Source organism: Streptomyces sp. NPDC058240 (assembly GCF_042882135.1).
GTDB lineage: Bacteria > Actinomycetota > Actinomycetes > Streptomycetales > Streptomycetaceae > Streptomyces.
This window is the reverse complement of record NZ_JBHVWT010000025.1, coordinates 1-57671: the sequence shown is the minus strand read 5'-3', so window position 1 is coordinate 57671 and position 57671 is coordinate 1. Positions and strand designations below refer to the sequence as shown.

Sequence of the window (57671 nt, the reverse complement as noted above, 5' to 3'; positions counted from 1 at the left end):
CGGCGTTCGCCGGGCGCTACACGGCGACCGCCGCGCACCACGTACTCGAACCGAACGGCGGCTACCGCACCACCGTGCTGGTCAGCGCGGCGCCCGACCGCTCGTTGGCGGGACTGACCAGCGGCTCGAACGCACCCTCGCGCGGCCCGCGCATGCCGGGTCTCGCGATCGGCGTGGTCACCGACATCCGCGAGGGCAAGGCCGAACGCGGCTGGGTCCGGCTCAAGTTCCCCTGGCTCGACGACACCTATGTGACCGACTGGGTCCGCACGGTGCAGTGGGGCGGCCAGGGCGGCGGCGGGGTATTCAGTCCCGAGGTCAACGACGAGGTGCTGGTCGGGTTCGAGCAGGGGCTGCTGGACAGCCCCTATGTGCTGGGAGGCCTCTACAACGGGGTCGACAAGCCCTCGCGCCACGACGTCCCGCTGGTCGACCCGACCAGCGGCAAGGTCAACCGCCGTTCCCTGGTGTCCCGTTCGGGCAACCGGCTGGAGCTTCTGGACGCCCCGCGCGGACCGTCCGGTGTCCGGCTGGCCACCGGCGACAAACGGCTCGAAGTCACCCTGGACGAGCGGCGGAACGAGATCGCGCTGACGGTGTACGCCCCCGGCGGCAACCGGGCATTGAGTTCCGTGAAGCTCTCCGCGTCCGGGATCACCCTCGACGCCGGAACGGGCGACGTGAACATCAAGGGCAGCTCGGTGACCGTCAACGGCAAGACGGGGGTCACCATCGACGGCGGGCTGCTCGGGGTGCTCAAGGCCAGACTCATCAAGATCAACTGACGGTCCGCCATCCATCCGATGCCTTCAGAAGTCCCATTCCCAGCAAGGAGAACCCCGGCCATGCCCCCCGCAGCCCGCACGGGCGACAGCACCGCCCACGGCGGCCTCATCGGTACCCCGCCCCCGGGCGCGGTGGCCGTCGCCACCGTGCTGATCGGCGGCCGGCCCGCGGCCGTCACCGGGAGCCTGCACGTGTGCGTCGTCCCCCCGCACGCCGCACTCGGGCCGGGGAACGTGATCATGCCCAACCCGGCCGCCGCGGTCACCGGACAGGTCCTGATCGGCGGGCTGCCCGCCGCCCGGATGCGGGACAACACCTCCTGCGGCGCACCCATCATCAGCGGAGCACTGAACGTACTGATCGGGGGCCCGATGTGAGCGGCGGCGGATTCATCGGACGGGGCTGGGGCTTCCCGCTGCGGGTCGGCGCCACGGGCGGCATCGTCATGGTCGAGCGGGACCGGGAGATCGAAGAGGCGATCGGGCTGGTGCTCGGCACGGCGCCGGGTGAACGGCCGATGCGCCCGGAGTTCGGCTGCGGTATTCACGACTACGTCTTCGCCCCCGGTGACGGTGCCACCGCCGGGCGCATCGCGCACGAGGTCCGCACCTCGCTGGAGCGGTGGGAGCCGCGCATCGAGGTGACCGACGTGGTGATCGCGTTCGATGCCATCGAGGAGGGCACCCTGTACATCGACGTGCACTACACCGTGCGGGCCACGAACGACCTGCGCAACCTCGTCTTCCCCTTCTACACCATCCCGTCATCCGAGGGATCCGAAGAACCGGGAGTGCGCTGATGGCCCTGCCCTCACCCAACCTGGACGACCGGCGTTTCCAGCAACTCGTCGACGAGGCCAAGCGGTACGTCCAGCAGCGCTCTCCCGAGTGGACCGACCACAACGTGTCGGACCCCGGGGTCACGCTCATCGAGACGTTCGCGTACATGGTCGACCAGCTGCTGTACCGGCTGAACCGGGTACCGGACAAGAACTACTCGGCCTTCCTCGACCTGCTGGGCGTCACGTTGTTCCCGCCGTCGGTGGCACGGGCGGAGGTCGACTTCTGGCTGTCCGCGCCGCAGCCGGAAACCGTGCGGCTCCCGGCGGGCACGGAGGTCGCCACCTCACGCGGCGAGGCCGAGGAGGCAGTGGTGTTCTCCACCTCCGACGACCTGTCGATCGTGCCGAGTTCGCTGGTCCGGCTGGTCACCGCACCGGTGTCGGGCGACCAGACCGACCGCACCGCACCGCTCGGCGCCGGCAAGGACATCCCGTGCTTCCAGCCCCGGCCGGAGCCCGGAGACGCCCTGCTGTTCGGGCTGCCCACCGCCGTGCCCCGGTGCATCGTCGCCGTGCGCCTGGACAGCCGGGTGGAGGGCGTGGGCGTCGACCCGCGGCAGCCGCCACTGGTGTGGGAGGCGTGGGACGGTGCCCGCTGGGTCACCTGCCAGACCGGCACCGACAGCACCGGCGGGCTGAACAGGCCCGGCGAGGTGATCGTGTTCGTTCCCGCCGGACACACCGCGTCGGTGACCGCGGGGACCCGGGCGGGATGGCTGCGCTGCCGGGTCACCGCGCCGGAACCGGGGCAGCCGTTCTACTCGGAGTCGCCGACGATCCGGGAGGCCGAGGTGTTCACCGTCGGCGGCACGATGGGCGTCGAACACGCGGAGACCGTCCTCGACGTTCCGCTCGGCAGCTCCGAGGGCGTCGCCGGGCAGAGGTTCTCCGTGAGCAGGGCGCCGCTGCTGCTGGACGGGGAGCCGCCGGTCGTCCAGGTGTCCTCCGCGGAGGGCTGGCAGGTCTGGACCGCGGTGGAGCATTTCGGCGCCTCCGCCCCGCACGACCGGCATGTGCGGATCGACGCCGTCTCCGGCGAGTTCGCGTTCCCGCCGGAGGTGCGCGAGCCGGACGGGACGATGCGCGCCTACGGTGCGGTGCCCGAGAAGGGCGCGCAGCTGCGGGTTCCCCGCTACCGCACGGGCGGTGGGGCGGCCGGCAACGTCGCCCGGGGGGCCATCTGCGTGCTGCGCAGCTCGGTGCCGTACGTGGCGGGCGTGGACAACCGCGAGGCGGCCCGGGGCGGGGTCGACGGCGAGACCGTGGAGAACGCGAAGGTCCGGGCGCCCAACATCCTGCGGGTGCAGGAGCGGGCGGTCACGGCCGGGGACTACGAGGCCATCGCCCGCGAGGCCGCACCTTCCCTGCGCAGGGTTCGGTGCCTGCCGGCCGTCGCGGGCGAGGGCGGAGCGGTACGGGTCCTGGTGGTGCCCGACGCGGTCGCCGACGAGGGGGGCCAACTGCGGTTCGAGCAGCTGATCCCGTCGGACTCCGTGCTCTCGACGGTCACGGCGCGACTCGACGAACGTCGCCTGGTCGGCACCAGGCTGTTGGTGGAACCGCCCGCGTACCAGGGCGTCACCGTGGTCGCCAGGCTCGTGACGGCCGGTGGTGACGTGGACCGGGTCCGCGCGGAGGCGGTCGCTGCACTGTTCCGCCACATCGACCCGCTGCGGGGCGGAGCGGAGGGCACCGGGTGGCCGTTCGGCAGGCCGGTGCAGTACGGCGAGATCTTCGCCGTGCTCCAGGGCGTGCGGGGGGTGGGCCTGGTGGAGGAGGTACGGATGTTCCCCGCGGACCCGATCACCGGCAGGCGCGGGGCGGCGGTGCAGCGGATCGATGTCGCCCCGGGCGCCCTGGTCTTCTCGCACCAGCACCAGGTCGAGGTCATCGCGAGCGTGGCCGGTGACGGCTCATGACCAGAGCCGCGGTACCCGGGCTCCCCAGCCGCTACCCGATCGGCGGGCTGCTGCCCGCGCTGTACGCGGACGACGACCTGGCCCAGCGGTTCACGGCGGGCCTCGACACCGTCCTGGCACCCGTCCTGTCCACCCTGGACAACCTTCCCGCCTACTTCGATCCGTCGCTGGCTCCGGCCGACTTCCTGCCCTGGCTGTCGTCCTGGGTGGCGGCCGATGTCGATCCGGCGTGGCCCGATGAGCTGCGGCGGGCCGTGGTCGCCCGCGCCGTCGAACTGCACCGGTGGCGCGGCACCCGCCGCGGCCTGATCGAACACCTCCGGCTCTGCTTCGGCGTGCATGCCGACGTCCAGGACGGCGGCGGCGCCACGTGGTCGTCCGAGCCGGGCGCGGCGCTGCCTCCGCCGCCGACCGGGGAACTGCTGGTGCGCGTCTGGGCGTTGCACGGAGGACCGGTGGACGCGAGCCGCGTCCGGGACGTCGTCGCGGCCTCGTGCCCCGTACACCTCACGTGCCGGGTGGAGATCCTGCCGGGCCCGCCAGACGAGACAGGAGACTGACGCGATGCGCTCGTGTCCGGCGTGCGGTACGGCCAACCGCGAGGACGACGAATTCTGCGGGAACTGCGGCTCCTACCTGGGCTGGTCCTCCCGGGCATCGCGGAACGCTCCCGCCGCCGCGGAACCGCTCGGCCCCGCGGAACCGGCGGCCCCGGCAGCCGAGCCCGCGACCGGAACTCCGGCCGAGCCGGCGACCGGTCCCGCCCCGGAGACCGAAGCTCCCTCGGCCGGGGCCCCGCCCGCCCCGCGCCCCGAACCGCCGGCGGAACCGGCGCGGTCGCGCGCACCGGAACCTACCGCGCCGCCGGTGGCGCCCGCACCGGCACCAGCACCGGAGCAGCCTGCCGCCGTACGGCCGGAACCACCGGCACAGCCCGCCCCCGTACGGCCGGAACCACCGGCACCGGAGGCGCCCGTGGTCGCGGTGCAGCCGGCCAAGCCGATCGCCCGGCGGCCCGTAGTGAGGCCCGTCGCGGCGGACGAGGAGCCGGACGGGCCACCGTGCCCGGCATGCGGCACCCCGAACCTGCCGGGACGCCGGTTCTGCCGCCGCTGCGCAGCGCCGTTGCAGACCAGGGAACAGCCGGCGCCGCTTCCGTGGTGGCGCACGGTGTGGCCGTTCCGCCGCCGGGTGAGGAGCGGATCGGGCCGGGCGCTGCGGCGGATCCTGCTGGTGCTGGCGGTCGTCGGGCTGCTGTGCGCGGGCTTCCTGCTCCTGCCCGCCGGGCGCTATGTCTTCGAGGACGTACGGGACAAGCTCGGCGGCACGGCGGAGATCAGCCCGTCCGAAGTCACCGCGAGCGCCCACGCTCCAGGCCATCCGGCGTCCGCCGCCACCGACGGACTGACCAACAAGTACTGGGCGGCACCCACGCTCGGCTCGTCGCTGAGGTGCACCTTCGACAAGCCGTTCCGGCTGGTCGGCGTCGTGGTGTACCCCGGTGTGTCGACGGAGCCCGAAGAATTCAGGCAGGGGGCCAGGCCCACCCGGGCCGATCTGATCATCACCAAGGCGGACGGCGAGATCCAGGAGAAGACGGTGACGCTCACCGACAAACCCGGCAAGCAGACGGTACGGACCGGCATCAGCGACGTCGTCTCCGTCCGGCTCGTGCTGAAGGCCGCGTCCGGCCAGGGCGAGGGACGGCCGATCGCGGTCGGCGAGGTCGAGTTCTTCAAGCGCACCTGAGGCCGGACACAACCCGGCGACAGGCCGGGCAGCGCCCCTCCGATCCGCGGCAACCCGCTCGCCGCCGTCGGGGCGCAGTCGCAGCCTGCCGTCCGTGGCTACCCCGCGTGCGCATCCAGCAGTTGCTCGGGCACGAACCCGGCCTCCGCCAGCCGCTGCCAGAGCTCGTCCGGGACCGGGAAGCGGGCGGGCCGCCGCGTTCGCCGTCACCTCGGCCGCTGAACGGCAGCCGAGGACGACCGAGGTGACCGCAGCGTGCAGCAGCGGGAACTGGATCGCGGCCGCGGGGAACGGCACGGCGTACGCGTCGCACAGCGCCCGGCACTGCCGCGCCCGCTCCAGGGCCTCCGGGAAGCCGCACAAAGCTCCCCGAGTTTCTTCGGCGAGTACGACTCCGTTGGAGCGCCCCCGGTGCCATACAGCGGTCGGGATCGGACAACGGTGGTGCCGCCTGTTGTCACCGCTCGCACTCGGGCCAGACATCGACACAGTTGACATCGCCCAGCGGCGGGGCTTCTGCGCGGCGGGCTACTGGACGTCGCCGCGGTGCGATGGGCCCCGGGCTCGGTCAAGAGCCGCGCGACTCCCGGCTGTCGGAGTCACCAGCCGACGTGTCCGTCGCCGTGGTGGCCGGTGCCGCCTGCGCCGCCCTCGGACCAACTGCCCGACTCCAGGTCGTGGCCGAGACCGTGGCCGCCGGTGGTGAAGTCGGCGTAGAGGTCACTGAGCTCGCCGAGGAGTTGGCGGGTGAGGACGTCGGCGCCGGTGGTCAGTGCCGCAGCGAGTTCCTCGTCGGCGACCGGGACCGCTCCGGCGGTTGCGGGGGCGAGACGGTGCGTTGCGGCGAGGGCGGCCATACGGCGGCGGTCGGTGATGCCGCGCAGTCCAGGGTAGGCGGCAGGGGCGAGGCGCGCGGCCTGGGCGAGCACAGCGAGGGTGAAGTCGCGGTCGGCGGTGGACCTTGCGGAGCCGGAGCGGACCACGCTGTCGAGGCGGGTCAGCAGCGCCCGGCGGCGCGGCAGGTCCACGGAGAGAATGTCGTGGCGGGTACGGCCGCTGGAATCGCGCCACCGACGGACACGGACCGCCTTCTGGTCCTGCAGCCGGGAGAGGTACTCGATGGGTAGGGAGCGCGGTGTCCGGCGCAGCCAGTCCTTGAGGCCGGGCGGGGGAGCAGCCGCGCCGAGACTGTGCAGGACATTGCTCAGGCGGCGGTCCTCGACGGGCCGGGTGTCCAACACCTCGATCCGCCGGCGCCCGACGGCGATCCGTCCGGCCAGGCCCAGATCCGCCAACTCCGAGGTCCGCAGGGCGAACCGGAGCCGGTCCTCGCCCCGTATCCGTATGCGCTGTCTGCCCGGGACTATCGCGAGCAGGAGCAGTTCATCCCCCGTGGTCATACGTGTCAGGGTAGGCGCGGCGGTCCGCGGAGGGGAGCACTCCGCACTCCGAGGGACCTACCGCGCCGGCTTCCCCGACCGGCCTTGCCCTGCGTCCTCCGAGCCCGGGGAAGCAAGGGTTCCCAGCGTGCAGGCTGTACCGGAGCGTCCACTTCTGGGAGGCCGAGCCCGGATGCACAGGTCTTTCTGTCAGGACCTGTATGAGCCGTCACGGCCTGCTGACATGGTTGAACTGCCCCGAGCGGGCGAGGAGATGGACGTGCACACGTCTTGACTGGTGGCCGCTGCCGCACGCACCGTTGCTGGCCCGTTCTTTCCAAGGGGGGCACGTGAACAGCAAGTGGCTCGGTGCGTGTACGGGTCTGGCCACCTCTTCGCGGTGGTGGGCGCCTTGCCGGCGCCCGCCTCCTCCGAGCCGCGGCCGGGGCCGACGCGTGCCCTGCCGCTGGGCGCCGTCGGCTTGACCGAGACCCGCAGCACGCGGACGTTGCAGCCTGGTGTCACCCTCACGCGGATCGTGCGCGGTGCCGACGCCCAGGCGCTTGCGTGGACGGTCGAGGTCTCCATACCCGGCGGCGCCACCTCGCCGGACCCCGACGCGCCGCCGACGGCGCTGAAGGACCGGGCGAGCGCCGACGAGCTGGCTGCCGACTTTGCAGGACGACGGCTTTGACGCCCGGGTCGAGGAGGTCACGACTCCGGCGGTCGCCGACTACGCCGGTGGAACACTTGGATGGCGGGTCCGGGTCGGGCAGTTCGACTCGCAGTCCACCGGGACGGCGGAGCGCACCCGGCTGAGAGGGTCCGGGTACGCAGGGTCCGTCGTGTACACCGGCTGGGACGGGAACCCGGCGGACCGTGGCCCGTGGCGGATCGACGTGCTCACCATCGACCCGGACCGGTTCCGCGGCGGGCTCGAGGCATCGTACGGTTCCGATCTGGAGAACCGCGAGAAGACCAGCGAGCTGGCAGCCGCCGCCGGCGCGACCGCGGCGGTCAACGGCGTTCTTCGTACTCGACCCGGGCGCCGGAGCACCGGGCGATCCGGCCGGCGTCGGCGTCTACGACGGCCGGCTGCTGAGCGAGCCGGTGAACGGGCGCCCCGGCCTGGTGATGCGCGACTCCGGCCGGCACAGCGGGGTCGCCCGGCTCACCTGGAAGGGCCGGGTCGTCGGCCGGGACGCGTCGCAACCCCTGGACGGCGTCGACCGCGTACCGGGCTTGATCAGGAACTGCGGCGGCACCGCCGACGACACACCGACCTCGCTGCCCCTGCACGACGTGACCTGCACCGACCGCGACGAACTCGTGGCGTTCACGCCGGACCACGGACGGCGGACGCCACAGGGCGACGGCCTGGAGGCCGTACTGGACGCCCGTGGGCGGGTCCTCGAACTCCGCTCACCGCGCGGCGGATCGCTGCCGGCCGACGGCAGCTCCGTGCAGGCGACCGGATGTTCAAGGCGGCCGCGGCGTACTCCGGTTCCGTGCACCCGCTGCTCAACGAGGAGTCGACGAACCGCATCATGGGGTTCTTCGCCGGCCACGGCAACGACCCGCTGAGGGTCTGGGGCGACCCGGTTGCGCAACGTGACGTCTGGGCGGCCCACGACCCGTTCCACCTGGCCAAGCGCCTCACGCCGATCCCCGTCTACCTGTCGTGCGGTGACGGCACCACTGGCCCCTTGGACCCGCCGGGCAGCACGACCGCGCTCGAGGCCGACTTCAACAGGCAGAAACAGGCAGAAACAGGCAGAACCAGGCCCTTGCGAGCGAACTCGAACGCATGGGCGCGAAGCATGTGACCACCAACTTCTACGGACCGGGGACCCACGGCTGGCCGTACTGGCAGCGTGAGTTGCACTCCTCGCTACCGATGCTGCTCCGGGACCTGAGGGCCAACGGCTGAACGGCCGCGTGCCGAGATCATCGGCCGCCCATCGCCGCATTCGAAAGGCCCTTGGCCATCGCCACGCTCACCGGGTGTTCCCGCTCGGTGAGCGGGCCGACTCCTGTGGGGTTCGGCGGGACCTCAGGCCGTGGAGCCGCCGGACATCCCGGCACTCGCGTATACGCGGCTCGCGAACTCGGCGATCTGTTCGTCGCTCAGATTCTTCGCAAGATTTGCCTCCGTGATCATGCCGACCAGACGGTGGCCGCCCTGGACGTCGATCACCGGCAACCGCTTGATCTGGTGTTCCTCCATGGTCGTCAGGACATCGCCGGCGTCCGCTTCGGCATCGATCCAGTGCACCTTTGCCTTGAGCGATCCGGCCTGCACGGTTGCCGGGTCGATGCCCTCGGCGCAGCATTTGACGACGATGTCACGGTCGGTGATCAAGCCTGTGAGCTTGTTGTTGTCGCCGCAGATGGGTAGGCAACCGACGTTCAGATCGCGCATCATCTTCGCCACGTCCAACAGCGACTGGTGCGCACCGACGCACTGCACGCCGCCGGACATGATGTCTCGCGCTCGCAGTTTCTCAGCCATGATTTCCTCCCGTTCCGACAGTGTTGCCTCCCCGCCATCGATCACAACACGAATGGCTCAACACCGCTCCTCAAGAGCGTCGGCGATTCAGGGATCCCGAGCGTCGAGCCCGACCGGATCGGACCCGAGCGGCCGAGAGACATCGGGAAGGGCCTTGTCGGTGCTGCCGGCTCCTCGGTCGGAGCGCCCGGGGCTCACGAACCTGGAGCTGGTGCGGGTTGCCATTGCGGCTGCCGGTCCGCAGGGTCGGCCGACGGCCCTACCGTGTCGCCGGCGGGGGAGCGGCTGCCCAGGAATCGGCGGCCTCCTTGGCGGAGTCGAGCACGTCGTCACCGTAGAGATCCTGCAGCCAGTTGGTCTGGTAGATGGTGTCGAGGTAGCGCTCGCCGAGGTCCGGGCCGACGGCCACTGCGGTGAGATCGCGCGCGTCATGCCGGGCCAACCAGTCCGTTGCACCGCTGATCACCGTGCCGGTGGAGCCGCCGAACAGGAATCCGCGCCTGGCCAGACGATGGCAGGCACGTATGGTGTCCGCCTCCTCGACACGAATCACCTCGTCGACATAGGACTCGTCGAGCAGCGGCGGGCGCATGCTCATACCCAGACCGGGAATCATCCGGCGGCCCGGCGAACCGCCGAAGGACACCGAGCCGACGCTGTCCACCGCGATGATCCGCACCGGCCGGTGCCATCCCCGGAAGTAGCGCGCACAGCCCATCAGGGTCCCGGTGGTGCCGGCTCCGACGAACAGTACGTCCAGCCGCGGGAACTGACGGGCGACCTCCGGCGCGGTCGTGCGGTAGTGCGCCTTCCAGTTGCTCGGATTGGTGTACTGACTGAGCCACACATACCGGTCGTCGGAGGCGCACAGCGCGCGGAGGTAATCGAGCCGCGCGCCGAGAAAGCCGCCGTCCGCCTCCTGCTCGGCGATCACATGCACCTGGCTGCCCAACGCCTCCATCATCATTCTGTTCGACAGATTGCCGCGGGAGTCCGTCACACACAGGAACCGGTAGCCCTTGCTCGCCGCGATCATGCTCAGCGCCACGCCGAGGTTTCCGGACGAGGACTCGACCAGGATCGATTCCGGCGTCAGGATTCCATCCCGCTCAGCGGCCTCCACCATCTCGGTCGCGGCCTTCAACTTGATCGAGCCGGCGAAGTTGAAGCCCTCACACTTCAGGAAGAGCGGGTGCCCGAAGATCGACCGGAGGTCGACATAGAGATCCTCTTCGTTGAAGGCGTAGGGAGTGGATATGACGGGCACCATGGTCTCCTCTGTCTGGAGCAGAGCGCTTTCGGAACCATCCGGCCGTGGGAGGGGTCCTCGCTCGTGCGGGCGAGACCCTGTCTCCCACCGGTGGGACGGGGCCCTGTGTCAGCGGCCGCTGTCTCGTGCGTCAGGACCGGCTGCGACGTGACTGGTGGTCCCTCCTGGGATCAGCCTCGAAGGAGCATCCTGCGCTCTCGGCCGGCTCATCCGTACCGGCTCAGTTCGTGGAAGAAGTCGTCGACGACGTGCAACTCTCCGCAGCGGGCAACTTCGGTGTACACGTACTTGCCCACCGCGAGGTCGAGCACCCCGAGGCCGAAGGGCGAGAACACCACCGGCCGGTCCGTCGGCACCGTCACCCGCCCGGCCATCACGTCGTCCAACGTGCCGCGCAGGAAGTCCCGGTTGCCCGTGAGTTGCTCGGCCAGATGCGGCGATGTGTCGGCCTTGAGGCAGTGCTCGACGTCATCGACGATGTTGGTCGAGGCGAGCAGGATCTCCGGCGCGAGGTCGCGCAGCGACACATGCAGCACCAGCGGATTGTGTGCGAACCATGACAGGTCACTGACGTGCGGTTGACCGGCGACCGTGGCGAAGACGACCAGGTCGCTGTTGCGGATCAGCTGCTCGGCGCTGTCGTGCACGGTGATTCGGCCGGGGGTGTCCGCCTGCTCCAGGTAGCACCGGAAGCCTGCCGCGCTGTCGGCGGACAGGTCGTGTACGCCGATCTCGTCGAACGACCAGCCGGTGCCGACCAGGAAGGTGTGGATGTAGCGGGCGATCAAGCCCACCCCGAAGAACCCGACGCGCGTCGGTCGCGGCCGGTCGCGGCTGAGCCAGTCGGCCGCCGACGCCGCCGACGCGGCCGTCCGGGTGGCGCTGATGATCGAACTCTCCAGACACGCGAACGGGTAGCCGGTGTCATGGTCGTTGAGGATCAGCACCGCCGACGCCCTTGGGATGCCGGCCGTCACGTTCTCCGGGAAGCTGGAGATCCACTTCAGGCCGTCCACCCGTGTCTTCCCGCCGATCGAGGCGGGCAGCGCGATGATCCGGGAGGACGGGCGGTCGGGGAAACGCAGGAAGTACGACGGCGGGTTCACCGAATCACCGGCGCCGTGCACCCGGTAGGTGGCCTCGACCAGCTCCGTGATCCGCTTCTCGCATCCGTGCAGTGTGCGCCGGACCTGGGCACCGGAGATCACCGCGAACGGTGGAACGGTGATCGGTGCGACCCTTACGGGCTCTCTCGCGGTGGAATCGACGGTGGTCATCGCGTGGTCACCTCCACGGTCGGCGAGCAGTCGTCCAGACGCACCGGATCGGCCATGGCGACGAGCACCTCGCGCGGTCCCTCGAAGGGCTCCCTGCTGTGCGCGGTGCGGACGTTGTCGACGACCATCAGGTCGCCGGCCTGCCACGGATCGCGCGCGGTGTTCGCCTCGTAGACGCTGTTGAGCAGCTGCACGACGTCCTCGCCGATCGGGTCGCCGTTGCCGAAGCGGGTGTTGAACGGCAGTCCGTCGGCGCCGTAGACGTCCACCAGGTACTCGTGCACCTCGGGGGCCATCGTCCACTCGTTGAGGAACGCGATCTGGTTGAACCAGCAGCGCCGGCCGGTGACCGGGTGGCGCACCACGGCGCTGCGGCGCTGTCTGGTGCGTAGTCCACCGTCGGGCTGCCACTCGAACGTGATCGCGTTGGCGCGGCAGTAGCGCTCGACGGCGCCCCGGTCCTCGGTGCCGAAGGCCTCGGCGATGGACGCGCCGATCTCGTCGTTGTAGCTGCGGGTGAGCAGCCAGCCCTCGCGCTCGAACCGCTCGGTCAACTCGGTGGGCAGTGCGTCGAGCACGGTCGGTGAGTCGGCCACCGCGGTCGCCCCGCCGTCGGTGGGCGCGCTGAGACAGGCGAACATCATCAGGCCGGGGAACTCAAGCGTGTAGCTCAGTTCGTGGTGCATGCACATGGGCTGGTTCGGCGGCCACTTCGATGAGGAGTACACCCCGTCGGAGTAGGTCTGCCGGGGCGCGAAGGCCTCCTGCTCGGTCATCAGACCGGTGGCCAGCTTCGAGAAGACGGCTCCGGTCTCGGCCGCGTCACGCAGCCCGAGGCCGCGGACCAGGACCGAACCGTGCTCGGCGACGACCGCGCGCAGCGCGTTCCGGTGCTCGGCCGCCCAGGTCGGCGCGTCGCCGGTGACCTCGGCCCGCAGCCGTGGGGGTTTGCCGGATTCCAGTTCCACGTCGACCAGCGACGCCGTGGATGTGGACGACATCTCGATCTCCTTTCAACTGACACTCAGGACGAAGCGAACAATTCGGTGGCCTGCAGCACAGCCTTTGCTGCCTCGGCCGGACGGGTACGCAGGAAGTAGTGGCCGCCGTCGGCGAGCTCGTGCAGGTCGACCTGTCCGGCCAGAAGCTGCCAGTCGCGGTACCGGCGCGGGTACTCCGCCGTGCTCGGGTCGTCCACGGCAACGACGACGGTGACCGGCGCGGAGAGCTTCTGCGCGGGCGGGCGCTCCAGGGCGTCGGCGAAGTAGCGGTGTGCGGACACGCAGTCGTGCCGGTAGGCGGCGCCGACGTGCTCGGCGTGCTGCGCACCCAGCTCACCGAGCGCGGTGCAGTCGCCGTCCGTGCTCAGGTTCGCGGCGATCTCGGCGTTGCTCCGCCCGGTCAGCTCGGTGATGGTGGTGCGCCGGGCGTCGGCGTCACCGAGCAGTTGCGCGCCGAGGAACACCCGTTGGACGTGCACCCCGCGCTCCTGCAGCTCTCTGGCCGTCTCCACGGCCAACGCGGTGCCCGAGGAGTGGCCCCACAGCAGGACCCTGGTCAGGCCACGCCCGGTGATCTCGTCGACGACCTGCTCGACCACCTGTGTCATCGGCGCGAGCTGCTCGCCCTCGGCGGCCACGTCGTGACCGGGCAGCTCGACGGCGTAGACCGCCGGTCCACCCTCCGGCAGCGCCCTGGCCATCGGCTGGAAGTTCACCGCGTTGCCGCCGGCGTAGGGGAAGCACACCAGGGCTGCGGTCTGCGCACCGTCCGATTCCGACAGCGGCTGAAGCAGCCCGGCACGCCGCTCGGACCTGCCGTCGACCAGCCCGGCCAGATCGGCGAGGACCGGGTGACGGGTGACGTCCTTGAGGGACACCGCACGGTCCAGGACGATGGCCAGCTTCACTGCCGACAGCGACGTGCCGCCCCGGTCGAAGAAGTGGTCCCGCCGTCCGATCTTGTTCTGCGGGATGCCGAGCACCTTCGCCCATGCGGCCGCCAACCGCTGTTCGGTCGGCGTATCCGGCGCGCGGAAGTCGTCCCGGACGACATCGAGTTCTCCGGCGAGTGCCTGCAGAGTCCTTCTGTCGATTTTGCTGTTGGCCGTCAGCGGCAGAGTCTCCCGCCAGTGAAGGGCCGACGGGATCATGTACGCGGGCAGCGACTCACCGAGCCGGTCCAGCACGACGTCGACATCGAGCGGCCGCCGACCGGAGTAGAACGCCACCAGGTGCTTGCTCTGGTCGGCCCGCTCGGCGACCACGACCGCACCGTCACGAACACCGGGCACCTGCAACAGGGTGTTCTCGATCTCGCCGATCTCGATCCGGAAGCCACGGATCTTCACCTGGGTATCGCGGCGGCCCAGGAACTCCAGCTTTCCCTCGGGCGTCCAGCGGCCGTAGTCGCCGCCCCGGTAGAGCCGGGCGCCCTCACGGTGCGGATCGGCCAGGTAGGCATGCCGGGTGCGCTCGGGGTCGTTGACGTATCCGCGGCCGACGCAGACGCCGGAGAAGACGATCAGACCGGGGGCTCCGAGCGGCACCGGGATCAGGTGCTCGTCGACGACGTAGACGTGCACGTTGCTGACCGCAGGACCCAGCAGGACCCGGTCTCCGTCGGGCACGCGGTCCATGACCTCGTGGTTGGTGTCGTCCGAGGTCTCGGTCAGCCCGTAGGCGTTGACCAGCTTGATCCCGGGCTGGGCGGCGAACCAGCGCTGCACGAGCTCCTTCTTCAGCGCCTCGCCCGTGACCGACACGCACCGCAGGTCCGGCAGCTCACGGGGGTGCTGATTCAGCCAGGACACGACCACGTCCAGGTAGGAGGGTACGACCTGGAGGACGGCGACCCGGCCGTCGACGATCTTGTCGACGAACCGCTGGACGTTCAGGATCACCTCCTGCTCCACCAGCAGGGTCCGCCCCCCGACCAGGAGCCCGGACACCAGCTGCCACAGCGAGATGTCGAAGCATTGGGGTGCGGTCTGGGCGACCACCTGTCCCTCGCCGATCTCCAGGTCGTCGATCTTGGCGTAGAGGTGGTTCAGCATGCCCGCGTGCTCGCACATCGCGCCCTTGGGCTCACCTGTGGAGCCGGAGGTGAAGTAGATGTAGGCGAGCTGGTCCGGTGCGACGTGGAGGCCCAGATCATCGTCGGCATGGTCTTCCTCATAGGCCGCGCCGACAAAGAGCTTCCGGACCCCGGGCAGTGAGTCGAGGGCCTGGTCGAGCGTGGAGGTGCTGCCGGGTTCGGTCAGCACGAGCCCGCATGCGGCACGGGAGAGCATGGTCGCGAGGCGGTCGGCCGGGAAATGCGGCTCGATGGGCAGGTACACGCCGCCGGCCTTGAAGACCGCGAGGACGGCGGCCATCCAGTCCAGGTTGCGCTCGGTCACCACCGCGACGACACCCTCGGGGCGCAGCCCCCGCGCCAGCAGGGCTCGTCCCACCCGGTTGGCGCGCGCGTTGAGTTCTCGATACGTCAGTTGCAGCTCCCCATGCACCGCGGCGACGGCGTCCGGGTGTGACGCCACCCGCTGCTCGAACAGTTCGTGGAACCGGTGGTCCGGAAGTTCCCGGTGTGGACCGGCGAGTTCTTCGAGCTGGAAGTGGAGTTCCTCGGCGGAGAGCAGGCTCTGCCGCCCGTGCTCGGCGTCCGGATCGGCGGCGATCAGCGCGAGTGCGGTGAGGTGGTGACCGGCGATCCTGACGGCGCAGTCCTCGTCGAGCGCGTCGGTGCGATACCGCAGCCGCAGCACAAGGTGGCCGCCGCGTTGCGAAAACCCTACCCACAGCTTGGTGTTACCGGTGACCTCGCCGCTCATGCCATGCGGATCGAACACGACCTCGATCGACGGCTCGGCCAGGCCCAGATCGCGCCTGAGCTCATCGACCGGGAAGTCCTTGTGCGCCAGCAAATCCGACGCGGCTCGATGGGCGTCCAGCAGCAGCGTCCGCCACGAGTCGGGTTCGGTCGTCAGCCGGCAGAGCAGCGGCCGGCCGCCCTTCGCACTGACATATCCGGTCGCGACCTCGTGCTCGCCGGACAGCGCGGCGATCACCTTGGCGTGCGCTGCCAGCAGTACCGATTCGAGCGGCACCGCCAGCTCCTTGGCCAGCCGGCCCAGCGCCGCCGCGACGTCGTCCGGGATCGGCGCCTCGTGTTCGCCGACGCCCTTCACCGGATTGAGCGTCCACCGCGGGATTTCGGTGAATCCACCGGCGACGAGCACATCGCGCCAGAATTCCCGGTCGGCCTGCGCTTGCATTCCCATCTGGCCGTCCCTCTCCATTCGCCTTCGCTACCGTGCTGTTCCGCGCTGACAAGGGCGGAGCTGCTATCGCTTCCGCGTCAGCGCCTCGGGCTGATTGGGGGCGTCTCGCATCTCCGTGGCGGGGTTTCCTCCCCAGCGTGCGTGCGGGGGGATCTCTTCGCCTTTCATGAGGAAGGAGTCGGGTGCGAGCACCGCGCCGGTGCCCATCGTCACGCCGTAATGGACATGGGCTCCCACACCGATGGTGCAGCCGGCGCCGAGGGTGCTGCGATCGGATTTGAAGGTGCCGTCCTCCTGCGAGTGGCACTGGATCTTGCTTCCCGCATTGAGCGTGCAGTCGTTCCCGATGGTGGCGAGCGTCCGCTCCGTCATATAGCAGCCGTCATCGAAGACCCTGCTGCCGATACGAACACCCAGCATCCGCCAGATCACGTTCTTGAAAGGGGTGCCGTTGAAGATGTTGAGGTAGGTGTCGGGCACCTTCCAGAGGCGCTCGTGCCACCAGAAGTACGGCTCGTAGATGGAGCACACCTGCGGTCGCAGCGCGCGGAATGCCGCGATGCCGCGCTCCACCAGTACGAAGTAGACAGCGGTGAACCCGAGGCTGAAGACCAGGAACGCGGCGATCAGCACATGCCCGTAGGAGTCGTACATCTCGGCGTTGGCCAGGCCGAGCATCGTGAGCACGAAGAGGTGCAGCCACCGCACGAGCAGGAAGAGGACCATCGAGCGGATGTTGTAGTGGTTCTTCGCAGCGAGGCTGCGGCGCAACTCGTCGCCGGTGCGCAGGTGGTCGAACCGGGAATCGCGCTCGACCGACCGGGGAATCTCGAAGCACGGCGAGCCGAGCAGGCCCACCCCCTCGCGCAGCTCGCCTTCGAGCGGAACCATCACCTTCGTCGCGAGGAGACAGTTCTCGCCTGTCCTGGCCCCCGAGGGATAGGCGATGTTGTTCCCGAGGAAGTTGTATGACCCGATCGAGGCCCGGGACACCCGGAAGGACGTGCTCGAATAGTCGGCGTTGATAATGGAGAGCCCGTCGGCGACCATCGTCCCGCTCCCGACCGAGCACAGAAACGGGGTCTCGTGTTGCACTTCCGTGCCGAAGTTCGACCCGGTCTGCTCGACCCGGGACAAGTCGTATCCGATGCCGCGCAAGTAGTGGACGATGTAGGAGCTGTCACCGAACAGCCATGTGAAGAACTTGATGTTGGTCATGCGCCCGATCGCCCGGTGCACCGAGTAATGAAACCCGTACAGCGGATAGATCCTGTCCGGCTCGACGACCAGGTTCAGCAGGCGCGGAACGGTGAACATCACGGCCAGGCCCACGACGACGACGCCGAAGAACAGCAGCAGGGAAAGGACCAGCGCGTCGATGTAGAGATCCGGTGATGTGAAATCCACCGTGCCCGGCCCCAGCCGGTTGTGCAGCGCCGGGACCAGGGTTACCAGCATGTACGCGCCCCCGACAGCCAGTGGCACGTAGAGGAAGAACAACTGGAGCACGGTGATGAGACCGAAGCCGGCCCGGCGCAGCGTGCCGCAGGTGGCCGGCCCGATCCTCAGGTAGTCGTGCTCCGCGAGCTGTGCCGGGGACCCGTGCCAGCGCTGACCGTCCGGGACCGCCTGGCCGCTGTACAGCGTGGACGTGTGGCCGAGTTGAGCCCCGTCGCCCATCGACGTGTCGATGTCGAGCACGGTCTTCTCGCCGATGAACACGTCCCGGCCGAGGGTGACCCGGCCGGTCTGGATACGGCCGGCGTGCGCCCGGTAGCAGAGGAAGAACGAGTCTTTGCGGATCACCGTGCCGGCGCCGACGCTGAGCAGGTCGGGGCAGACCGGAACGTTGCGGGAGAGGATCGTGACCCCTTTGCCGATCCGTGCGCCCAGCGCTCGCAGGTACAGCACGTACAGGGGATTGCCGACGAAGAGGATCATCGGGTTCGCGTGGATCAGCACCTTGACGGTCCAGAAGCGCAGATAGGTCAGACCCCAGACCGGGAACTCGCGTGACTTCCACCGGCCGATGAGGAGCCATTTGGCCGCGATGGGGAAGGTGCACAGACCGACGAAGCCGACGCCTCCGAAGACGAACGACCGCAGGTAGATATCGATCACACCCGACCCGGCGGAGACCCATGTATAGCCTCGGTCGGCAACAATTCCGGCGAGGAAGGAGTATCCCAGGAAAAGCAGGAACTGCAGGGCTCCGCAGAGGGCGTACCGCACCGTGCCGGCTGGGGTCACCACCTCGATCGGCGCCGGGACCGACGGCTCGACGGGCGCGGCATGCGCGAGCCCGGTCGCCAGGCTGCGGATCGTCGGGTGCCGGTAGATGTCCTTCATCGACGCCGAGGGAAGATCCGCCCGCTTCCTGACTCGTGCACAGAAGTGGGCCATTACCAATGAGTTGGCTCCGAGGTCATCGAAGAAATGGCCGTCGATCGACACCCGTTCGACGCACATGACGTCAGCCAGCACTTCGGCGAGGTTCTTCTCGATGCCGGTCTCCGGGCTGGTGTACTTGCGTATACCGATTGCGGATTCATCCGGCCCGGGAGTCAAGACGTCGAGGGGTTTCTCCTCCATGCGAGCTCCTTGAGGAACTTTCGAGTGTCGCCGCCATTACGGTCGGCGCCCCGTACTCGCGTTTTTCGATGGCCGGAGCGAGTGGTCCGGAATTCACGAGATCGGAATCTGTTGTCCGGATCCCAAACCGCTGCCTCAGTCTTAGCTGTCCACCGTCGGGCTGCCACTCGAACTCGGTCGCATTGGTGCGGCACCAGGGCCTCCACGATCCTGCCCGACGGGACGGCGATGAGCTGCGCATGCGTCTCGACGTACTGCATGCGAGTGGTGCGTACCTGATCCGGGCGGGGCGCGGACGGTGACGACGTCCGGGGAATCACAGCTGTGAGGCGGCGGAGCGACCTCCGCGCGCTCCTCGGCGGTGGCGCGGTGGCACGCGCGGCCGCAACCATCTGATGTCACTCGATCAGCGAGATACGCCCGCGCGCCAGCGGAGTGATCGTGGTCATGCTCCGAGACCATTCACCCGCTGGTGTCATAGTGCGGCTGACGTATCACGAAGCGATCGTGCAGGGCGGACTCGGTACACATCGCACACGCCGGTGACTTCGTGCTCAGCGTCCCCGGAGCCGGCGAATCACGGCAAACGCCTGGTCATCACGGCCCCCGGACAGTGGACGAAGCACCCTCTGTCCGGCCTGGACCGCGGTCGACAAACCAGCGCTACGGCCACACCTCCCGCCCCCGTACCAGCGTTGTTCGTCAACATGCTGCGCGAGCACATCGACCGGTTCGGCATTGCGCCGGATGGCCGACTCTTCCGAAACGAGGCCGACGGCTATGCCGGTACCGCTGCTTACGGCAGAACGTGGGCGCGAGCGCGCGAGGATGCCCTCGACCTCGGCGAGCACGCCGTCATGTCGGCCGATCGGCTTAGGACCTCCACCATGCAGGCATCTCGTTCTGGCTGGCTGGCTGGCTGGCTGGCTTCGCGAGCCGACGCCGCAGAGTGCGCCCGACGCGCCGGGCACAGCATCCAGGTCCCGTTCGGCCAGTCGGCGGTCATGGCCGGCTCGTGATCGAGCCCGGTGGCGGCGTCGCCCCGCCACCATGGTGTCCAGGGTTCCGTACGTCATCGGTGCGACTGCGCACCCTAACCGTCCCGCGCGGCGATCGTAGGGACATGGCCATGCAGATGAACGGTATGACGGGGGGTGGCAGGACCCGCGGCTGAGTACCGCCGTGCTCAGCAAACCAGGACCTCAACCAGATCACCTGTGAGATGCGCGCGTCGGTCGCCCCCGCAGTTCCTGCCCTCGCAGGCACTGCCGGACGTGCCGTGCCCTACGCCGAATTGCGGGGCGTCGGCCGGTAGTGCGCCCGGGCCCGCGCCACCAGGGCGGCAGGCTCGGGGCGTGCCTGCAACGCCTTCAGGATCAGCAGCCACCACCGGTGCAGCCGGTCGGAGAGGTCCTCGTGCTCCGCCATCTCCTCGGTGAGGTCGTACAGCCCGAAGAACGCGCACACCAAGGTCGTGGCGGTGCCCGACGGCTCGACTTCGTCGGCCAGTTCGCCCTCGGCGCGCGCCTCGGCCAGAAGGCGTGTGACGGCAGCCGTCCAGACGGCGAAGGGCGTGGGTATGGCGACGTCGATGGTGCGGCGCTCAGCCCACAGACGCGCGCCGGCCCGGGCCATGACGTCGTCGCGCAGTGCCTTGGCGATATCGAAGCTGAGGGCGACCAGCTTCTCCAGCGGCGGGATCCCGGGGGCGGCATAGCGGTCGGCCAACAACGGCCAGGCTGCGAACTGTTCACGCACGACCGCCAGGGCGAGTTTCTCCTTGCTGGAGTAGTGGAAGTAGACGGCCCCGCTGGTGCGCCCCGAAAGGTCGCTGATCTCATTGATGCTCGTCCGTGCGTACCCTTGTTCAACGAAAAGGTGTGCTGCGGCTTCCAGTAGAGACCTTCGGGTCGCGCGTGCCCTGTCCTGCATGTGTGTTCTACCTTCGTTCGCCAGTGCCCATTTTTTGATCCGGGAAAGTCGTGCGCCGTGGCGCACTGACGGCGCTCCGTGCCGTTAATGCGTGGAGATTATTATTGTTCTTGGGCTGTACGTGGGTACGGTCAATGGCAGAAATTCACGCTTCGACGGTGCTGTCGAGCGCGGTCGCCGGTCTCCGGGGTTCGGAGTCTGCCGTCAAGTCGCCTTGTTTCCAACGGAGTTGGACGGGTGAAGGGTTCTCATTCACCCGTCGGCGGTTGTCGCGCGCGCTTCGCGAATACTTGGTAATGAGCGTGCCGTCAAACACTCGAAATGATGATTGCGCCCTCTCGGTTGGGAAATTAACGTAGTCATCACGATGTTTCTGGGGTCATCCGGAGAAGACCGGACGATGTCCATCGCTGGAGGACCCGGAGGCGAAGCATCGGCCTTCACGCGTGGTCGAGCGGGGCTCGTTCGACAGCGCACCTTCTGCGGCCGAGCGGGCCTCTCCGCAGTCCCCTGCTTCTTACTGCGAGCACTGACGACGCGGGGCGGCGCGCTCTTCGAGAACGGCAGGCAAATGACACCTTGTCGCATCTTCACCTGGTCCCCGGCTGCCATCGTCTTCGACTGCGATGGAACCCTGATGGATACCGAACGACACTGGCAGGACGCGCGCAGCCGGGTCTTCGGAGAGTTCGGGCTGAAGCCCCGCCCTGGCTTCGCCGAGCGGGCGAAGGGCGTGCACTACACCGAGTGCGGCACCCTCATGGCCAGAGAGTCCGGGAAGCCACAACTCGCCGACGACATGACGCATGCGCTCCTGAGACACTTCATGGCGCTCGTTGCCGAAGACCCCGTGACCATGCCGGGTGCGGCGGCACTGGTCCGCCTCGCCGCCCGCCATCTCCCGCTCGCGGTCGCCAGCAACTGCCCGTTGGACGTGGTCGAGTCCAGCCTCGCCCGGGTCGGCCTGCTCGGCTACTTCGCCCATGTCGTCGTCGCGGGGGACGGACTGCTGCCGAAACCCCATCCCGACGTCTACGCCACCGCGGTCCGCCTGTGCAGCGTGCGGCCGGAGGACGCGCTGGCTGTGGAGGACTCGGTCACCGGCGTCGAGTCGGCCCGGAGAGCAGGCATGCGCGTGCTCGGCGTGGGACCTCGACCGGCCGAAGAGGGAGCTGACCAGGCCGACTTGTGGCTGCGCACTCTGGCTGATCCGGAACTCCAGGCATGGGCCCATACCTGGGCGGACGGGACCGCCTAGCGGACCTGCACGACTGGGACGGACTGGCAGACCACCACCGGGAGTTCGCCCTTCGCCCCGACCTCGTCCTCCTCAGCGCGGCGGGCGCATACGTCCGTGGCTTCCCGTACGGGAGACTCACCGGCCGGGATCTACTGGAATGCGCCCGCCCGGGAGCCGTAGCGGGGGCGTATGCCTGCACCACGCCGGGCTCCACCGCCCTTGTCCCTCAGGAAATTCTGCCGGCATCGGACCATGCCCGGTAAGGGAGTGCGTAGTCCGTACTGGCCCGGAGCGTCGTCCTTTCATCCACTATGCCGTTACGGCATCGCCTTCAGTCCCCCAGACTCCGAGCGGTGAACCCTGCACGGCCGGCGAGTGCCGTCAACTCCTCGGCCTGCGCCGCGCGCAGACACACCACCGGGTAGCAGTCCGAATCGATGTCGAGGACGGCGAGCGCCGTGCCGACATCGCGATAGTGCCGACCGCAGGCCGCCAGGAACTCGTCGGTCGGCAGGGACATCTCGTCGGCTTCGAACAGCACCCAGGGGTCCACGGACGGTCGGGAGACGAGCCTCCCCAATTGGGCCCGGATCTCCTGCGGATCCTCCTTCCAGTCGAATTCCGCGAGCAGCCGGTGATCGTAGAGCGCATCCACGAGTGCTATCCATGCGAGGTCCGCGATGGGCTCGTCGATGCCGCGATCAGCCAGCCGGCCCGCGTGCGTCCGCACATAGCTCTCGGGATCGTCGTGGGCGTGCAACACCTGCTCGACCACATCTGGATGGGCCGGGGCGAGAAGCGATGCCGTGGCTTCCAACGACGTTCGGACAGTGTCGGTGCCGGACATGGTGTGTGCTCCTTGGACAATGGTGCGGTCGAGGTCGTCGCCGAGGCGAGGGTGCCCTCTCGGGCGTTCACGAAGAAGCCTGGCACAGGGCTATGACAACGGACGTCGCGCCGGGCCGCTCGGGCAGGACGCGCGCCCGCAGCGCACGAGCCTCAGGCCCGGTGCGGCCCCTGGGCAGGAACTTGCCCCCTGTCGTTGCGGGCCCGGCCCGTCGAATCCGTAGCGCAGCGGTTCGTCCTTCGCCCGGAGGCCGAGCCGTCAGGCGTACAGCGCATCGGCGCGCATGCCCTCCGGCGGGGCCTCGACGTCGCACGGCCAGGTGTTCTGAACCACTGCGGGCCGACTCGTGACCCGCATGCCCAGCCCGCGCGCCGGACCGCCGTCGAGCATCGCGGTCTGTTCGTTCGTGTCAGGCAGGGCGGGCTTCCGGTACCGGCAGCGATGCCCGTACGGTTTCGGCCAGCGCCACCGGGTCGCCCGTGGGCTCCACCGGATAGCTCTTGTGCTCCAGGTTCCAGGCGTTGTCCCGCTCGAACCAGTCGATGGCGGCCGGCGGCTGCCCGGTGGCCAGGGCCGTGTCGAGGGAGTCGAGGTAGAGCGTCCACCGCTCGGCGTAGAAGTCGCGGATCAGCCCCGACCATTCGCGGTTCGCGTAGTCGCGCAGCCCACCGGACTCGCTGCCGGAGCGATGACCCCAGGTGGTGAGGATCGAACGGGCGTCGAACTCGGCGGCGGACCGCTCGGCATCGGTGCTGCCCCAGGACCTGGCGTCCTTCAGCCAGGGCCCCAGCATGAACCGCCGGTCGGTGGCCAGCAGTCGGTCCAGCAGGGCGAGGTCCTGCTTCCACTCCGCGGCCCGCTGTCGGAAGAGGGCGAGAGCCTTCCCCTCGTACGCGGCCTTGATCTGCGGCAGCAGCGTACGGCTGCGGTTGGCCAGGGCCTGCCGGGCCACGTCCACCACATCGAAGCGGTACGCATCCGACGTCCGTAGCTCGGGGGCGACTTGGAGCAGCTCCGCCAGTGCCTTCCACACCGCTGACGCGTCGTACCGCATGGCGGACGGGCTCCAACTGGCCGACGTGCCGACGGTCAGCCCGGGGCGTGCGGTGAAGAGGCTGTCCTGGGACTCGCTCCAGGTGCCGGACGAGGTGCTGTACGGGCCGGTGCGCAGGAGTTCCCAGGCCCTGGCCGCATGTGGGTCGGCGCCGCCGTAGCGTCGCTCGGCGTAGGCGGCGAACCAGGCGGAGTGGTCCAACGGTCCTGTGTGCCAGGCCAGTTCGGTGAAGAGCTCGTACGCGGCCGGGTTGCCGCCAGTGCCTTCCGGGAGATAGGCGATGCCCCGGAGTGCGCTGTCCGGCTTCGTGCGCCACTCGTCGAACCGGGCTGTCCAGACGGCGGTGTTGGCGCCGATCGTGGTGTGGCCGCCGAAGTTGGGGATGGTCCCGAAGGCGTAGGGCGCGCCATGCCATGCGGCCTCGCGGTCCAGGCCGTTGTAGCGGTCGGCCAGGCCGTCGACGATGAACAGCCTGCTCTTGTCCACCGCATCGATGAGCTGCGTGGACGGGTTGCTCTGCCAGCCGAGCAGGACCCAGGTCGAGCCAGGATGCGCTGTCTGCAGGGCGTTCATGACGGCCTTGGCGGCGTCCTCGACCGGCACGTTTCCCGGAGTGCCGCCCTCGTGCAGCAGATCCATCTTGTACATGGCCGAGTCACCGAACAGTTCGTGCTGACGGCGGTAGAACACCTCCGCCACCTTCGGGAACAGTTCGCTGCGCGGATCCAGCCAGTCCGGGCGTTCGAAGCCGACCCAGTCGCCCTGCGGGACCACGGGGCCGGCGGGGTTCCTGTCGGTGAACCCGGGCGGCACCGTGCCGTAGTAGCCGGGCAGGACCGGCGTCATGCCGAGCCGGCGCAGCCGATCGGCGATCTTTCGGCCGAGCGCGGCACGCCGGTCCAGCATCTTCTCGCTGACCGGGCCGCCGAATCCGGACATGTTCTGCATCAGCCACCACGGTTGGTGCGCGGGGCCCGGAATCCAGGAAGTGAGCTCCCTCTTCGTGTACCCGAACTCCCGGAAGGTGTCGTAGTACACGGCATCCGCGCCCATCTGCACGAACACCTCGTTGACGCCGTGCAGCGCGAGGACGTCGATCTGCTTCTCGTACGAGGCCCAGTTCCGGTACGCCCCCGAATAGCCGTCGTCCGTGTCGTTGAGGGCGAACCGGTGCGGCACCGAGGCGTCCCGGCGCACCGTGCCGAGGGGCGCCGGGAGCTTCTTCGGAAGCTTCGAGGTGCTGTCACCGGGCCAGCCGATGTCCACCCTGGCCGTGTACTTGAGGTAGTGGTTGACGCCGCTGAGCAGCACGGCGGGGCTGGTGCCCCGGATGCGGACCTGGCCCGTCGTGCCGGAGACGGTGAAGTAGTCGCCGGATGCGGGGCGGCCCGCAGGCACGAGGTCGAACTGCCCGGCGTGGTGCGGGAGCAGGCGCCGCAGCGCCGCCTCGGCCGGTTCGGAGTTGAAGGCGGACCTGTCGCGGGAGACGGCTGCCGCGTCACCGGCAGGGGGGCTCATTGCCGTGACCGGGCTGGGCACAGTGACCAGTACGGCGAGAGCGGACGAGCAGACGACGATCCAGGATCTGAGGCTTCTCAAGGGTGACCTCGTCCGACGAAGGGATACGGGCTTGCCCAGAACATGGTGCGGCACCGTGCCCTCCACGGGAACCGGCGGAGCCGACACGGATGCGCACCGACTGCCTCGTGGCGGGACCGGTGTACCGGCACCGGTGTACGGCGCGAGCATCGAAAACCGTGAGGCTCAGCCATAGAAGAATGCGCTTTTATGACCCCCTGTGCAGGCCGCAGGATGGCTGCGAGCCGGCTTCCGGGGAGGAACGCATGACGTCAGCCATCGAATCGGGCCTGCTGCCCGGCACGTCCGAAATACGTCAGGAAGGGCTGGCCGTCGGTGGCGTCCTGCTCACCGAACTGGCACGGCGTTTCGGAACACCCCTCTTCGTGTACGACGAGGAGCATCTGCGCCGGCGCTGCCGGGAAGCGGTCGCCGCCTTCGGCCGGGACAACGTCGCCTACGCCTCCAAGGCGTTCCTGTGCACGGCCATGGCGCGGCTGGCTCACGAGGAGGGGCTGTTGCTCGATGTCGCCTCCGGCGGCGAGCTGCGGGTCGCGCTGCACGCCGGGGTGCCCGCTGATCGGATCGTCCTGCACGGCAACAACAAGGACGAGGCGGAACTGCGCACGGCCATGTCCGCCCGGGTGCGGCATCTGGTGGTCGACAGCTTCGACGAGATGGACCGCGTCGAGCGCCTGCACGCCGAGGAACACCTGCCGCCCGCCCGGATCCAGCTGCGGGTGGCGCCCGGAGTGGCTGCCGGCGCGCACGAGGCGATCCGGACCGGTGGCAACGACTCGAAGTTCGGCTTCGGCCTCGCCGGCGGAACCGCGGCGGCCGCCGTGCGCCGGGCCGCCGGTTCCCCCGCGATGATCCTGGAAGGCGTCCACGCGCATGTGGGCTCACAGGTGCTGGACACGGCAGAGCTCGCGGCCGGCGCCGCGGCCGTCGCCCGGTTCGCCGCCGACACACGGATGCACCGGCTCACGGTCGGCGGCGGCCTCGGCGTCGCGTACGAGGCGGGACAGACCGCACCGTCGTTCGCCGAATGGGCGGCCCGGGTACGGACCGCGGTACGCGGCGCGGGCTGGGGCTCCTCGGTCACCGTGGAGCCCGGCCGTTCCATCGCCGCCCGTGCCGGGCTGACCCTCTACCGGGTGGGCACGATCAAGCGGATCGAGGGCGTGCGGACGTACGTCGGCGTGGACGGCGGGATGAGCGACAACCTGCGCCCCGCCCTGTACGGCAGCCGCTACGAGGTGTTCCTGCCGCGCAGTCCGCGCGCCCCCCGGCCCATGCGGGCACGGCTGGTCGGCAAGCACTGCGAGAGCGGTGACGTGATCGTCGACGATGCCGCCCTGCCCGCCGACATCGCGGTGGACGACCTTCTGGCCACGCCGGTCACCGGCGCCTACGGGTACGCCATGGCCTCCAACTACAACAAGCTGCCGCGCCCCGCTGTCGTCTTCGTACGCGACGGCCGCGCCCGCACCGTGGTGCGCCGGGAGACCGAGGAGGACCTGCTGCGCCTGGACGTGGACGAGCCCGCCGGGTTCCTGGAGCCGACGGAGAGGGTACGGTCCGGCACCGGAGCGGCGCAGCGCGTCGGCACGGCCTAACCTGACCCGATGCTGAACAGTGCCCGACTGCTCGTCCTGCTGGAGATAGCCCGTACCGGCACCATCGTGGCCGCGGCCCAGGCGCTGCATCTGAGCCCCTCCGCGATCTCGCATCAGCTCGCCCGGCTGGAGCAGGAGCTCGGAGTGGCGTTGGTGGAACGTCAGCCGCAGAGCCTGCGGCTGACCGCGGCCGGGGTGCGACTGGCCGAGCACGCGCAGGCGGTCGCCGACCTGATGGCCGTCGCACAGGACGACCTGCGGGCGCACTCCGGGGGCGAGGCCGGTGTCCTGCGGCTGGGCTTCTTCGCGTCCTCGGGCCTGGAGCTGCTGCCCCGGGCCCTGTCGGGGTTCGCGGCGAACCGGCCCCAGGTCGAGCTGGAACTGATCCTCGGGCAGCCGCACGAGCTGGTGCCCGACCTGGAGGCGGGTCGGCTGGATGCCGCAGTCGTCTTCGAGCATGCGCTGGACCCCTGGTGCCGACAGGCGACCGTGGACGTGGAGATGTTCTTCGACGAGCCGCAGCTGGTGGTCCTGCCCCTGCGGCACCGCCTCGGGCGGCACGCCACGGTCCGGCTCGCCGCCCTGGAGGGGGAGAGCTGGATCGGTACGCACGGCGGCCACACCGGCGAACCGGTTCTGGAACGCGCGTGCGCGGCCGAGGGTTTCCGGCCCCGGGTCCGCTGCCGCAGTGATCATTACCAGGTCACGATCAACCTGGCTCGCGCGGGCATGGGCATCGCACTCGTCCCGGCCCTCGGGCTCGGCGACACCACCGGCGTGCATGTCTGCCGACTGGACCACCCCCGACTGCACCGGCGCATCGGGGTCGCCACCCGGTCCACCAACCGCAACCCGCTGCTGCAGATCTTCCTCGCGGAACTGCGGTCGGCCGCCGAGGAGATCAGGTCGCTGCTGGAGGTGCAGTGGTCATGACCGGCGCACCGGTCACGCCTCCTCGGGGCCGGTGCCCCGTGCCTCAATCGGCGGTCCGGCGCCCGGCACAGGCCGCGAGGGTCCGCCCCACGTCCCGAATGGCGTGCACGGCGGCCCGCTCGGTGCTCGGTCCCAGTGCCGTTTCCCAGTGCGCCACCACCGCGTATGCGAGCCGGCGCCTGCCGATGATGACACCGGCGTCGGCACGGACCCCGGTGTCGGTGCCGGTCTTGTTGGCGACCAGAAGCCCGTCGCACAGCCGCTCGGGAAAACCCGGTTCGTACGGGTCGTGGTCGACCAGTGCGGGGACCAGGCCGTGGTCGGTGTTGGCACGCATCCAGCGCAGCAGCCGGGTGGAGGCCGCCGGGCAGCTCATGGTGCCGCGCACCGCGTGTGTCACCAGCCGCGCCAGGTCCCGTGCGGTGCCGGTGGCGAAGACGGGCGGCACATCCGGGCCCCGGACGTCGCGGACCTTGTCGTGCAGCGTGAGGTGGTCGAGCCCCAGCTCCTGTGCGAGCCGGGCCGTGGACTCGCGCCCCACCAGGCGCAACAACGCGTTGGTCGCGGTGTTGTCGCTCACCGAGGCGGTCAGCCAGGCCAGGTCCTCGACGGTCCAGCCGCGCCCGCTCAGCCGGCGCAGCAGACCGGTGCCCTCCGCCAGGTCCTCGTCGAGGACCTCCACGACACGGTCGGCGGGCAGTTCCCCGGTGTCCAGCCGGTGTGCGACCTCGGCGAGCAGCAGCAGCTTCGAGGCGGACGCCACCGGCAGCACGGTGTGCTCGTTCACCCCCACCGTGTCGCCGCCGTCGATGTCGACGGCGGCGACGGCCAGGGTGAGCGGCAGCGCGGCCGAGCGCCGTGCCGCCGCGGCCACTTGGGCCAGACTCATCGGATTCTCACCACTTCTCCCGCCCGCGCCGAGGTCGGGCGGCCATCTCTTGCCGCGATCCGTCCCGACACCACGACAGTATCGATGCCCTCGGGTGCCAGCAGGGGACGGTCGAAGTCGGCGGTGTCGCGCACCGACGCCGGGTCGAGTACGACCAGATCGGCGACGGCGCCGTCGCGGACCACGCCGCGGCCGGTGAGGCCGAACCGCCCGGCAGGCAGTCCGGTCATCTTGTGCACCGCACTCTCCAGCGGGAGCAGTTGCTCGTCGCGGCTGTAACGGCCGAGCACCCGGGCGAAACTCCCCGCCCAGCGCGGATGCGGCCGACCGGGTTTGGGGACGCCGTCCGAACCGATCATCGACAACGGGCTGGCGATGACCCGGCGGACATCGTCCTCTCGCATGGAATGGCTGATGATGGTCACTTCGCCCTGCTCGGCCAGCAGGAGATCGCACGCCTGGTCGACCGGATGGACGCCGCGCTCGGCCGCGAGGTCGGCGATGCTGCGCCCCTCGGCCTCGGGGTGCGTCTGCGCGGCGGCCACCGAGATGAGGTCCCAGCCGCCGTTTCCCACGGTGTTCTCCCACCCCTCGACGCCCTGAGCGATGTCCGTCCTGATCCGGTCGCGCGTCTCGGGGCGGCGCAGCCGTTCCAGCAGGGCACCGACGCCGCCCTCACTCGCCCACGGGGGCAGCATGGCGTGCAGGACGGTGCTTCCCGCCGTGTACGGATAGACGTCGCACAGCACGTCCACACCTTCGGCGCGGGCCCGTTCCAGCCGGGGCAGGGTGCGCAGTGTGGCGCCCCAGGCGTGCCGGCCCGCGGTCTTGTGGTGGGAGATCTGCAGCGGGGCGCCGGAGCGTACCGCGATCTCCAGGGCCTCCTCCAGGGCGGACTCCACCTGTGACATCTCGTCGCGCAGATGAGTGACGTACGGCTTGCCGTGCCGGGCGGCGACCCCGGCCAGCGCGACGATCTCCTCGGTGTCGGCATAGGTGCCGGGAGGGTAGATCAGCCCGGTGGACAGACCGGCCGCCCCCTGGGCCAGCGCCCGGTCCAGCAGCGCGCACATGGCGTCCAGCTCGTCGGGCCGGGGCGGCCGGGCCTCGAAGCCCATCACTCCGGCGCGCAGCGTGCCGTGGCCGACCAGCGAGGCGATGTGGGTGTGGCGCAGAGCGGGGTCCTGTCCGGCGGCGAACGCGTCGAAGTCCACGGCGGGCCGCACCGGTCCGAGCCCGAACGTCACCCTGAGGTGCTCGGCGAGCTCCGGCAGCCGCCCGGGGAACGAGGGGAACAGACTGGTCCCGCAGTTGCCGCAGATCTCCGTGGTGACGCCCTGGAGCAGCGGAGCGAGGCGGAGGACGTCGATCGGCTCCGTGGTACCGCCGGCTCCGTGGGGCGCCGCGAGGGCGTCGGAGTGCGTGTGCACGTCGATGAAGCCGGGTGCGACGACCCGCCCGGTCACGTCCAGGGTCTCGACGGCCGAGGCAGGGGCGCCGGCGGGGAGCACGGCGATCCGCCCGTCCACCACCGCGATGTCCGCTTCCCGGGCGGGTGCGCCGGTTCCGTCCACGAGCGTGCCGCCGCGCAGCAGCAGATCGAGGGGGCGGCCCATCACAGCACCGTCGACAGGAAGGCCCGCGTGCGGTCGTGCCGCGGGTCGGTGAACAACAGGTCGGGGCTCCCGGCCTCGACGACGGCACCCCGGTCCATGAACAGGACCCGGTCGGCGACCTCGCGGGCGAAGCCCATCTCGTGGGTGACCACGACCATCGTCATACCGCTGCGGGCCAGGTCGCGCATGACGCCGAGCACCTCGCCGACGAGTTCGGGATCGAGGGCGGAGGTGGGTTCGTCGAAGAGCATGAGGGCGGGTTCCATGGCCAGTGCGCGGGCGATCGCCACGCGCTGCTGCTGCCCGCCGGACAGCTGCCCCGGGTAGTGGTCCGCCCGGTCTGCGAGACCGACGTCGGCCAGCAGCTTGCGGGCCTGCTTCTCGGCCTGCGCACGCGGCTGTCCCTTGACGGCGACCGGACCCTCCATCACGTTCTGCACCGCTGTGCGGTGCGGGAACAGGTGGAACCGCTGGAACACCATGCCGATCCGTTCGCGTTGGCGCCGCACGTCCCGGGCGCGCCGCTCGCGCAGCACTCGGCCGGACGGGCCGTGCTGTTCGTAGCCGACCAGCTCACCGTCCATCCACACCCGCCCCGCGTCGATCCGCTCAAGGTGGTTGAAGCAGCGCAGCAGCGTGGACTTCCCGGACCCGGAGGGGCCGATGACACAGAGCACCTCACCGCTGCGGACATCGAGGTCGATGCCCTTCAGTACCTCGGTGTCACCGAATCGTTTGCGAACCCCGCGGGCCCTGAGGATCACGTCGTTCATGCCGCTGCTCCCTTCTTGGCGCGTCCGGGCAGGAGATTGGCCAGGATCCTGCTCCGCAGCACGGGAGCGGTACCGGGGCTGTAGCGTCGCTCGACGGCGTGCTGGCCGATGCTGGCGATCGTGGTGAGCACGAGGTACCAGATCGAGGCCACCAGGAGCAGTGCGACCACTTCGAAGTTGGCGAGATAGAGGTGCTGGGAGACGGTCATCAGATCGGCGCCGGCGATGACCGAGACCAGTGAGGTCGTCTTGAGCATGGAGATGAACTGGTTGCCGAACGGCGGAATGATGACTCGCATCGCCTGCGGGAGGATGATCCGGGACAGGATCTGACGGTTCGACATCCCGATGGAGGCTCCCGCCTCGCGCTGGCCGGGATCCACGCTCTGAATGCCGGCCCGCACGATCTCGGCCATGTAGGCGCCCTCGTTGATGGAGAGACCGAGGAGCGCGGCCACGAACCCGGTGATCACCTGGTTGGACTGCCAGCTGATGAGTTTGGGGCCGTCGAACGGGATTCCGATGCTGATCACGGGGAACAGCAGGGCCAGGTTGAACCAGAAGATGAGCTGGACCAGCAGCGGGGTGCCCCGGAAGAACCAGGTGTAGGCACCGGCGGTGAGACGCAGGACGGGGCTGTCGGACAGCTGCATCACCGCGATGACGACCCCGATGGCGATGCCGAGAGCCATCGAGACGAGGGTGAGCTGAATGGTCACCCCGAGGCCCTTGAGGATCACGCCGTCGAACTGGTACTTGGCGACGATGTCCCAGTGCAGATTGGGGTTGACGATGATGGTGTAGGCGAGCCACACCGCGAACAGGGCGGCGGCAAGGACCGCGAGCCAGCGCCCGGGACGCGGGCGTCCGGTCACCTGGAGGGAGAGGTCGTCCTCCTGCGGCGTCCCGTCGGCGGGGGTGGCATCCGGCGCCCGGCCGAGGGAGGCGCCGGATATTTTCTGGTGGTTCATGTCTGTTCTCACCGCCCGTCGTTGACGGTGGCCTCGGGCACGGCGCTGTCGCCGACTCCCCAGGTGTCGAGGATCTTCTTGTAGTCGCCGTTGTCGATGAGTTCCTGCAGGGCCTTGTGGACGGCGTCGCGCAGTCCGCCCTGGCTCTTCGCGGACGCGATGCCCCAGGGGGCGGTGCCGTACTGCTCCGGCAGCACCTCGTACGCGCTGCTCTTCTTGGTGAACATCTTGGCGACGGGATAGTCGACGATGGTCGCGACCGCGCGTCCGCTGTCCAGTTGCAGCAGCCCGGTCGGTGCGTCCTCGCTCTGCGAGATCCGCATCTTCTCCTGGCACTTGGCGTTCTGCTCCTCGCCGATGTGGAGGTTGGAGCTGCCCTTGGCGAGGACGACGGTCTTTCCGCAGAGGTCCGCGAGGGACTTGATGCCCTGCGGGTTGCCCTGTTTCGTCATGATGACGCCGCCGGTGCGGAAGTAGTCGACGAAGTCGACCGCCTGGCGCCGCTGTGCACTGTCGGTCATGGACGACATGACCAGGTCGAACCGTCCGGACTCCAGACCGGGGATCAGTCCGTCGAAGGCGGCATTGGTGAGTTCCAGCTTCAGCTTGAGCCGCTCGGCGAGGGCCTTGGCCAGATCGGGGTCGACACCGGTGAGCCGGGTGGTGCCGGGCTCGTACATCTCCATCGGCGGGTAGCCGACCGCGGTGGCCACCCGGAGCACACCCTTCTGCCGGTGCTGAGCGGGCAGCAGCTCGGCCGCGGTCCGGCCGGAGGTGGCCTGTGACGCGGCCCCGGACGGGGCGTCGCCCTGACCGGAGCGCCCGCAGGCGGTGGCCGCGAGAGCCACCACGGCCAGGGCTGCCAGACAGCGCAGAGAACGGGGACGATTCATCGGATTCTCCCTCACGGGGTGGCGGTGCGCCGATGCTGGCAGTCGCGCCCCGGTGAATGGAAGATGATGAAGCTATTCATGCCTGACCATCGAAATCTGTACGGGTCCGAGTCCGAGGGCTGAGCGAGGACCCTCAACGGGAAGGGGGCATGGCAGGCGACGGCCGTTCGGCCGACGTGCACTGCTGCTCGGCACCGGTGGAGTGCTCGTGGGGATGACGGGCTGCTCGGGAGAGACCTGGAAGGCATCCAACGACCCTGACTACGAGCCGGAGAAGGCCCGCGTCGAGCACCTCTGCGCCATCTCCGACGGCGAGGGCCGGATCCTGGGTTCCGTCGGCTCCCACACGGAACTGCAGGGCGATGCCGACGGCGCTGACAGTGGCGACCGCCCTGATCCGCTGGTCGGTCGCGGCTGCGGCGAGGGCGTACCCGCCGGAGGCACAGATGTCCAGCACGCCGAAACGGTCCGGGGCAATATCCCCTCGCGAGTGGTGAGGAAGGAGACGGCGGCCTTGAGGTCCTCGACCCGGTGGGCCGGATCCTCCAGACCGCGCGGCTCCCCCTCGCTCTCCCCCTGATAGGCCGCGTCGAAAGCCAGGGTGACAAAGCCCTGCTCGACCAGGCGCCGTGCGTACAGACCGGAAGTCTGTTCCTTCACCCCGCTCCCGGGATGGGCGACGACGATCGCCGGACGCGGACCGGTGGCCGCGCCGTCGGGAATGTACAGGTGACCGGCGAGCTTCAGGCCGGCGCTGAGAAAGGTGACGTCAGTCCGCATGGTGGATGCACTCCAGTGGCACGGGGAGGAGGGGCTGATCGGGGTGAACCCGGTGGCCGCCGGGTCAGCCGGCCACCTCCCCAACGTCGTCCCGCAGGGCACCCGCTTCCAGGGAGGGCCCTGCCTATGCAGACCAGTACCAGGCGCCCAGCCATGGCCGAGCGGACACTGGAGCCATGGACCACCGTGCCACTCCCGCCAGAGGCAACGAGCTCGGCGCCTTCCTGCGCTCGCGCCGCGCCGCCGTCGATCCGCACCAGGCCGGGATGCCGGACGACGGACGGCTGCGCCGCGTGCCGGGCCTACGACGGGAGGAACTGGGCATCGTTGGATGCTGGTCCAGGGGGCGAGCCAGGCCCGGACGGCGCGTATTGCCTTGGGCCAGCCGGCCGTGTGGGGCTGGTGGGGTCCGGTTGGTCCTCCTCTCGGGCCGGCCCGGTTGTTCGGGCGGCTCCGGTGGCGCTGTGCCGGGCGAAGCCTCGGGTGGCGGACTGAACCAGACCGTCCCCACAGAACGAGAACGCGCAGGTGACCAGCGTCTGGTGGCGGCGGATGGCGGTGGCGGAGCGGACCTGGAATTCGGCCCACCCGAGTTCGTCGTTGACCTGAAGAACTGCAGCTGCTGCACTGAGCGGTTCTGGGCCCGACCACCGGCTCCGTGCCGACCAGGCGGGGCGGGGTCTGGTTCCGGCCCCGCGGTAGCAGCAGCCCCGCGAGGTACTCACGGAACCCGCGGCGCCGTGTCAGTGTGGAGAGCAGGTCATCGAAGCGTGCCGCACAGGCTTCCAGCGGTCCCCGAGCGGGCGGACACGGCAGACGACGGGTCAGCACATCCCCGGGCGGCGAGGTGACGTTCCTCTGCTACGGGCCTGCTACGGCCCTGCCCCCCGTCAACAAGCCACCGCTAGAGCAGGCCGAGCTGCCGTAGGTCGGTGACGTACTTGCGGATGAGGCCGTCCGACAGGTGGGGAACGTCCGTGCCGGGGCCGACCTCGGCGGCTTGCATGGCGGCGCGGAACCGCTCGGAGGGGAGCGCCGGACCGGGGGCGCCCTCCTCGGGTTGCGCCACGGAGTGCAGCAGGGGCAGCAGCGAGTGCCGACGCTGCCTCTCCGGCAGGGCACGGAGCGCGGCCGTGAAGCGGGCGAGCCATTCGCCGTAGTCGTCGATCCGCTGGATCGGGTGGCCGGCCTTGGTGAGCCAGTCGACGAAGGTGTCCAGCGAGACCCCGTCGTCATGCGGGTTCAGTACGTTGAACGTCCGGTAGCCCTCGATGGCCCGCCCGCCCAGCGCGGTGATGGCCTTGGCGGTGAAGTCGACCGGCAGACCGTCGTAATGGGCGCGTGCGCCACCGGTCCGGTAGAACGAGCCCGGCGCGATGCCGGTGGCGATAAGGCTGAGCAGCAGGCGGGTGAACATGTCGGGCACGTTCACCTGCCCGGGATACCTGCTGTGCGCAAGGACCATGTTCGGCCGGAAGGTGACGACCGGCAGGCCGCACAGGTCATGTGTCTCCCGGAGCAGGACCTCGCCGGCCCACTTGCTGGTCGCGTAGCCGTTGGCGTAGCTCTGGTCCAGGTGCCGCACCGGGCTGGTGCTGCGGATGTCGGCGTCCTCGTCGAGGGCCGCCCGCGCAGCTCCGAGGTGCACGGCGACGGTGGAGACGTAGGTGACGGGCTTCATCCGCGTGGTGAGCGCCAACCGGATCAGTTCGGCCGTGCCGGCGACGTTGGGGCCGAACAACTGGCGGTAGGGCAGCACGTGGTTGACCAGGGCGGCCGGGTGGACGATCAGGTCCACGGAGCCGGCCAGCCCGCGCCAGGTGTCCTCGTCCAGCCCGAGGTGCGGCTCGCCGATGTCCCCGGCGAGCACTTCCAGGGTCCCATCGGCCAATTCCCGGTAGCGCCGGAGCAGTTCGCCGTCGCCGCTGTCGAAGGCTGCGTTCAGGCGCTGCGTCGCGACGGCCGTGCTGCTGCCGCGGACGACGCAGACCAGCTTGCCGCCCGAGGGCGCCAGGCGCTCCAGCCATTCCAGGCACAGGAACCGGCCGAGGTAGCCGTTGGCTCCGGTCAGCAGGACGGTTCGCACGGCACCTTCGGGGCGGGGCAGTGCCGGGGCGGCGGCGAGCGTGGCCGCGTCGAGGAACTTGTCCAGAGTGAGGTCACCGGCGCGGACCGCGGTGCTGTGCTCGCCGTGCACGGAGGCGAACGTGGGACGCCGCGCCCCGGAACGCCGTTCCGCCGCGATGTACCCCGCCACCCGTGCCAAGTCATTGGCCGGGCTGATGATCACCCCGACCGGAACCTCGACGTGGAAGATCTCCTGCAGGATCCGAGAGAAGGACAGGGCGGACAGGGAATCCCCGCCCAGGTCGGTGAAGTGCCCCTCGGCGCTCAGGCCGGCGTGCGTGCCGCCCAGCAGTGCCTGGGCGGCCCGGCCGACCGTTTCCACCACGGGCCGGTCCGGACCGGCTTGCCGCAGTGCGCGCAGCTGCTGCGCTTGTCTCTCGGCGAGTTCGGCGTAGAGCCGTTCCAGGGCCTCGCCGTAGCGTTCCTTGAGCCTGGGGCGCAGCAGTTTGTGACTGTCGGCGAGCAGGCCGTTCTCGGGGCTGAAGGGCTCGGTCTCGATCAGGAAGTCGCGCGGGATCTCGTACGAGTTGAGTCCGGCTTCCTTGGCGACGTGCTGGAGCGACGCGCTGAGCAGCGGCTTGAGCGACTCGACGGCCCCGTCGCACCCGGCCGTTGCATCCGGGGCGGGCACCACCACCGCGAGCAGGTGGGCGCGTTCGCTGTTGCCGTACACGTAGATCTGCCGGACGAGGGGACTGCCCAGAAAGACGGCCTCCAGGCGTGATACGGCCACGAACTCACCCTGGGACAGCTTCAGGGTGTCCTTGGTGCGGTCGACGTAGACCAGCCGGTCGGGTCCGATCTCGGCCATGACGTCGCCGGTCCGGTAGTAGCCGTCCTCGTCGAAGATCTCGGCCGTGAGCTCGGGGCGCTTGTAGTACCCGGGGACGAGGGTTTCGGACTTCAGTAGCAGTTCGCCGCGCGGATACGGCGAATCGGTGCGGTGGTAGCCCAATTCCGGGACGTCCGCCAGCTTGTAGTCGATCACCGGCGGACGCTGGACCACCGTGTCCAGCAGCACCCCGCCGGCTTCGGTGGAGCCGTAACCGGTGTACAGGTGAAGGCCGAGGCAGGACTCGACGAAGACCGTCAACTCGGCCGACAACGGGGCGGTGCCGACGAACGCCTTGGCGACGCGCCCGCCCAGGAAGTTCTCCCGCAGGTCCGTCTTGACCGCTGTCTCGACGTCGCCCGGTTCGCCGGTTCGCCGGTCCAGTTCGCTCCGGTACTGCTGGAACAGCATGTCGCAGACGCGGGGAACCATGGTCAGTTCCGTGGGGCGGACCAGGGCGATGTCCTCGAAGAGGGTGGACAAGTCGCTCTTGGCGGTGAAGTATCCGACACCGCCGCGGACCAGCGAGCCCATCAGCGCGTAGCGGCCGGCGAGGTGGCTCTGCGGCATGTAGAGGACGCTGACGGCGGGCATGTCATCGGTCCCGTAGCTGAACCCGTACCACGCGGTGCCGACCAGCCGTTGCGTGTACATGGCCCCCTTGGGCGCCCCGGTGCTGCCGGAGGTGTAGATGAGCAGGGCCAGCGGATCGTCGCCCGGGGCGGCGGTGAACAGCGGAGGGGGCGGCAGGTCGGACCCGCGGTCGATCAGCTCCGCCAGCGAGTCGACGACCACCGGGCTGCAGGCTTCGGCCAGGCGCCGCCGGGCGGACGCCAGGACGTCGTACCGGTGGGCGTCCTCGGCGTGGTGGTCGAACACGATCAGGCGCTGGATCGAGGGTGCCCCGAGAACAGCTGCGACGGCGGTGTCCAGGTGCTCGGCGCTCGCGGCGAGCACGCGCGGCTCGGCCTCCGCGATGATCGGCCCGAGTTGGGCCGGCGGCGCGCTGTACTGCAGCGGTACGGCCACGACGCCCGTGTGCAGGCACGCAAGGTCGAGCGTGGCGTAGTCGATGCCGGCGAAGCCCAGGGTGCACAGTCGGTCGCCCGCGCTCAACGGGTACTCGGGGTCGTGGTACCACCGGCCGGCGAGCGCACGGACGCGCGCCCACAGCTCGCGGTAGCTGAGGGTGTCGAACCGTGGGAGCAGGCGTGCCGTCGACGGATCCTTGGCGCGTTCGCCGAGAGCCGGCCGGTCCCCGTAGCCCTCCATGACGGTCGCCATGACCTCGGCGAGTTGCTTGCCCGGATCGACGGCCGCCAGGGCCTGGGCAAGTCCCGTGCCCGGATCGGGCACCGGCGCGGTGCCCGCCTCCCGTGGTTCGGCCATGGTCAGCCCTCCTGACAGCGTCCTGGTGATGTCGGTGAGTGGTGCAGCGGCGGGGTGCCCTTGGTGTCCGAAGGCACACATCACCAGCTGACCGGAAGTGCGGCCACCCCGCGGATGAGGCGCTCGGTCCGCCAGGACAACTGGTCGGCCGGAACGGCGAGTCGGAGACCGGGCAGGCGATCGATCAGGGTTTCGAGCACGACGCGCAACTCCGTCCTGGCCAACTGCGCGCCCAGGCAGTGGTGCACGCCGTGCCCGAAGGTGACGTGCGGGACGGTCCCGCGGTGGAAGTCGATCTCGTCGGGGTGGTCGAAGACCTCGGGATCCCGGTTGGCCAGGCCCAACTCGGCCACCACCGCGTCGCCAGTGCGGATGATCTGCCCACTGAGCTCCAGGTCCTCGGTGGCGATCCGGGTGAAGCCGGCGGTCGCGCTGATCGGGATGAACCGGGAGAGTTCCTCGACCGCATCGGGGATGAGCGCCGGATCGGCGGCGAGTTCCCGCCAGAGGCCGGGATGGGTCAGCAGCGTGTAGACGAAGTTGCCGATCTGGTTGGCGGTGGCCTCCTGACCGGCGGAGAGCAGGCTGACCCCGAGGCTGACCAGGTCCTCCTCGCGGAGCCTGTCCTCCTCGTCCCGTACGGCGACCAGTTCACCGAGCAGGTCGTCGGTGGGGTTGGTGCGGCGCAGTGCGATCAGACCGGTGAGGTAGTCGCCGAGGTGTCCGCGGGCCTGCGCGGCCTGGTCCGGGTCGGAGAGCATCAGCAAGCCGTCCACCCAGACGGTGAACCGGTCGCGGTCGGCCGTGGGCACGCCGAGCAGTTCGCAGATCACCGTGATCGGCAGCGGCCAGGTCAGGGCCTGCGTCAGGTCGGCCGGCGGCCCGCCGGCGACCATGGTGTCCAGCAGGCCGTGCACGATCTCCTGGATGCGCGGGCGCAGCGTCTCCACCCGGCGCACGGTGAACGCGTTCGCCACCCGGCGCCGCAGCCGGCTGTGCTCCGGCGGGTCCATGCTCAGCATGGAGGTCCGCGGCAGACCGACCGCGACCGTCCGGGGCACGTCGTCGCCCACGGCGGCGGCACGGCTGAACCGGGCATCGGCCAGCACAGTCTTGACGTCCGCGTGCCGCGTGACCAGCCAGGCGTCGCCCCCGAAGGGCAGAGTGACGCGCAGCACCGGCTGTTCGCCGCAGATCTCGACCAGCCTCGGGTCCACGTCGAGCCGGTCGGGCGCCGGACCGAACGGGTAGGCCCGCACCCCGTCCCCTGCTTCGGTCATCGCGTCAGTCCTTCCGGTACGGGCAAGCGGTTGGTTACTGGTCCGGCAGAAATACGTGCATCACAGGACTGCGAGGTCATCTGCCTGCGGGCCTCATCCGGCACCGAGCTCCTGATTGCCTCCGTCACCAGCTGACCGGAAGTGCGGCCACCCCGCGGATGAGGCGGTCGGTCCGCCAGGGCACCTGGTCGGCAGGGACTGCCAGACGCAGATCGGGCAGACGGCGGGCCAGGGATTCGACCACGATGCGCAACACCATCCTGGCCAGCTGCGCGCCGAGGCAGAAGTGCACGCCGTACCCGAAGGTGAGGTGCGGGTTGTTCGGCCGGTGGAAGTCGATCTCCTCAGGGTGGGCGAACACCTCGGGATCCCGGTTGGCCACGGCGTACTCGACGACCACGGCGTCGCCGGCGCGAACGGTTCGCCCACTCAGTTCCACGTCCTCAAGGGCGACACGGGTGAAGCCGGCCGAAGCGCTGCTCGGGATGATCCGGGAGAGTTCCTCGACCGCACCGGGTACCAGACCGGGATCGGCGACGAGCTCCCGCCAGTGATCGGGATGGGTCAGCAGCGTGTAGACGAAGTTGCCGAGCTGGCTTGCGGTGGCCTCGTAGCCGGCGGACAGCAGGCTGGACGCAAGGCTCACCAAGTCCTCGTCGCCGGGCCCGTCCTTCTCGTCCGACGCGGCGACGAGAGCGCCGAGCAGGTCGTCGGTGGGGTTGGTGCGGCGGAATGCGATCAGGCCGGTGAGGTAGTTGTCGAGGTGTTCGCGGGCCCGCGTGGCCTGGTCCGGGTCGGAGAGGATCAACAAACTGTCCACCCAGACGGTGAACTGGTCGCGGTCGGCCGTGGGCACGCCGAGCAGTTCGCTCATCATCGTGATCGGCAGCGGCCAGGTCAGCGCCTTGGCCAGGTCAGCGGGCGGTCCCGCGGCGATCACGGTGTCGAGCAGGCCGTTCACAATCTGCTGGGCGTGCGGGCGCAGCGCTTGAACACGTCGTGGAGTGAAGGCCTCGGCCACCGGGCGCCGCAGCCGGCTGTGCTCCGGCGGGTCCATGCTCAGCATGGTGGTACTGGGCAACGCGGCAGCGACCGCGCGGGGCACGTTCTCGCCCGCGGCGGCGGCACGGCTGAACCGGGGATCGCCCAGTACCGTCTTGACATCCGCGTGCCGCGTGGCAAGCCAGGCGTCACCGTCGCCGCCGTAGGGCAGGTTCACGCGCAGCACTGGCTGCTCGCAGCACATCTCGGCCAGCCGCGGGTCGACGTCGAGCCGGTCGGCCGGACCGAATGTATAGGCCCGCGCGCTGTCCCCTGCTTCGGTCATCGCGTCGGTCCTTCCAGTACGGGCGAGCGGTCACCTGACGAATAACTTGGTTGCCGACCCAACAGAAGTTCGTGATCTTGCTGGTAGGCAGGCGTGAGAAGGACCGGCGTGGCCCACCGTGCGTCACAGGTCACAGGTCACAGGTCACAGGTCACAGGTCACAGGTCACAGGGCTGCGCTCTGCCCGCCATCAATGGAGAGAGTGCTGCCGGTGATCCACGCGGCGCGTGGGGAGACCAGAAAACCAACCGCCTCGGCGATGTCATGTGATTGACCGATCCGCCCGAGCGGAATATCGCCGACCCACGTTTCCGAATCCAGCTCCGTGCTGTCGCCGAGATGCGCACTCATCTTTTCGAGTGCTTCGTCCGCCCCCGGTGTCGCCACCCTCCCCGGAGAGACAGCTACGACACGGATACCTTGCGGCGCCAACTGGACCGCAAGCCCCTTGCTGTACACCGCGAGTGCGGACTTGGCGGCGGCATAGTGCAGGAGCAGCGGATGGGAAGAAAGGGTGGCAATGGACGAGAGATGCACAATGACCCCACCTCCGCTCGCGATCATGGACGGCACAAGTGCGGAATTGAGCCGGACAGCAGCGAGGAAGTTGATATCCATCGTGTACTGCCAGTCCTCCTCAATGTCCAGCGCATTCGGAAAGGTGCGAACCCCTCCCGCATTGTTGACGATGATGTCCACGCCGCCGAGAATTCGCAGCGCGGCGTCCGCGAACTCGCGAACACCGCCGGGCGTGCTGAGGTCGGCGCTCACGAAATTGGCTTCGGACGGAGCGTCCGCGGTCGGATTACGGGCAGCGGTGACAACCGTGGCGCCGGCATTGAACAAGCGCTGCGCGATCGCGGCGCCGATACCGCGACTGCCACCGGTGACCACGGCTCGCTTACCTTGCAACTCGTCGGAAATCCGTTCGGTAGGGCGGCTCTGGTTCACTCCGGACTCCACTTCCTGCCTTGTCCTCGACAACAACGTCCGCGACGCGGATCGGCAACGGAAACCGACTCTCCCGTTGCGGCTCACAACGAGAGTTTCTCTCCAGTCGGCAGCGTCGGCACGGAACCACTATTGGCGATCCCGTTGACACGGTCAAGCTCATTATTTCGATCCACTGAATCGCATAAATAGATTCAGTGGAGTGACGTCTTTTGGAGCGAAAGGTATCGGTCACGATGATGGGGTTGATGGTGTCAGGTCGAAGGTGGGACCGGTTCAAGCCCCTTTCGTCCGCCGGCTGGACGACTGAAGCGTCGTACCGCGGGACGTTCGACCAGCATGTAGAGGGCCGCCGCGAGGGAGATGCTGATCACGACGGTAAGCAGAATATTGATCAGTCTCGTCGACAGGGATGCGGTCACTTCGCCCGTGGCGTGCAGGGCGTCGACCGGGCCGTACTGGACGACGAGGTAGTGCACCATGTAGAGGGCGTACGAGATCTCACCCAGCCAGACCATGATTCGGCCACTGAAAGGCGTTCGCGCACCGCGTATGTCGGCGCTGGCGCTTGCTGCGATCGCGAGGGCGACGGCAAGCGCGGTCGGCCCGGCGCGTAGGTGGAACACACCGGGCAGGTAGGACTGGACCACCACACAGGTGATCGTCAGGAGAAATGCCGGCGTCATGCCGAGGCGGATCCATTTCCCGGTGATGACGATGCGTGCCATCAGGATGCCGAGGACGAATTCGAGCATCCTCGGGAGGGGAAAGAGGTATGCGAACCAGCTCTGCCACTCCGAAGACGTCGGATCCCACGACGTGAATGGCTGCGCCGGCAGCAGTTGGGAAATAAATGGGACAGCGGTACTGGCCGTGACGACGGCTGCCACCCACAGCCACAACCGTGAGGGGCGGATACTGCCGATGAGACGGATCAGCCAAGGGAACGTGAGGTAGAAAGCCATCTCACAGCCGAGGCTCCAGCTCACCGCGTTGCTACCGGTAAACCCGCCATGGGGTTCCAGGTAAGGAATCCAGGGTTCGATCAGGAACAGCGCCGGAAACGTGTTGATCGCCACGATCTGCACACCGGCGGCGACCATCAAGAGCCTGGCGGCCACAAAGGTCACCAAATGGTTCGGATACAACTTCACCAGACGTCGACGCCAGAACAGCCTCGCGGTATCGTCCGGATCGGCGACCCAGGTGAGAATGAATCCGCTGAGCACAAAAAAGAAAGACACCCCGACCGGCCCGAGGGTCGTGATCACCCGATACGGCGGGTCGGGGTGGAATGTTCCCACGATTTGACTGTCCAGGTGAGATATCAGCACGGCGAATGCCGCGATGAATCGCATGCCGGTCAATGATGGCAATCGGTTCGGACGAGCGGACGGTTCCAGTGTCTGCATACCCGTCTTCCTTCATTTTTTGGGTCATGAGCTCGTTTATGGACCCTCAAACGGCAACAGAGTGATCATTGGCGCCAGCATGGAACCGTTGAGGACCACTGTTGGTGATCCCGTTGGTGTGGTCAAACTGATTATTTCGATCCAATGAATCGCATAATTCGATCCAGAAGGCTGGACATCTCGATCGGCAAGGTCGATGATTGTGCGCTGTCGATGTCCGGCCGCAGTGGTTTCCGTACGACCTCGAAGTGCATTGCCAGGTTGGAAGACAGGCGCACATGGAAGATCTGTGTATGAGCGCTGCCGAAACTAGGGAGGAATAATGGCCAGCCTGGGCGAGCCGTTCATCGTGGGCGATCTCATGGTCCCCAACCGGATCGTGATGGCCCCGATGACCAGAACGGCGTCCCCCGGCGGCGTGCCGGGCCCGGATGTCGCGGAGTACTACGCCCGCCGGGCGGCCAACATGGTCGGGCTGATCATCACCGAGGGCACCTACGTCAACCGCGCCGCGGCCGGCGCGTACGAGAACGTGCCCCACTTCCACGGCGAGCGGGCCCTTGCCGGATGGGCCCACGTGCTGCGGCGGGTACACGAGGCCGGCGGCAGGATCATTCCGCAGCTGTGGCACACCGGAGTCGTACGCACCGCAACCGACCCGCCCGCCGAGGGCCCGTCCGGGCTCGGGCTGGACGGCGCCCCGGCCGGGAAGGCCATGACCCAGCAGGACATCGACGAGACGGTGGCCGCTTTCGCCGAAGCCGCCGCGGCCGCCGAACGACTCGGGTTCGACGGCGTCGAACTCCACGGCGCGCATGGCTACTTGATCGACAGCTTCCTGTGGAAGAGCATCAACCGGCGCGCCGACCACTACGGCGGCGACCCGGCCTCCCGGGCCCGATTCGGCGCCGACATCGTGCGGGCCGTCCGCGCGGCCGTCAGCCCCGGATTCCCGGTCTTCTTCCGGCTCTCCCAGTGGAAGCTCAACGCGTACGAGGCACGCATCGCGGAGAACCCGGATGAGCTGGCGCAGATGCTTTCGCCGCTGGCCGATGCGGGTGTCGACGTGTTCCACGCCTCCACCCGCCGCTACTGGCTGCCCGAGTTCGACGGCAGCGCCCTCAACCTGGCCGGCTGGGTGCGCAAGCTCAGCGGCAAGGCCACCGTGACGGTCGGCTCGATCGGCCTGGACAATCAGTACGGCGAGGGCGAGTTCACCCAGGGCTTCACCCGGCAGGCCGGCGTGACCGGCATCGACGAACTGGTGGCCCGCCTGGAGCGCGACGAGTTCGACCTGGTCGCCTTGGGCAGGACGCTGCTGGCCAACCCGGACTGGGCCGCACTGGCGCTCCGCGGCGAGCTGGCCCGGTCCGTCCCCTACGACCCGGCCGTGCTCACGACCCTGGCCTGACAACAACCTCGGGGGCGTACCGGAACAGCCCGAACCGGATCAGATCACCGACAGGCAGCGCAGCAGTTCCTCGACGGCGGTGCACGCGAAAGTTCATTTTCTATCTGACACTCGGGCAGCAGGCTGAAGTCATGACGCCTTGTCCGTCGGCACGGTGTAGACGGCCTCCTCGATCCGGTCGATGAGGCCGCCCTCAAACCGGAAATACACCGCAGCGTGCGCCTCGCGGCGAGAGCCGTCGGTCATCTCCAGGCGGAGTACTTGCTGCTGGAGCACCTCGTTCGAATTCTGGAACTGGCGGATTATGTCGTACCGCAATGAACTGACGGTAGCGGCAAAGGACTTGAAGTGTTCCAGACTCTCGCCGATCGCCTGCGCTCCCTTACCGTCGTTCTGCCACACAGCGGCCGTGTCGGTGCACATTGCCTGGGCGCTGGAGAAGTCATAAATCTCCAGACACCGCAGAAACTCAATCGCCTTCTCGCCGATGTTCCGCTCCACGTCGAGTCCTCATTTCTCTTATTGGTGCCTAGGATCTTTCGTTGTCGGCATCGCCCCGGCTTCCGTGGGCGGGCGTTCCGGGCTGCTGGCGCCACGACTCGTCCAGCCCGCCCGCGTCCGCGGTGTCGAAGCCGAGTTCGTCGATGAGGACGCGCATGATCCGCTTGGCCGCTGCGTCGTCGATGGCGGCGATCCTGTCGTCGCGCTGCTGCGGGTAGTAGTTCCCGGTGTCGATGACCACGGCGCCCGGCGCCGCGCTGCCTCCAATGATGCCGATCTTCATGGATTCGCTCTTCATCTGCGGGTGGCATCGACAGAAATGGCCCCTTGTTGCATCCCCATCTCATTCTGGACGGTCGCATACCACTCGTACATCATGTGTCGCGCCGTGGCTTCGGTGAATACGTTTGCGTCGTACTTGAGAAATGCCTTGTAGCCTTCACCCTCCCGATAGAATTCCAGGGAAAGTGCATACTCTCCGGCATATGGCAGGTCATCGAACGGACGCAGGTCCAACTCGCCCTCCGCGGCCGGTGAGTCATCGGTGAGCAGTTCGGCGCCCTCGAAGTTCTGGAACAGGAAGTTCGTCAGGACCAGCGGTTCGTCGTCCGTGCCCAGAGCTCGTGCGATCTCCCGCAGCGGGTAGGCGCCGTGTTCGATACCGGCCACCATCGTGCGCTGTACGGACGCGAGCAGCTCGGGGAAGCTGCCGGTGGCCGTGCACCGAAGGGGCAGGCAGTTCGCGAACTGGCCGACCACGTCCCGGAACCGCTCCTCGTAGCGGGCGGCTGCAGTCATGCCCAGGACCAGGTCGTCCTGTCCGGTCAGCCGGTGCAGGAACCGCACGAACGTCGTGAACAGCACCGTGGCGACACTGACCCGGTGTTCCCGTGCCGTGCCGGCGAGTGCGGCGGCCAGCGCCGGCGACAGCTTCTCCCGCATCACCTCCACGCGGGGCAGCCGCTCCGGATCGTACGGACGGTCGTAGGGCAGCGCGAGCGCCGTGCGAGGTCCCGCCAGCTCACGGAGCCAGTAGTCCCGGTGCCGCGCTGCCCGTACGCCGTCGAGCAGCGCTTCTTCCCAGGTGACGAAGTCGCCGTAGGGGGCGCGGTCCGGACCTCCCTTGCCCTGGTAGGCCGCTTTGAGCGTACGGATCAGGACGGCCGTCGACGTGCCGTCCAGCAGGATGTGGTGCGCGGTGAGCAGCAGCAGCCGTCGTCGTCCGGGGAGGGAGACCAGGTGGGCCCGGACCAGCGGACCGGTCGCCAGGTCGAACGGGACGTCGGCCAGGTCCCGCAGCGCGGCCAGTTGAGCCTCGCGCGAGGTGGCCGTGAGGGTGACCCGGTCGAACGACGGGGCCCTGGTCGGGGCGATGTCCATGTACGGCACGCCGTCCCGCTCACCGAAGAGTGCACTCAGCACCGGGTGGATCTCCGTCTGCGCGCGGACCGCCCGTTCCAGGGCCGTCTCGTCCAGGTCGCCGTGGAGCTCGAAGAGCAGCGGGAGGTTGTAGGCGGCCGACTCCGGTTGGCGCCGCTGGTCCTGGTACATGGTCAGCTGACCGCGGGAGAGGTTCCACCGTTCGCCTGCCGGGCCCGCGAAGTGGGAGGTCAGGCCGTTGATGGAGGCGATGTCGAAGAGCAGGGTGGCGGGGATGTCCGCGCCGAGGTCCTCGCGCAGGGCGCTGGTGAGTTGGAGGACGAGGAGGGAGTCCAAGCCGTAATCGGTGAGTGGGGTCGAGGGGTCGATCCGGTCGGCGGGGATGCCCAGCACGGCGGCGGCCTTGTCGAGGAGGAGCGTGGTCAGGCCGGATCGCGTCGTCGGTGCGGGGGAGGGGGCGGGCCCGGTCCGCTCGGTCGGGGGGCTCGCGGCCGTGGAGCGGGGCCCGGACACCGGGGCGGCCGCAGGACGTGTGGACGGGGGATGTGGCGAGGGAGTCGCGGCGGGTGTGGGCTGCGGTTGCGGCGCCGGCCGCTCCGCGCCGCCGGCTGCGCGCCGCGCGCTTCCCTCCGCCACGACCCTGCTCCGCTGCCGGGCCACCCCGTCGCTCTCCGCCGCGATGATCTGCTGCCCCAGGGGGAGCGCCTGCGACAGCGGGAACACCACGGTGCGGAATCCCTCTCCGGCCAGCACCTCCCGCCAACTCTCCGGCGAGAGCGCGGGGGAGCCCGGAATGCGCAGCGACCGGTCGTCGAACAGCCACCAGCCTTCGAGCAGTCCGAACGTGACGTGGCTGAACAGGTCGAACGCCGACAGCTCGTTCAACAGCAGCCACCCGCCGGCCCGCAGGGCGGCCTTGGCGTTGCGCAGGGTGGTGCGGGTGTCCCTGGTCGCGTGCAGCACGTTGGCGGCGATCACGAGGTCGAAACGCCCCTCGGCGATGTCCTGCCCGGCCAGCGGCTGTTCGACGTCGAGCAGCCGGCAGTCCAGGTACGGCACGTCCGGCCCGTAGGTGGCACGCGCGTGGTTGAGGAACGCCTTGGACAGGTCCGTGTAGAGGTAGCTCTCGATGCTGTCCTGGTACGGCTTGAGCGCGGCGAACATCCCCGCGCTGGTCCCGCCGGTACCGGCGCCGATCTCCAGGATCCGCAGCCGCGCGCCGGGTTCCCGGCGCAACCGCTCCGAGACGACGGTGACGGCGGCCCGTGCCATGGCACGGTTGAACACGTCGGCGACATGATTGTCCCGGTAGCAGCCCTCCACCAGTTCCATGGAACCGCGCGGGAAGATGACGTCGGTGGGCCGGGTCCGGCCGGTGAGGATGTCCGGCAGCGTGGTGAGCGTGGCGGAGGCCAACCGCAGCTCGGCCCTGCGGTCGGGGTCGGCCGACCACAGTGTGCACTGCCGGTCCCACTGCCCGAGCACCTCGTCCACCGGACCGGCCGGCACCAGGACGCGCCGGGCGTGCTCCCACCACGCGGCGTACGACGGCAGGACCGTCGTGGGGTCGAGGGGCGCCACCTGCGCCGAAAGGACCTTGGCCAGCCACGGATCGCGCTCGGTCCGACGCCACCGCACGACCGCGTCCATGCGGTCGTCCGCGCCGTCGGAGGCGGTCAGCAGCTCGCCGCTGACCCGTGACGGCGTCGGCCCGTGCACGGTGACCTCGGTGGCGCGGTCGAAGTGGGCCAACGTGTTGTGCTGGTTCGTCTTGACGAACGCGAGCTGCCGCTGGTCCCCGCCGAGCAGCGCGTCCATGGCGGCGAGCCCCTCGTGCGGCTCGATCGACACCAGCCCGGCCCGGCCCAGCCGATCCCGGTAGAACGCGGACGTGACGCTCCCCAAGGTGCCCCACCAGCCCCAGTTCATGACCCTGACCGGTGTGTCCCAGTGCGCGCCGAGCGCGTGTGCATAGGCGTCGCTGAAGGTGCACCCGGCCGCGTAGTTGCCCTGGCCGGCCGCCGTGGTGAAGGACTGCATCGACGACAGCAGCACGGCGAAGTCCAGTCCCGCACCGTCGAAGACCTCGGCCATCGCGGTCGTGACATCGACCTTGGCCCGCAGCGCAGCGCGGAGCGCGGCCTCGTCCATCCTCGCGAGCGTGCTGTCCCGCAGCACGAGGGCGGCCTGCACCACCCCGTGGATCTGCCGATGGCGCCGCCTGATCTCCGCGACGGCACGGCGCAGCGCGGCCGGGTCCCCGGCGTCGGCGCTGAGATAGCCGACCGTGCCGCGCCCGGTGACGGAGCGGAGCTTCTCCGTCACGGACGCGTCGTGCGGGCTGCGGCCGATCCACATGACGTGTGCGCCGTAGCGCTGCACCACGTGCCGGGTCCAGGCCGTGCCCAGGCCGCCGGTACCGCCGATCACGACGTAGACGCCACCCTCGCGGTACACCGGTTGTGCCGGTGCCGCACACGGTGCCCAGCGCCGGGTGAGCCACTGCCCGGCCCGTCGGACCCACGCGTCGTCGGGTGACCGAGCGGGCAGGGCCGCGAGGTCGGCGGGCCACTCGGGGCCGTCGAGGTCGACGCGGCGCACGGTCCACTGCGGGTACTCCCGTCCCAACGACCCGAACAGGCCGTGCAGTCCGGCGTGCGCCGGCTGGACGGGGTCCTGGGCGTGGGTGGCGAGCGCACGCGTGGTGATCAGGGTGATCCCCAGCGGCCGGGCGTCGTACCCGGCACCGACCAGTGCCTTGATCATGCGGAAGGCCGGGACGACGCCCTCGTCCTGGGCCGCCGCGTACCCGGCGGCGTCGGTGGGGTCGAGGACGGGCTCGGGCGCGGACCAGACCAGGTGGTCGACCGGCCCGAGGTCACGGAGCGCGTCGGTCACCTCCTCGACGGTCGCCGATGGCGGCAACGGCCAGGGCAGGGCGGTTTCGAGCGCGCCGGCCAGGCCGACGACCAGCACCCGGTCCGCCGCTTGTGGCACGGGCGCCTCGGACGCGGTGACCGGATCCCACACGGGCGCGAACAGCGCCGCGGGCTCGGCCTGTCCGGCCCTCGGGGCGGTGCGGCGCGCGGAGTACCCGGTCAGCCGTACGCAGACCTCGCCGTCGGCGTCGACCAGGTCGACGTCCAGCTTGCCGAGCGGCCCGGACGCGACGCCCCGCACCACTGCCCACATCGTCGGCGTGCACGGCGCGAACAGGTCGAGCTGTTCCAGGGCGAACGGCACGGCAGTGTCTTCCAACGCGGTGAGGTGGGCCGCGACCGACGCCTGGATTGCCGAGTCCAGCATCGCTGGCGTCAGCACCCCCGGCTCCGCCGACCCGGGCAGCACCAGTTCGGCCAGCACGGTCCCGGCGCCGACGTGCGCCTGCCGGATCGCTCGCAGGGTCGGCCCGTGCTCGATGCCCTTCGCCGCCAGGGCCTCGCGGATCCGGTCGGCGGACACGGTTTCCGGGCAGTCCGCGCGCAGTGAGGCGAGGTCGACCCGTGCCGGGCGCGGGGCGTCGGACGAGGCGATGCCGCCCTCACAGCAGACGGCGTTGCCCGTGGTGATCGCGAATCGCCGACCGCCCTTGCCGGCCGCGCGCACCTCGACCCGTACGTCGACCGGATCGTCCGCGACCTCCAGCGGCTGCACCCACGTCACGTGGCGCATCCGCACCGTGCGGGCGCCCACTGCCATACGTGCCAGTTCGAGATGGGCGACCGCGGGCAGGATGTGGCGGCCCTGCACCACGTGGTCGCGCAGCAGGCCGTCCGCACGCGTCAGCGTCACCCGCGCGCCGCCGGTCGCGGGCCAGTGCCGGTCGCGGGCGAAGGGGTAGGTCGGCAGCGGGATGCGCCGGCCCTGGGCGGGCATCCGGTCGTCGTCGGGCCTGCGGGCCGGGAGCGTGCCGTCGAGGACCTGGAGCAGTTCGCCGGGATCACGGACCACGCAGGCGAACCGGTGCGCGAGACGCGCCCTCCCGACAGCCAGCGTGTACGCGAGGTCGCCGAGGTCGAGGGATGCCTCGGCGCGGATGTGCGCCGCCAGCCGGCGCCGCTGTTCGGCGAGTTGCTGCTCGGTGCCGGCCGACAGCACCACCACGTGTTCGGCCTGCGGCATCGTGGCGCGGGCCACGGGCGGGGCCTCTTCGAGCACGAGGTGCGCGTTGGTCCCGCTGGCGCCGAAGGAACTCACCACCCCGCACCGCGGCACGTCGGCGGGCGACTCCCAGCGCCGGGTGCGGGTGTTCACGTAGAACGGGCTTCCGGCGAGGGAGATCGCCTCGTTGGCCGCCTCGAAGTGCAGCGAGGCCGGGATCTGCCCGTGCTTCATCGCCAGCAGCACCTTGAGCACGCCGGCGACGCCGGCCGCGAACTGGGTGTGGCCGATGTTGGTCTTCAGCGAACCGAGCGCGCAGTACTCCGACTTGCCGGTGCGGGCGCGGAAGGCCCGGTCGAGCGCCTGGAACTCGATGGGGTCGCCGAGCTTGGTGCCGGTTCCGTGCGCCTCGACGAGTCCGATGCGCTCCACGTCGACGCCGAACTGCTCGTACACCTCGCCGAGCAGGGTCTCCTGGGACACCGAACTCGGCGCCGTGATGCCGTTGGTGGCGCCGTCCTGGTTGACCCCGCTCGCCTTGATCACGCCGTGGATGTGGTCGCCGTCGGCCAGCGCGTCCGCCAGGCGTTTGAGTACGACGACGCCGACGCCCTCGCCGGGCACGAACCCGTCGGCACGGTGGTCGAAGGTGTGGCAGCGGCCGGTCGGCGAGAGCATCCCGGCGCGGCCGGCGAGCCCGTACAGCCGTGGCGTGGACTGGAGGAACACCCCGCCCGCCAACGCCATCGACGTCTCACCGGACCGGAGGTCCTTGCAGGCCAGGTCGATCGCCACGAGCGAGCTGGAGCACGAGGTGTCGACGGCGATCGCCGGCCCCTTGAGGTCGAGGAAGTAGGAGACCCGGCTGGGGATGACCGACGTCATGTTGCCCCACAGGGCCTGTGCCGGTGCGTCCTGGTCGAGGAGTTCCTGGTAGTCGCCCGCCCACGCCCCGACGTAGACGCCGCAGCGCTGCCCGCCGGTCCGGCCCGCGTAGCCGGCATCCTCCAACGCCTTCCAGGACTCTTCGAGCAGCAGCCGTTGCTGGGGGTCCATCACGGCGGCTTCGGTGCCGGAGATGCCGAAGAACATCGCGTCGAACTCGTCGATGCGGTGCAGGAAGCCGCCCCGGGTGCAGGCGCTCAGGCCGTCGAGGTCGAACCGGGTCGCCTCGGTGACCAGATCGTCGCCGTTGACCAGATGCGTCCAGAGTCCGTCGAGCGAGTCGGCGCCGGCGAACCGGCCGCTCATGCCGATCACCGCGATCGGTCCGCGCTCCCCGTCCGCCGAACGGCTTTCCCGATGCTCGTTCCTCACGGACGCGGGCGCCACGACCGGTTCCGGGACGGACTGTGGACCTGACGCCGTGTCCGGGATGTCCTCGGTACAGACGATGGTGTCCCCGTACTCGGCGAGCAGATGCGCGGCCAGCCGGTCGGCCGAGCTGAAGTCGAAGACCACGCTCGTCGGCAGGTCCAGCGACAGTGCGTCGTTGAGCTGGTGCACCACACGGATCGCGAGGATCGAGTCCAGGCCGTAGTCGGCGAAGGCCTGCCCGCCGTCGATCTCGTCGACCCGCAACGCCAGCGCGCGGGCGATCTTGTCCCGCACCACGGCGGGCACCAGTTCGTCCGGACTCCGGTGCGTGACCACGGGTTCGGGGACCGGGGCCGACACCGGCGCGGGCCCCGGGCCGGTCAGGTCACCGATCCAGAACCGCTCCTTGGCGAACGGGTACGTCGGCAGGGACACCGGTCGGCGCGGCACCCCCTGGTGCAGGCGCGCCCAGTCCACCTCGGCGCCCGACGCCCACAGCGCCGCGACCTCGGAGAGCTTGCCGACGGCGAGCCACCGCTGCACCAGCAGTTCCTGGAGATCGCTGTCGCCGGTGAGCTCCGCGAGCAGACCACCCGCGGCCTCGACGGTGCCCCGGTGCCCCCGGCCGGCCCTCAGACCACTCCTCAGCTCAGCGGTCGAGGACACCGCGAGCGCGTGCCGCTCGGGCATCGCTTCCCGGCCGCACTGGAGCGTGAAGGCCAGGTCGGCGAGGTCGGTGTCAGGGTGGCGGTCGAGGAAGGAGGCCAGCCTGTCGACGGACGCGGTGAGGTGCTCGGGCGTCCTCGCCGAGAGGACGACGATCTGTGCTGCGCTGCTCGTCGTACCGTCAGTGGGCTGCACGGGATACTCCTCGACGATCAGGTGCGCGTTCGAGCCGCCGGCACCGAAGGAGGACACCGCCGCGATCCGCGGGCCGTCGGAGTGCCACGGGCTCAGCTCACGCTGGAGCCGGAACGGGGTCGACGCGAAGTCGATGTTCGGGTTGGGCTCGTCGGCGTGCAGGCTCGGCACGAGCTGTCGGTACCTGAGCTGGAGCAGGACCTTGGTCAGACCGGCCACCCCGGCCGCGGCTTCCAGGTGGCCGATGCCCGACTTCACCGAGCCGATCGCGCAGTACTGCCGGTCCGCGGTGTCCTGTTCGAACGCCTTGGTCAGGCCCGTGATCTCGATCGGGTCGCCCAGTTCGGTGCCGGTGCCGTGTGCCTCGACGTAACCGACCTGCCGGGCGGAGACACCGGCCCGGTCCAACGCCTGCCGGATCAGGGCGGCCTGGGCGACCGGGCTCGGCACGGTGTAGCCGGTGGTGCGGCCGCCGTGGTTGACGCTGGAGCCTCGGATCACCGCGAGCACGCGGTCCCCGTCGGCCTCCGCGCGCGACAGCGGCTTGAGCAGCACACATCCGACGCCTTCACCGGGGACGAAGCCGTGACCGCCCGCGCCGAAGCTACGGCAGCTCCGGTCGGGCGAGAGCATCCCGGAGCGGCACAGTTCGACATAGTCCAGCGGGTGCGTGTAGAGGTTCACGCCGCCGGCGAGCGCCACCTCGCACGCGCCGCGCCGGATTTGTTCGCACGCCTCGTGGATCGCGGTCAGCGACGCCGAGCACATCGTGTCGATCGTCTGACTCGGTCCGCGCAGGTCGAGCAGGTAGGAGGCGCGGGCGCTCAGCGAGGCGAACGACAGACCGGGCACCACGAGTTCGCCGGAGGGCAGCCGGCCCACGCCGTGCCGGGCGTGGCCGACCTTGGTGACGCCGGCGAACACGCCGACCCGGTGGTCGTGGCGTTCGGCGAGGCGTGCCCTGGTGTAGCCCGCGTCCTCCAGCACCTCCCACGCGGCCTGCACGAAGAGCCGTTCCTGCGGGTCCATGGCGTACGCGTCCCGGGGGGCGATGCCGAAGAACCTGGGGTCGAACGCCGTGAAGTCGTCCAGGAAACCGCCCCACTTGCTGTAGCTGCGACCGGTGGCGACCGCGGTGTTGCGGTCCGGTTCGAAGAAGTCGTCCAGCGGCCAGCGGTCGATTTCACGGATGCCGTCGCGGCCCGCCTTGAGGTTGTCCCAGAACTGTTCCGGGCCGGCGGCGCCCGGGTAGCGCCCGCTCAGCCCGATGACCGCGATCGGCTCCTCGGCGCGGGCCGTCGGCATGTCCGTGCGGACGGCCCGCCGCCCAGCGCCGACGGCGCGCTGCTCGGTACGGACGGCCCGCTGCGCGGTGCCGGCCGCCGGCTGTCGGGTGTGGACGTGCGGTTCGCCGGTGGCGGCCGGCCGTGGATGCGCCGACTCCGCGCCGTGGCCGGCGAGTTGGTCGGCCACCGCCCGCAGGGTCGGCTGCTCGTAGAAGAGCGTTGAAGAGACGTGGGGGCGGGTCTCGGCCAGCGCCCGGTTGAGCTGGAGGACCATCACCGAGTCCAGGCCTATCTCGGCGAGCGGGCGGTCGGGGTCCACCGCCTCCGGCGCGAGCTTGGTGACCTCGGAGAACACGGTGAGGAGGTGGTTGAGGACGGTCGCGTCGGTGATGGGCGCCGCGGGCACCTCGGGCGCCGCAGCCGGCGCTCCGGTCGGCACGCGGTCCGGATCGCCGTGGTGCACCCACACCTGGTCCGCTCCCGTGTGCCAGGCGTCGCTCAGCGCCCTGAACCCCTCCTCCGTGGGCATCGGCGCGAGCCCCCGGTCCGCCCACAGGTACGCCCGCGTGCGGTCACTCACCCGCATGCCGCCGTCCCGCCACAGCGGCCAGGCGAGGGAGAGCGTGCGCCCGCGGCGACGTCCGTCCGCGACCCAGGTGTTGCGCACCGCGGCGAACGAGTCGAGGCAGGCGTTGGCGGTGGCGTAGTCGGACTGCCCGGGGTTGCCGGTGATCGCGGCGCCCGAGGAGAACGCGAGCACGAAATCCAGCGGACAGTGCTCGGTGGCCCGGTCGAGGTGGACGAGGCCGTCCGCTTTGGCCGCGAGCACGTCGTCCCACTGTTCGGCGGTCTTCTCCGCGAGCAGCGAATCCCGCACCACGCCGGCGGCGTGCACGATCCCGTTCACCTCGCCGGCCTCGGCGACGAGATGGCGTACCTCCTCCCAGCGGGAGACGTCGGCGCGCACGTACCGCGCCACCGCTCCGGCCTGTCGCAGGTCGGCGAGCAGGCGCTCGATCCGGTCGTCGCCCGGTGACCGGCCGGCGAGCACGAGGGTCGGCCGCCGTACGTCGGCGGCAATCCGGCGGGCCGTCAGGGCACCGATGCCACTGGCACCGCCCGTGATGAGATATACGCTGCCGTCCCGCCAGGGTGCCGAGGAGTCCGTGCCGCGAGGCGCCGGGTCCCAGGTCAGCGTGTGCCGGACACCGCCTCGGTGGACGACGAGGTCATCCGCGGTGGTCGCGTTCTCCGCCACGACAGCGGCCACGTCGACACCGCCGTCGCCCTCGGCACCGTCGACGACGATGACCTGGCCGACGATCCGCGGGTTCTCCTTGGCGACGGTCCGCAGCAGCCCGGCCAGGGCGGGGGTGTCGGTGACGACCTGGACCAGTGTGGTGCCGTGCCGGTCGTCGAGGCCCTGGAGGACCTTGGCCACCTGCCACGACAGGTCACGGAACCGGCTCTCCGGCCGCTGCTTGGCTGTCTCCAGGCGGATGGCTCCGGGCACCGAACCCGCACCCCCGCACAGGATGACGACGCGCCGGTCGTACCGTTCGGTCGGGGCGGCGGGCGTCGGCGTCCACCGCGGAGTCAGCAGGACCGTGCCACTCGCCCTCCCGGTGCTCTCCCCCTTTTCGCTTTCCTTCTTCGCGCCTTCCTTGTTGATACCGGGGAACCAGAACCGGTCGCGGGCGAAGGGATAGCCGGGCAGGTGCGCGCGACCGGGCGTCGGGCCGTCGGACACCGCACGCCAATCGACGGTGGCGCCGCCGGTCCACCGCCCGATCAGGTCGCCGCCGTCACCACGGTCGCCGGTGGTGACGAACGCCCGCAGCCTGTCGACGAGTTCGGCGCGCGAGGAGACGACCCAGCCGACCCGCTCCGCCATCTCCTCACGGCCGACCTGCAGGCTCCACGCGACGGACCGGAGCGGTACCTCGTCCGACTCCTCCAGGTAGGCCAGCAGATCCCGGGCGCGCTCGGTCAACTGCCGTGCGGTGCGTGCCGAAAGCGGCACCACCACACTCCCGCCGGCCCCCGCGTGCTCCGTGTCCTGGCCGCCGGGCACGTACTCCTCGACGACGACGTGGGCGTTGGCGCCACCGAAACCGAAGCTGCTCACCCCGGCGCGCCGCGGTGCCACACCGCCGTCACGGGTGCGGGGCCGCGGCCAGGACGTGTTCTCCCGCACGATGTGGAACGGACCACCGTCCAGTTCGATGTACGGGTTGACCTGCCGGAGGTGCTGAGTCGCCGGTAGCACACCGTGCCGGAGCGCGAGCAGCACCTTCAGCAGCCCGGCGATGCCCGCGGCTGCCTCCAGGTGACCGATGTTGGTCTTGACCGAACCGAGGCCGCACGCACCGTCGTCGCTCCGACCCAGCCGGCGGAACGCCGTGCGCAGCGCGCGCACCTCCACCGGATCGCCGAGGGCCGTACCGGTGCCGTGCGTCTCGATGTAGCCGATGGTGTCGGGATCGAGGTCGCCGACGGCGGTCGTCACGAGCTCGGCCTGGGCATCGGCGTTGGGCGCGGTCAGCGAGTTCGCCCGGCCCCCGTGGTTGAACGCGCTTCCCCTGAGCACTCCGAGGATCGCGTCACCGTCGCGCTCCGCCGCTGCCAAGGGCTTGAGCACGACCGCCCCGACCCCTTCGCCCCGCACATAGCCGTTCGCGTCGGCGTCGAAGGTCTTGCACAGGCCGTCCGGGCTGAGCATGCCCGCACGGTGCGCGCTGACGAACGTGTCCGTATTGAGCAGCACGTTCACCCCGCCCGCGACGGCCATGTCGCACGTGCCGGACCGGATCGCCTCCATCGCGCGGTGCACCGCCACCAGCGAGCTGGAGCAGGCCGTGTCGATCGGTTCGCTCGGGCCGCGCACGTCGAGCAGGTACGAGATGCGGTTGGCGAGGATCGAGTGCGTCGTCCCGGTCGAGGTGAACGCGTCCGGTGCCACACCGAGCGCGGTGAGCAGGGTCGCGTAGTCGTTGCCCGTGACGCCGATGAACACGCCCGTGCCGGCCGGCAGGTCGGCCGGCCGGTACGCGCTGTCCTCCAGCGCCTGCCACACCGTCTCCAGCGCCAGGCGGTGCTGGGGGTCCATCAGCTCGGCCTCGCGCGGCAGGACGCGGAAGAACTCGGCGTCGAAGGCGTCGACGTCTTCCAGGGCACCGATCCGCTGGGGGAAGTCCTGGGCCTCGACGGCCCTGCGGTGGTCCGCGTCGTACCGGTGCCAGGGGAACGCGGTGACGGAGTCCTTGCCCGCCACCAGGTTCGCCCAGTACGCGTCCAGGTCGCGGGCGCCCGGGAACCGCCCCGCCGCGCCGATGACGGCGATCGGCATGCGCGGATCGGACGCGGCCCGGCCTGGCTGCGGCTGCTGGACCTCGCTCCGGACAGGTGGCGTCTCTGCCTCGACCCGGACCGGCCGGGACTCGACCGCCACCGTGACACCGTGTTCGTCGGCCAGGTGGGCGCCCAGCCCTTCCAACGTCCTGACATCGAAGAAGACCGCCGGGCTGACCTTGACGCCGAACCGCTCGTGGATCTCCTGCGCGAAGGTCACCAGCGAGATCGAGTCAAAACCGAACGCGTCCAGACCGGTACGCGGATCGAGCTCCTCCGCCTCGAACTTGAGGAGGCCGGCGGCGATGGAGCGCAGGGCCTCGACCAGCGCGGACCCGCCCGGCGCGGACCCGCCCGGCGCGGACCCGCCCGGCGCGGACCCGCCCGGCGCGGACACGCCCGGCGCGGACCCGCCC

At 69.8% G+C, this 57671-nt stretch carries 33 protein-coding genes and 5 pseudogenes (1 of these 38 running past the window's edge); 14 read left to right on the top strand and 24 right to left on the bottom strand.

Annotated features, from left to right (window positions below; all coding sequences use genetic code 11):
- The 6 genes in view from ACFVX4_RS29115 to ACFVX4_RS29090 are tightly spaced (at most 60 nt apart) and all read left to right on the top strand, a layout consistent with a single transcriptional unit that may run on beyond the window.
- On the top strand, window positions 1-785 hold the 3' portion of the coding sequence (locus ACFVX4_RS29115) for a VgrG-related protein (RefSeq protein ID WP_389982569.1). 982 nt of this gene lie to the left of the window's left edge; 785 of the gene's 1767 nt are visible here — the last part of the coding sequence; its start codon lies beyond the left edge, outside the window; its stop codon occupies window positions 783-785.
- A 60-nt stretch (window positions 786-845) separates the two neighbouring features.
- Window positions 846-1163 carry a PAAR domain-containing protein gene (locus ACFVX4_RS29110; RefSeq protein WP_329816656.1) on the top strand — a complete coding sequence of 106 codons (318 nt, stop codon included), beginning with the start codon at window positions 846-848 and terminating at the stop codon, window positions 1161-1163.
- Window positions 1160-1585: a GPW/gp25 family protein gene (locus ACFVX4_RS29105; RefSeq protein WP_389982566.1), complete on the top strand. Its 426-nt coding sequence runs from the start codon at window positions 1160-1162 to the stop codon at window positions 1583-1585. The genes ACFVX4_RS29110 and ACFVX4_RS29105 overlap by 4 nt, the downstream gene beginning before the upstream one ends.
- Window positions 1585-3546 (top strand): putative baseplate assembly protein, encoded by a 1962-nt coding sequence (locus tag ACFVX4_RS29100; protein ID WP_389982563.1) that lies wholly within the window; start codon window positions 1585-1587, stop codon window positions 3544-3546. Before ACFVX4_RS29105 ends, ACFVX4_RS29100 begins: the two co-directional genes overlap by 1 nt.
- Window positions 3543-4106 (top strand): phage tail protein I, encoded by a 564-nt coding sequence (locus tag ACFVX4_RS29095; RefSeq protein WP_389982561.1) that lies wholly within the window; start codon window positions 3543-3545, stop codon window positions 4104-4106. The genes ACFVX4_RS29100 and ACFVX4_RS29095 overlap by 4 nt, the downstream gene beginning before the upstream one ends.
- A 4-nt stretch (window positions 4107-4110) precedes the next feature.
- Window positions 4111-5295: an NADase-type glycan-binding domain-containing protein gene (locus tag ACFVX4_RS29090; RefSeq protein WP_389982559.1), complete on the top strand. Its 1185-nt coding sequence runs from the start codon at window positions 4111-4113 to the stop codon at window positions 5293-5295.
- Window positions 5296-5894: 599 nt separating this feature from the next.
- Here ACFVX4_RS29090 and ACFVX4_RS29085 read toward each other — a convergent pair.
- Entirely contained in the window at window positions 5895-6695 is an 801-nt protein-coding gene (locus ACFVX4_RS29085; protein WP_389982557.1) for a GPP34 family phosphoprotein, read from the bottom strand.
- Between the two features lie 329 nt (window positions 6696-7024).
- Here ACFVX4_RS29085 and ACFVX4_RS29080 point away from each other — a divergent pair.
- Together ACFVX4_RS29080 and ACFVX4_RS29075 are read left to right on the top strand one after the other, a co-directional pair.
- Window positions 7025-8150, top strand: a pseudogene (locus ACFVX4_RS29080) (SPOR domain-containing protein); the annotation flags it as partial.
- Window positions 8150-8604 (top strand): annotated as a pseudogene (locus tag ACFVX4_RS29075) (alpha/beta hydrolase-fold protein); the annotation flags it as partial. The pseudogenes ACFVX4_RS29080 and ACFVX4_RS29075, both read left to right, overlap by 1 nt.
- A 123-nt stretch (window positions 8605-8727) precedes the next feature.
- Here ACFVX4_RS29075 and ACFVX4_RS29070 read toward each other — a convergent pair.
- The 6 genes from ACFVX4_RS29070 to ACFVX4_RS29045 all read right to left on the bottom strand — a co-directional run bounded on the left by ACFVX4_RS29070 (window position 8728) and on the right by ACFVX4_RS29045 (window position 18604).
- The gene (locus ACFVX4_RS29070) at window positions 8728-9186 is read right to left on the bottom strand and encodes a CBS domain-containing protein (protein WP_389982554.1); all 459 of its coding nucleotides are present in this window, start codon (window positions 9184-9186) and stop codon (window positions 8728-8730) included.
- Window positions 9187-9445: 259 nt separating this feature from the next.
- On the bottom strand, window positions 9446-10453 hold the full coding sequence (gene sbnA, locus ACFVX4_RS29065; protein WP_389982645.1) for a 2,3-diaminopropionate biosynthesis protein SbnA: 1008 nt from the start codon (window positions 10451-10453) through the stop codon (window positions 9446-9448).
- A 209-nt stretch (window positions 10454-10662) separates the two neighbouring features.
- On the bottom strand, window positions 10663-11733 hold the full coding sequence (gene sbnB, locus ACFVX4_RS29060) for a 2,3-diaminopropionate biosynthesis protein SbnB (RefSeq protein ID WP_389982551.1): 1071 nt from the start codon (window positions 11731-11733) through the stop codon (window positions 10663-10665).
- Entirely contained in the window at window positions 11730-12734 is a 1005-nt protein-coding gene (locus tag ACFVX4_RS29055) for a TauD/TfdA family dioxygenase (protein ID WP_389982548.1), read from the bottom strand. The genes sbnB and ACFVX4_RS29055 overlap by 4 nt, the downstream gene beginning before the upstream one ends.
- Window positions 12735-12757: 23 nt before the next feature.
- Window positions 12758-16012: an amino acid adenylation domain-containing protein gene (locus ACFVX4_RS29050; protein WP_389982545.1), complete on the bottom strand. Its 3255-nt coding sequence runs from the start codon at window positions 16010-16012 to the stop codon at window positions 12758-12760.
- A gap of 63 nt (window positions 16013-16075) precedes the next feature.
- Window positions 16076-18604, bottom strand: a complete 2529-nt coding sequence (locus ACFVX4_RS29045) for a Pls/PosA family non-ribosomal peptide synthetase (RefSeq protein ID WP_389982543.1) — start codon at window positions 18602-18604, stop codon at window positions 16076-16078.
- A 695-nt stretch (window positions 18605-19299) separates the two neighbouring features.
- Here ACFVX4_RS29045 and ACFVX4_RS29040 point away from each other — a divergent pair.
- Window positions 19300-19623 carry a hypothetical protein gene (locus ACFVX4_RS29040; RefSeq protein ID WP_389982540.1) on the top strand — a complete coding sequence of 108 codons (324 nt, stop codon included), beginning with the start codon at window positions 19300-19302 and terminating at the stop codon, window positions 19621-19623.
- Between the two features lie 265 nt (window positions 19624-19888).
- Here ACFVX4_RS29040 and ACFVX4_RS29035 read toward each other — a convergent pair whose 3' ends face one another.
- Window positions 19889-20536, bottom strand: a complete 648-nt coding sequence (locus tag ACFVX4_RS29035; protein ID WP_389982537.1) for a ScbR family autoregulator-binding transcription factor — start codon at window positions 20534-20536, stop codon at window positions 19889-19891.
- A gap of 571 nt (window positions 20537-21107) precedes the next feature.
- Here ACFVX4_RS29035 and ACFVX4_RS29030 point away from each other — a divergent pair.
- Window positions 21108-21794, top strand: coding sequence for an HAD family hydrolase (locus ACFVX4_RS29030; protein ID WP_389982535.1), 687 nt, complete (start codon window positions 21108-21110; stop codon window positions 21792-21794).
- Window positions 21795-21796: 2 nt separating this feature from the next.
- A pseudogene (locus ACFVX4_RS29025) lies at window positions 21797-22039 on the top strand (hypothetical protein); the annotation flags it as partial.
- A 68-nt stretch (window positions 22040-22107) separates the two neighbouring features.
- Here ACFVX4_RS29025 and ACFVX4_RS29020 read toward each other — a convergent pair.
- Window positions 22108-22623 (bottom strand): DUF6630 family protein, encoded by a 516-nt coding sequence (locus ACFVX4_RS29020; RefSeq protein ID WP_389982533.1) that lies wholly within the window; start codon window positions 22621-22623, stop codon window positions 22108-22110.
- A 409-nt stretch (window positions 22624-23032) separates the two neighbouring features.
- Entirely contained in the window at window positions 23033-25276 is a 2244-nt protein-coding gene (locus ACFVX4_RS29015; protein ID WP_389982530.1) for an alpha-N-acetylglucosaminidase, read from the bottom strand.
- A gap of 245 nt (window positions 25277-25521) precedes the next feature.
- On the opposite strand from ACFVX4_RS29015, the gene lysA reads away from it, so the two are divergent.
- Window positions 25522-26874 carry a diaminopimelate decarboxylase gene (lysA, locus tag ACFVX4_RS29010; protein ID WP_389982527.1) on the top strand — a complete coding sequence of 451 codons (1353 nt, stop codon included), beginning with the start codon at window positions 25522-25524 and terminating at the stop codon, window positions 26872-26874.
- A gap of 9 nt (window positions 26875-26883) precedes the next feature.
- Complete coding sequence (locus tag ACFVX4_RS29005) at window positions 26884-27807, top strand: LysR family transcriptional regulator (protein ID WP_389982524.1); 924 nt, start codon at window positions 26884-26886, stop codon at window positions 27805-27807.
- A 43-nt stretch (window positions 27808-27850) separates the two neighbouring features.
- On the opposite strand, the gene ACFVX4_RS29000 is transcribed toward ACFVX4_RS29005, so the two are convergent.
- From ACFVX4_RS29000 to ACFVX4_RS28950, 11 genes and pseudogenes are all read right to left on the bottom strand, one after another.
- Entirely contained in the window at window positions 27851-28696 is an 846-nt protein-coding gene (locus tag ACFVX4_RS29000) for a serine hydrolase (RefSeq protein WP_389982521.1), read from the bottom strand.
- Complete coding sequence (locus tag ACFVX4_RS28995; RefSeq protein ID WP_389982518.1) at window positions 28693-30312, bottom strand: amidohydrolase family protein; 1620 nt, start codon at window positions 30310-30312, stop codon at window positions 28693-28695. Before ACFVX4_RS28995 ends, ACFVX4_RS29000 begins: the two co-directional genes overlap by 4 nt.
- A complete protein-coding gene (locus ACFVX4_RS28990; RefSeq protein WP_389982515.1) occupies window positions 30312-31085 on the bottom strand; it encodes an amino acid ABC transporter ATP-binding protein in 774 nt (257 codons plus the stop codon). Before ACFVX4_RS28990 ends, ACFVX4_RS28995 begins: the two co-directional genes overlap by 1 nt.
- Entirely contained in the window at window positions 31082-32056 is a 975-nt protein-coding gene (locus ACFVX4_RS28985) for an amino acid ABC transporter permease (protein WP_389982512.1), read from the bottom strand. The genes ACFVX4_RS28990 and ACFVX4_RS28985 overlap by 4 nt, the downstream gene beginning before the upstream one ends.
- Window positions 32057-32064: 8 nt before the next feature.
- Complete coding sequence (locus ACFVX4_RS28980; protein ID WP_389982510.1) at window positions 32065-32949, bottom strand: ABC transporter substrate-binding protein; 885 nt, start codon at window positions 32947-32949, stop codon at window positions 32065-32067.
- Window positions 32950-33262: 313 nt separating this feature from the next.
- Window positions 33263-33729: pseudogene (locus ACFVX4_RS28975) on the bottom strand (alpha/beta hydrolase); the annotation flags it as partial.
- Between the two features lie 904 nt (window positions 33730-34633).
- A complete protein-coding gene (car, locus tag ACFVX4_RS28970; RefSeq protein WP_389982507.1) occupies window positions 34634-38077 on the bottom strand; it encodes a carboxylic acid reductase in 3444 nt (1147 codons plus the stop codon).
- An 80-nt stretch (window positions 38078-38157) separates the two neighbouring features.
- Entirely contained in the window at window positions 38158-39357 is a 1200-nt protein-coding gene (locus ACFVX4_RS28965; protein ID WP_389982504.1) for a cytochrome P450, read from the bottom strand.
- Between the two features lie 124 nt (window positions 39358-39481).
- Window positions 39482-40684, bottom strand: coding sequence for a cytochrome P450 (locus tag ACFVX4_RS28960; protein WP_389982501.1), 1203 nt, complete (start codon window positions 40682-40684; stop codon window positions 39482-39484).
- 165 nt (window positions 40685-40849) lie between these two features.
- Window positions 40850-41635, bottom strand: a complete 786-nt coding sequence (locus ACFVX4_RS28955) for an SDR family oxidoreductase (protein WP_389982498.1) — start codon at window positions 41633-41635, stop codon at window positions 40850-40852.
- 254 nt (window positions 41636-41889) lie between these two features.
- On the bottom strand, window positions 41890-43047 hold the full coding sequence (locus tag ACFVX4_RS28950; protein WP_389982495.1) for an acyltransferase family protein: 1158 nt from the start codon (window positions 43045-43047) through the stop codon (window positions 41890-41892).
- Between the two features lie 322 nt (window positions 43048-43369).
- On the opposite strand from ACFVX4_RS28950, the gene ACFVX4_RS28945 reads away from it, so the two are divergent.
- Complete coding sequence (locus ACFVX4_RS28945) at window positions 43370-44458, top strand: NADH:flavin oxidoreductase (RefSeq protein WP_389982492.1); 1089 nt, start codon at window positions 43370-43372, stop codon at window positions 44456-44458.
- Window positions 44459-44587: 129 nt separating this feature from the next.
- Here ACFVX4_RS28945 and ACFVX4_RS28940 read toward each other — a convergent pair whose 3' ends face one another.
- From ACFVX4_RS28940 to ACFVX4_RS28930, 3 genes and pseudogenes are all read right to left on the bottom strand, one after another.
- On the bottom strand, window positions 44588-44959 hold the full coding sequence (locus ACFVX4_RS28940) for a nuclear transport factor 2 family protein (RefSeq protein WP_389982489.1): 372 nt from the start codon (window positions 44957-44959) through the stop codon (window positions 44588-44590).
- A gap of 28 nt (window positions 44960-44987) precedes the next feature.
- Window positions 44988-45233 (bottom strand): annotated as a pseudogene (locus ACFVX4_RS28935) (NADP oxidoreductase); the annotation flags it as partial.
- A 20-nt stretch (window positions 45234-45253) separates the two neighbouring features.
- Complete coding sequence (locus ACFVX4_RS28930) at window positions 45254-57652, bottom strand: SDR family NAD(P)-dependent oxidoreductase (protein WP_389982486.1); 12399 nt, start codon at window positions 57650-57652, stop codon at window positions 45254-45256.
- Between the last annotated feature and the right edge of the window lie 19 nt (window positions 57653-57671).

Excerpts from the sequence above, each read along its gene's own strand:
- ACFVX4_RS28945 (WP_389982492.1), top strand. The coding sequence starts at position 43,370 with ATGGCCAGCCTGGGCGAGCCGTTCATCGTGGGCGATCTCATGGTCCCC.
- ACFVX4_RS28950 (WP_389982495.1), bottom strand. The coding sequence starts at position 43,047 with ATGCAGACACTGGAACCGTCCGCTCGTCCGAACCGATTGCCATCATTG.
- ACFVX4_RS29085 (WP_389982557.1), bottom strand. The coding sequence starts at position 6,695 with ATGACCACGGGGGATGAACTGCTCCTGCTCGCGATAGTCCCGGGCAGA.
- ACFVX4_RS28960 (WP_389982501.1), bottom strand. The coding sequence starts at position 40,684 with ATGACCGAAGCAGGGGACAGCGCGCGGGCCTATACATTCGGTCCGGCC.
- ACFVX4_RS29000 (WP_389982521.1), bottom strand. The coding sequence starts at position 28,696 with ATGAGTCTGGCCCAAGTGGCCGCGGCGGCACGGCGCTCGGCCGCGCTG.
- ACFVX4_RS29055 (WP_389982548.1), bottom strand. The coding sequence starts at position 12,734 with ATGTCGTCCACATCCACGGCGTCGCTGGTCGACGTGGAACTGGAATCC.
- ACFVX4_RS28985 (WP_389982512.1), bottom strand. The coding sequence starts at position 32,056 with ATGAACCACCAGAAAATATCCGGCGCCTCCCTCGGCCGGGCGCCGGAT.
- ACFVX4_RS29005 (WP_389982524.1), top strand. The coding sequence starts at position 26,884 with ATGCTGAACAGTGCCCGACTGCTCGTCCTGCTGGAGATAGCCCGTACC.
- ACFVX4_RS29090 (WP_389982559.1), top strand. The coding sequence starts at position 4,111 with ATGCGCTCGTGTCCGGCGTGCGGTACGGCCAACCGCGAGGACGACGAA.
- ACFVX4_RS29095 (WP_389982561.1), top strand. The coding sequence starts at position 3,543 with ATGACCAGAGCCGCGGTACCCGGGCTCCCCAGCCGCTACCCGATCGGC.
- ACFVX4_RS29020 (WP_389982533.1), bottom strand. The coding sequence starts at position 22,623 with ATGTCCGGCACCGACACTGTCCGAACGTCGTTGGAAGCCACGGCATCG.
- ACFVX4_RS29050 (WP_389982545.1), bottom strand. The coding sequence starts at position 16,012 with ATGGGAATGCAAGCGCAGGCCGACCGGGAATTCTGGCGCGATGTGCTC.
- ACFVX4_RS28980 (WP_389982510.1), bottom strand. The coding sequence starts at position 32,949 with ATGAATCGTCCCCGTTCTCTGCGCTGTCTGGCAGCCCTGGCCGTGGTG.
- lysA (WP_389982527.1), top strand. The coding sequence starts at position 25,522 with ATGACGTCAGCCATCGAATCGGGCCTGCTGCCCGGCACGTCCGAAATA.
- sbnB (WP_389982551.1), bottom strand. The coding sequence starts at position 11,733 with ATGACCACCGTCGATTCCACCGCGAGAGAGCCCGTAAGGGTCGCACCG.
- ACFVX4_RS29045 (WP_389982543.1), bottom strand. The coding sequence starts at position 18,604 with ATGGAGGAGAAACCCCTCGACGTCTTGACTCCCGGGCCGGATGAATCC.
- ACFVX4_RS29070 (WP_389982554.1), bottom strand. The coding sequence starts at position 9,186 with ATGGCTGAGAAACTGCGAGCGCGAGACATCATGTCCGGCGGCGTGCAG.
- ACFVX4_RS28995 (WP_389982518.1), bottom strand. The coding sequence starts at position 30,312 with ATGGGCCGCCCCCTCGATCTGCTGCTGCGCGGCGGCACGCTCGTGGAC.
- ACFVX4_RS29110 (WP_329816656.1), top strand. The coding sequence starts at position 846 with ATGCCCCCCGCAGCCCGCACGGGCGACAGCACCGCCCACGGCGGCCTC.
- car (WP_389982507.1), bottom strand. The coding sequence starts at position 38,077 with ATGGCCGAACCACGGGAGGCGGGCACCGCGCCGGTGCCCGATCCGGGC.
- ACFVX4_RS29030 (WP_389982535.1), top strand. The coding sequence starts at position 21,108 with ATGACACCTTGTCGCATCTTCACCTGGTCCCCGGCTGCCATCGTCTTC.
- ACFVX4_RS28990 (WP_389982515.1), bottom strand. The coding sequence starts at position 31,085 with ATGAACGACGTGATCCTCAGGGCCCGCGGGGTTCGCAAACGATTCGGT.
- ACFVX4_RS29035 (WP_389982537.1), bottom strand. The coding sequence starts at position 20,536 with ATGCAGGACAGGGCACGCGCGACCCGAAGGTCTCTACTGGAAGCCGCA.
- ACFVX4_RS29100 (WP_389982563.1), top strand. The coding sequence starts at position 1,585 with ATGGCCCTGCCCTCACCCAACCTGGACGACCGGCGTTTCCAGCAACTC.
- ACFVX4_RS28965 (WP_389982504.1), bottom strand. The coding sequence starts at position 39,357 with ATGACCGAAGCAGGGGACGGGGTGCGGGCCTACCCGTTCGGTCCGGCG.